The sequence below is a fragment of the Oxalicibacterium sp. genome, from assembly GCF_057353965.1.
This window is the reverse complement of record NZ_JBMQZD010000001.1, coordinates 855426-913096: the sequence shown is the minus strand read 5'-3', so window position 1 is coordinate 913096 and position 57671 is coordinate 855426. Positions and strand designations below refer to the sequence as shown.

Annotated in this window: 54 protein-coding genes and 1 other RNA gene (2 of these 55 cut by a window edge); 39 read left to right on the top strand and 16 right to left on the bottom strand. The window is 60.4% G+C overall.

Annotated features, from left to right (window positions below; translation table 11 throughout):
• The 5 genes from ACO1VH_RS04440 to ACO1VH_RS04420 form a co-directional block, all read left to right on the top strand.
• Positions 1 to 1207: the 3' portion of an MFS transporter gene (locus ACO1VH_RS04440; protein WP_486242777.1), read on the top strand. It extends 194 nt beyond the left edge of the window; only the last 1207 of its 1401 coding nucleotides appear in the window; its start codon lies off the left edge, out of view; the stop codon is at positions 1205 to 1207.
• A 2-nt stretch (positions 1208 to 1209) separates the two neighbouring features.
• Positions 1210 to 1581, top strand: a complete 372-nt coding sequence (locus tag ACO1VH_RS04435; protein ID WP_486242775.1) for an RNA-binding S4 domain-containing protein — start codon at positions 1210 to 1212, stop codon at positions 1579 to 1581.
• A 98-nt stretch (positions 1582 to 1679) separates the two neighbouring features.
• Positions 1680 to 3470: an acyl-CoA dehydrogenase C-terminal domain-containing protein gene (locus tag ACO1VH_RS04430; protein WP_486242773.1), complete on the top strand. Its 1791-nt coding sequence runs from the start codon at positions 1680 to 1682 to the stop codon at positions 3468 to 3470.
• 79 nt (positions 3471 to 3549) lie between these two features.
• Positions 3550 to 5937 (top strand): 3-hydroxyacyl-CoA dehydrogenase/enoyl-CoA hydratase family protein, encoded by a 2388-nt coding sequence (locus ACO1VH_RS04425; protein ID WP_486242771.1) that lies wholly within the window; start codon positions 3550 to 3552, stop codon positions 5935 to 5937.
• Between the two features lie 155 nt (positions 5938 to 6092).
• On the top strand, positions 6093 to 7289 hold the full coding sequence (locus ACO1VH_RS04420) for an acetyl-CoA C-acyltransferase (protein ID WP_486242769.1): 1197 nt from the start codon (positions 6093 to 6095) through the stop codon (positions 7287 to 7289).
• A 49-nt stretch (positions 7290 to 7338) separates the two neighbouring features.
• Here the strand turns inward: ACO1VH_RS04420 and ACO1VH_RS04415 are convergent, their stop codons facing one another.
• From ACO1VH_RS04415 to ACO1VH_RS04405, 3 genes are all read right to left on the bottom strand, one after another.
• Positions 7339 to 8334 carry a GlxA family transcriptional regulator gene (locus ACO1VH_RS04415; protein ID WP_486242767.1) on the bottom strand — a complete coding sequence of 332 codons (996 nt, stop codon included), beginning with the start codon at positions 8332 to 8334 and terminating at the stop codon, positions 7339 to 7341.
• Between the two features lie 242 nt (positions 8335 to 8576).
• Positions 8577 to 9827 (bottom strand): formyl-CoA transferase, encoded by a 1251-nt coding sequence (frc, locus tag ACO1VH_RS04410; RefSeq protein WP_486242765.1) that lies wholly within the window; start codon positions 9825 to 9827, stop codon positions 8577 to 8579.
• Positions 9828 to 10153: 326 nt separating this feature from the next.
• A complete protein-coding gene (locus ACO1VH_RS04405; protein WP_486242763.1) occupies positions 10154 to 11131 on the bottom strand; it encodes a GlxA family transcriptional regulator in 978 nt (325 codons plus the stop codon).
• 343 nt (positions 11132 to 11474) lie between these two features.
• On the opposite strand from ACO1VH_RS04405, the gene ACO1VH_RS04400 reads away from it, so the two are divergent.
• Positions 11475 to 11819, top strand: coding sequence for a CidA/LrgA family protein (locus ACO1VH_RS04400; RefSeq protein ID WP_486242761.1), 345 nt, complete (start codon positions 11475 to 11477; stop codon positions 11817 to 11819).
• Complete coding sequence (locus ACO1VH_RS04395) at positions 11816 to 12541, top strand: LrgB family protein (protein ID WP_486242759.1); 726 nt, start codon at positions 11816 to 11818, stop codon at positions 12539 to 12541. The genes ACO1VH_RS04400 and ACO1VH_RS04395 overlap by 4 nt, the downstream gene beginning before the upstream one ends.
• Here ACO1VH_RS04395 and ACO1VH_RS04390 read toward each other — a convergent pair whose 3' ends face one another.
• The 3 genes from ACO1VH_RS04390 to ACO1VH_RS04380 are packed head-to-tail and all read right to left on the bottom strand — an operon-like array spanning position 12542 to position 15007.
• Complete coding sequence (locus ACO1VH_RS04390; protein ID WP_486242758.1) at positions 12542 to 12970, bottom strand: NINE protein; 429 nt, start codon at positions 12968 to 12970, stop codon at positions 12542 to 12544. It abuts the gene before it with no gap.
• Positions 12971 to 13001: 31 nt separating this feature from the next.
• Complete coding sequence (locus ACO1VH_RS04385; RefSeq protein WP_486242756.1) at positions 13002 to 14294, bottom strand: c-type cytochrome; 1293 nt, start codon at positions 14292 to 14294, stop codon at positions 13002 to 13004.
• Entirely contained in the window at positions 14291 to 15007 is a 717-nt protein-coding gene (locus ACO1VH_RS04380) for a c-type cytochrome (protein WP_486242754.1), read from the bottom strand. Before ACO1VH_RS04380 ends, ACO1VH_RS04385 begins: the two co-directional genes overlap by 4 nt.
• Before the next feature lie 83 nt (positions 15008 to 15090).
• Here ACO1VH_RS04380 and rnpB point away from each other — a divergent pair.
• The 21 genes from rnpB (at position 15091) to lpxC (ending at position 36494) form a co-directional block, all read left to right on the top strand.
• Positions 15091 to 15451, top strand: an RNA gene (gene rnpB, locus ACO1VH_RS04375) — RNase P RNA component class A.
• 200 nt (positions 15452 to 15651) lie between these two features.
• Entirely contained in the window at positions 15652 to 15801 is a 150-nt protein-coding gene (locus ACO1VH_RS04370; protein ID WP_486242752.1) for a DUF3096 domain-containing protein, read from the top strand.
• A 69-nt stretch (positions 15802 to 15870) separates the two neighbouring features.
• Positions 15871 to 16392 (top strand): DUF4124 domain-containing protein, encoded by a 522-nt coding sequence (locus ACO1VH_RS04365; protein ID WP_486242750.1) that lies wholly within the window; start codon positions 15871 to 15873, stop codon positions 16390 to 16392.
• 73 nt (positions 16393 to 16465) lie between these two features.
• Complete coding sequence (locus ACO1VH_RS04360) at positions 16466 to 17185, top strand: glutathione S-transferase N-terminal domain-containing protein (RefSeq protein ID WP_486242748.1); 720 nt, start codon at positions 16466 to 16468, stop codon at positions 17183 to 17185.
• Positions 17186 to 17669: 484 nt separating this feature from the next.
• Positions 17670 to 18098, top strand: a complete 429-nt coding sequence (mraZ, locus tag ACO1VH_RS04355; protein WP_188419721.1) for a division/cell wall cluster transcriptional repressor MraZ — start codon at positions 17670 to 17672, stop codon at positions 18096 to 18098.
• Positions 18099 to 18105: 7 nt separating this feature from the next.
• On the top strand, positions 18106 to 19083 hold the full coding sequence (rsmH, locus tag ACO1VH_RS04350; protein ID WP_486242746.1) for a 16S rRNA (cytosine(1402)-N(4))-methyltransferase RsmH: 978 nt from the start codon (positions 18106 to 18108) through the stop codon (positions 19081 to 19083).
• A complete protein-coding gene (gene ftsL, locus ACO1VH_RS04345) occupies positions 19080 to 19352 on the top strand; it encodes a cell division protein FtsL (protein ID WP_486242744.1) in 273 nt (90 codons plus the stop codon). Before rsmH ends, ftsL begins: the two co-directional genes overlap by 4 nt.
• Complete coding sequence (locus ACO1VH_RS04340) at positions 19349 to 21097, top strand: peptidoglycan D,D-transpeptidase FtsI family protein (RefSeq protein ID WP_486242743.1); 1749 nt, start codon at positions 19349 to 19351, stop codon at positions 21095 to 21097. Before ftsL ends, ACO1VH_RS04340 begins: the two co-directional genes overlap by 4 nt.
• Positions 21097 to 22629, top strand: coding sequence for a UDP-N-acetylmuramoyl-L-alanyl-D-glutamate--2,6-diaminopimelate ligase (locus ACO1VH_RS04335; protein WP_486242741.1), 1533 nt, complete (start codon positions 21097 to 21099; stop codon positions 22627 to 22629). Before ACO1VH_RS04340 ends, ACO1VH_RS04335 begins: the two co-directional genes overlap by 1 nt.
• Positions 22626 to 23999 (top strand): UDP-N-acetylmuramoyl-tripeptide--D-alanyl-D-alanine ligase, encoded by a 1374-nt coding sequence (locus tag ACO1VH_RS04330; protein WP_486242740.1) that lies wholly within the window; start codon positions 22626 to 22628, stop codon positions 23997 to 23999. Before ACO1VH_RS04335 ends, ACO1VH_RS04330 begins: the two co-directional genes overlap by 4 nt.
• A gap of 2 nt (positions 24000 to 24001) precedes the next feature.
• The gene (gene mraY, locus ACO1VH_RS04325) at positions 24002 to 25171 is read left to right on the top strand and encodes a phospho-N-acetylmuramoyl-pentapeptide-transferase (protein WP_486242738.1); all 1170 of its coding nucleotides are present in this window, start codon (positions 24002 to 24004) and stop codon (positions 25169 to 25171) included.
• A 27-nt stretch (positions 25172 to 25198) separates the two neighbouring features.
• Entirely contained in the window at positions 25199 to 26707 is a 1509-nt protein-coding gene (gene murD, locus ACO1VH_RS04320; RefSeq protein ID WP_486242736.1) for a UDP-N-acetylmuramoyl-L-alanine--D-glutamate ligase, read from the top strand.
• Complete coding sequence (ftsW, locus tag ACO1VH_RS04315; RefSeq protein ID WP_486242735.1) at positions 26704 to 27912, top strand: putative lipid II flippase FtsW; 1209 nt, start codon at positions 26704 to 26706, stop codon at positions 27910 to 27912. The genes murD and ftsW overlap by 4 nt, the downstream gene beginning before the upstream one ends.
• A complete protein-coding gene (gene murG / locus ACO1VH_RS04310) occupies positions 27909 to 28997 on the top strand; it encodes an undecaprenyldiphospho-muramoylpentapeptide beta-N-acetylglucosaminyltransferase (RefSeq protein ID WP_486242733.1) in 1089 nt (362 codons plus the stop codon). Before ftsW ends, murG begins: the two co-directional genes overlap by 4 nt.
• Positions 28994 to 30394: a UDP-N-acetylmuramate--L-alanine ligase gene (murC, locus tag ACO1VH_RS04305; protein WP_486242732.1), complete on the top strand. Its 1401-nt coding sequence runs from the start codon at positions 28994 to 28996 to the stop codon at positions 30392 to 30394. Before murG ends, murC begins: the two co-directional genes overlap by 4 nt.
• A 2-nt stretch (positions 30395 to 30396) precedes the next feature.
• Positions 30397 to 31371 carry a D-alanine--D-alanine ligase gene (locus ACO1VH_RS04300; protein WP_486242857.1) on the top strand — a complete coding sequence of 325 codons (975 nt, stop codon included), beginning with the start codon at positions 30397 to 30399 and terminating at the stop codon, positions 31369 to 31371.
• A gap of 28 nt (positions 31372 to 31399) precedes the next feature.
• Positions 31400 to 32167 carry a cell division protein FtsQ/DivIB gene (locus ACO1VH_RS04295; protein ID WP_486242730.1) on the top strand — a complete coding sequence of 256 codons (768 nt, stop codon included), beginning with the start codon at positions 31400 to 31402 and terminating at the stop codon, positions 32165 to 32167.
• 20 nt (positions 32168 to 32187) lie between these two features.
• Complete coding sequence (ftsA, locus tag ACO1VH_RS04290) at positions 32188 to 33420, top strand: cell division protein FtsA (RefSeq protein WP_188419708.1); 1233 nt, start codon at positions 32188 to 32190, stop codon at positions 33418 to 33420.
• A gap of 119 nt (positions 33421 to 33539) precedes the next feature.
• Positions 33540 to 34724, top strand: coding sequence for a cell division protein FtsZ (ftsZ, locus tag ACO1VH_RS04285; protein ID WP_486242728.1), 1185 nt, complete (start codon positions 33540 to 33542; stop codon positions 34722 to 34724).
• Positions 34725 to 34909: 185 nt separating this feature from the next.
• Complete coding sequence (locus tag ACO1VH_RS04280; RefSeq protein WP_486242726.1) at positions 34910 to 35413, top strand: redoxin family protein; 504 nt, start codon at positions 34910 to 34912, stop codon at positions 35411 to 35413.
• 145 nt (positions 35414 to 35558) lie between these two features.
• The gene (lpxC, locus tag ACO1VH_RS04275; RefSeq protein ID WP_486242725.1) at positions 35559 to 36494 is read left to right on the top strand and encodes a UDP-3-O-acyl-N-acetylglucosamine deacetylase; all 936 of its coding nucleotides are present in this window, start codon (positions 35559 to 35561) and stop codon (positions 36492 to 36494) included.
• Positions 36495 to 36573: 79 nt separating this feature from the next.
• On the opposite strand, the gene ACO1VH_RS04270 is transcribed toward lpxC, so the two are convergent.
• On the bottom strand, positions 36574 to 37068 hold the full coding sequence (locus ACO1VH_RS04270; RefSeq protein ID WP_486242723.1) for a DciA family protein: 495 nt from the start codon (positions 37066 to 37068) through the stop codon (positions 36574 to 36576).
• Between the two features lie 55 nt (positions 37069 to 37123).
• Here ACO1VH_RS04270 and ACO1VH_RS04265 point away from each other — a divergent pair, with 55 nt between their 5' ends.
• The 5 genes from ACO1VH_RS04265 to ACO1VH_RS04245 all read left to right on the top strand — a co-directional run bounded on the left by ACO1VH_RS04265 (position 37124) and on the right by ACO1VH_RS04245 (position 43884).
• A complete protein-coding gene (locus ACO1VH_RS04265; protein ID WP_486242721.1) occupies positions 37124 to 38092 on the top strand; it encodes a M23 family metallopeptidase in 969 nt (322 codons plus the stop codon).
• 210 nt (positions 38093 to 38302) lie between these two features.
• Entirely contained in the window at positions 38303 to 41074 is a 2772-nt protein-coding gene (gene secA / locus ACO1VH_RS04260) for a preprotein translocase subunit SecA (protein WP_486242720.1), read from the top strand.
• A 158-nt stretch (positions 41075 to 41232) separates the two neighbouring features.
• Complete coding sequence (argJ, locus tag ACO1VH_RS04255) at positions 41233 to 42468, top strand: bifunctional glutamate N-acetyltransferase/amino-acid acetyltransferase ArgJ (RefSeq protein ID WP_486242718.1); 1236 nt, start codon at positions 41233 to 41235, stop codon at positions 42466 to 42468.
• A 57-nt stretch (positions 42469 to 42525) separates the two neighbouring features.
• Positions 42526 to 43392 (top strand): ATP-binding protein, encoded by an 867-nt coding sequence (locus ACO1VH_RS04250; protein WP_486242716.1) that lies wholly within the window; start codon positions 42526 to 42528, stop codon positions 43390 to 43392.
• A gap of 75 nt (positions 43393 to 43467) precedes the next feature.
• Entirely contained in the window at positions 43468 to 43884 is a 417-nt protein-coding gene (locus ACO1VH_RS04245; RefSeq protein ID WP_486242714.1) for an NUDIX domain-containing protein, read from the top strand.
• Positions 43885 to 43922: 38 nt separating this feature from the next.
• Here ACO1VH_RS04245 and yacG read toward each other — a convergent pair whose 3' ends face one another.
• The 7 genes from yacG to ispB form a co-directional block, all read right to left on the bottom strand.
• Complete coding sequence (yacG, locus tag ACO1VH_RS04240; protein WP_188419698.1) at positions 43923 to 44123, bottom strand: DNA gyrase inhibitor YacG; 201 nt, start codon at positions 44121 to 44123, stop codon at positions 43923 to 43925.
• A gap of 6 nt (positions 44124 to 44129) precedes the next feature.
• Positions 44130 to 44885, bottom strand: coding sequence for a cell division protein ZapD (gene zapD / locus ACO1VH_RS04235; RefSeq protein WP_486242712.1), 756 nt, complete (start codon positions 44883 to 44885; stop codon positions 44130 to 44132).
• A 144-nt stretch (positions 44886 to 45029) separates the two neighbouring features.
• Positions 45030 to 45653, bottom strand: coding sequence for a dephospho-CoA kinase (coaE, locus tag ACO1VH_RS04230; protein WP_486242710.1), 624 nt, complete (start codon positions 45651 to 45653; stop codon positions 45030 to 45032).
• A gap of 25 nt (positions 45654 to 45678) precedes the next feature.
• Positions 45679 to 46542 carry a prepilin peptidase gene (locus tag ACO1VH_RS04225; protein ID WP_486242708.1) on the bottom strand — a complete coding sequence of 288 codons (864 nt, stop codon included), beginning with the start codon at positions 46540 to 46542 and terminating at the stop codon, positions 45679 to 45681.
• 96 nt (positions 46543 to 46638) lie between these two features.
• Entirely contained in the window at positions 46639 to 47871 is a 1233-nt protein-coding gene (locus ACO1VH_RS04220; protein ID WP_486242706.1) for a type II secretion system F family protein, read from the bottom strand.
• A gap of 15 nt (positions 47872 to 47886) precedes the next feature.
• Positions 47887 to 49614 carry a type IV-A pilus assembly ATPase PilB gene (gene pilB, locus ACO1VH_RS04215; protein WP_486242704.1) on the bottom strand — a complete coding sequence of 576 codons (1728 nt, stop codon included), beginning with the start codon at positions 49612 to 49614 and terminating at the stop codon, positions 47887 to 47889.
• Between the two features lie 195 nt (positions 49615 to 49809).
• Entirely contained in the window at positions 49810 to 50760 is a 951-nt protein-coding gene (gene ispB, locus ACO1VH_RS04210; RefSeq protein ID WP_486242855.1) for an octaprenyl diphosphate synthase, read from the bottom strand.
• Between the two features lie 353 nt (positions 50761 to 51113).
• Here ispB and rplU point away from each other — a divergent pair, with 353 nt between their 5' ends.
• The 4 genes from rplU (at position 51114) to proB (ending at position 54168) form a co-directional block, all read left to right on the top strand.
• Positions 51114 to 51425, top strand: a complete 312-nt coding sequence (rplU, locus tag ACO1VH_RS04205; RefSeq protein ID WP_486242702.1) for a 50S ribosomal protein L21 — start codon at positions 51114 to 51116, stop codon at positions 51423 to 51425.
• Between the two features lie 38 nt (positions 51426 to 51463).
• Positions 51464 to 51721: a 50S ribosomal protein L27 gene (gene rpmA / locus ACO1VH_RS04200; protein WP_486242700.1), complete on the top strand. Its 258-nt coding sequence runs from the start codon at positions 51464 to 51466 to the stop codon at positions 51719 to 51721.
• Positions 51722 to 51840: 119 nt separating this feature from the next.
• The gene (cgtA, locus tag ACO1VH_RS04195; protein WP_486242699.1) at positions 51841 to 52950 is read left to right on the top strand and encodes an Obg family GTPase CgtA; all 1110 of its coding nucleotides are present in this window, start codon (positions 51841 to 51843) and stop codon (positions 52948 to 52950) included.
• Positions 52951 to 53049: 99 nt separating this feature from the next.
• A complete protein-coding gene (proB, locus tag ACO1VH_RS04190) occupies positions 53050 to 54168 on the top strand; it encodes a glutamate 5-kinase (RefSeq protein ID WP_486242697.1) in 1119 nt (372 codons plus the stop codon).
• 53 nt (positions 54169 to 54221) lie between these two features.
• Here proB and ACO1VH_RS04185 read toward each other — a convergent pair whose 3' ends face one another.
• Positions 54222 to 54761, bottom strand: coding sequence for a CNP1-like family protein (locus ACO1VH_RS04185; protein WP_486242695.1), 540 nt, complete (start codon positions 54759 to 54761; stop codon positions 54222 to 54224).
• Complete coding sequence (locus tag ACO1VH_RS04180) at positions 54758 to 55321, bottom strand: RNA pyrophosphohydrolase (protein WP_486242694.1); 564 nt, start codon at positions 55319 to 55321, stop codon at positions 54758 to 54760. Before ACO1VH_RS04180 ends, ACO1VH_RS04185 begins: the two co-directional genes overlap by 4 nt.
• Before the next feature lie 197 nt (positions 55322 to 55518).
• Between ACO1VH_RS04180 and ACO1VH_RS04175 the strand changes: the two genes are divergently transcribed.
• Together ACO1VH_RS04175 and ACO1VH_RS04170 are read left to right on the top strand one after the other, a co-directional pair.
• On the top strand, positions 55519 to 57252 hold the full coding sequence (locus ACO1VH_RS04175) for a proline--tRNA ligase (protein WP_486242692.1): 1734 nt from the start codon (positions 55519 to 55521) through the stop codon (positions 57250 to 57252).
• Positions 57253 to 57310: 58 nt separating this feature from the next.
• A protein-coding gene (locus ACO1VH_RS04170; RefSeq protein WP_486242853.1) for a lytic transglycosylase domain-containing protein crosses the window boundary here: on the top strand, positions 57311 to 57671 show its 5' portion. The gene runs 326 nt beyond the window's last position; the window shows 361 of its 687 coding nt (coding positions 1-361); its start codon is at positions 57311 to 57313; the stop codon falls past the right edge of the window.

The window sequence follows — 57671 nt, the reverse complement described above, 5'->3', positions numbered from 1 at the left end:
CAACATCTATCAACTGGCGATGGTGGCGACGCTGCTGCCGTTCGCGGCGCTGGCGGAAATCCTCAGCTTCCGCCGCGTCTTCATTTTCGGCCTGCTTCTGTTCACGCTGGCATCCGCCGCCTGCGCGCTGGCATGGTCGCTGCCGACGCTGGTCATCGCGCGGTTCTTCCAGGGGGTCGGCGGCGCTGCCGTGATGGGCATCAATACTGCGCTGCTGCGCTCCATTTATCCATCCAGCATGCTCGGTCGCGGTCTCGGCACGAATGCGCTGGTGGTCGCGGTATCGTTCGCGGTTGGCCCGACGATCGCGTCCACCATCTTGTCACTGTGGTCGTGGCCTTGGCTGTTCGCGATCAACGTGCCGTTCGGCATGCTGGCTTTCTTCCTCGCACGCCGCTTCCTGCCGGAGACCGGGCGCGCCACGCATCGCTTCGATGCGCTGACGGCGCTGTACAACGGCGCGGCCTTCGGCCTGCTGATTCTCGCCATCGGCGAAGGCGCGCATCTGGCCGGCACGCGTACCGTGTTGCTGGAAGCCGGCGGCGCCTTGCTGTTTTTTATTCTGCTGCTGCGCCGACAGAAGGGTCATCAGGCGCCGATGCTGCCGGTCGATCTGTTCCGGCGGCCGCAGTTTTCGCTATCGGCATTGACGGCAGTCTTTACGTTCGGCGCGCAAGGACTGGCCTTCGTGTCGCTGCCGTTCTATTTCGAATCGGCACTCGGCCGTTCGGCGGTCGAGACCGGATTCCTGTTGACGCCGTGGGCGGTGCTGGTCGGCATCATGGCGCCGATTGCGGGGCGGCTCAGCGATCGCTATCCGGTCGGCATTCTGGCCGGCATCGGCACGGCGATCCTGTCGGCCGGGCTGATGCTGATGATCGTGATGCCGACGGATGCATCGACCCTCGACATCTGCTGGCGCATGGCGCTGTGCGGCATCGGCTTCGGCTTTTTCCAGGCGCCTAATCTGCGCGCCATTCTCAGCAGCGCGCCGCCCGAGCGCGGCGGCGGCGCCAGCGGCATCGTCGCGACATCACGGTTGATCGGGCAGGCGTCCGGTTCGGCGCTGGTGGCGTTCTGCCTCATCATTTCCGCACTGCATGGCGAAAAGCTCGCGCTTGGCCTGGGAGCGGCATTTGCCGCCGCCGCTAGCATCGCCAGCTTTTCGCGCATGTTCGTTGCGAAGAATCCATTTGCGAAACGATGACGATGGAACAGGTTCGCATCGATAAATGGCTGTGGGTGGCGCGTTTCTTCAAGACGCGTTCGCTGGCGACCGATGCGGTCGATGCCGGCCGCGTGCGGCTCGACGGCGAACGCATCAAGCCGGCGCGCAACGTTAAATGCGGCGATCTGCTGCAGATCGACAATGGCTCGACCGAATGGGAAGTCGTTGTGCGCGCCCTGGCCGACAAGCGTGGTTCCGCCGAGATCGCACAGAAGCTGTACACGGAAACCGAGTCCAGCATGGCGAAGCGCCAGCAGGAAGCCGAACGCCGCCGCTATTTCCGCGAACCGGCGCAGGAGATCAAGGGACGGCCGACCAAGCGCGACCGCCGCATGCTCGATCGCTCGAAATAGTCTCCACGGATAATGTCACGGTGCAGACACGATGCTCTGCGCATCATGCGGTAGTATTGACCCGATAGACAAACCGTACAAACGCAAGGAGACGATTCATGGGTCAATACACCGCCCCGCTGCGCGACATGCAATTCGTTCTGCACGAATTGCTGGGTGTTTCGGATGAGTTGAAGCAGTTGCCGAAATATGCGGATATCGATGCCGATACCATCAACCAGGTGCTGGAAGAGGGCGCGAAGTTCACGTCGGAAATCTTGTTTCCGCTCAATCACGTCGGCGATCGCGAAGGCTGCAAGCTCGATACGGCCACGCATGAAGTCACGCCGCCGGCCGGTTTCAAGGATGCCTACGACCAGTACGTCGCTGCCGGCTGGCCTTCTCTGTCGGCTGATCCCGAATTCGGCGGCCAGGGTTTGCCGACCGTGGTGCAGACTGTCTTTCTCGAAATGCTCAATTCCGCCAATCAGGCGTGGACCATGTATCCGGGCCTGTCGCACGGCGCTTACGAATGTCTGCTGAAGCACGGTACCGACGAACAGAAATCGCTGTACCTGCCGAAACTGGTCTCCGGCGAATGGACCGGCACGATGTGCCTGACCGAAGCGCATTGCGGTACCGATCTCGGTCTGCTTCGCACAAAGGCCGAGCCGCAAGCGGACGGTTCCTACAAACTGACCGGTAGCAAGATCTTCATCTCGGCCGGTGAGCACAACATGTCGCACAACATCGTGCATCTGGTGCTGGCGCGTCTGCCCGACGCGCCGGCCGGCACGCACGGTATTTCCCTATTCGTGGTGCCGAAATTCCTGCCGAGGGAAGACGGCACGCCGGGCGAGCGCAATCCGATTTTCTGCGGTGCGCTCGAAGAAAAGATGGGCATCCACGGCAATGCGACCTGTCAGATGAATATCGACGGCGCGAGAGGCTGGATGATCGGCGAGCCGAACAAGGGGCTGAACGCGATGTTCGTGATGATGAACGCGGCGCGCCTCGGCGTTGGCATGCAGTCGCTGGGACTGACCGAAGTCGCCTACCAGAATGCGCTGGCCTATGCGAAAGACCGCCTGCAGATGCGCAGCCTGACCGGCCCCAAGGCCACAGACAAGCCGGCCGATCCGATCATCGTGCACCCCGACGTGCGCCGAATGCTGCTGACGGCGAAAGCCTATGCCGAAGGTGGGCGTGCTTTCAGCTCCTACGTCGCGCTGCAGATCGATCGCGAACTGAATCATCCGGACGAAAAGGTGCGCGAAGAAGCGGCCGATGAAGTCGCGCTGCTGACGCCCATCGTCAAGGCCTTCCTGACCGACAATGGTTGGATTGCTGCATCCGAATCGATGCAGGTCTATGGTGGCCACGGCTACATCGCCGAATGGGGCATGGAGCAATACGTGCGCGATGCGCGCATCAACATGATCTACGAGGGTACCAACACGATCCAGTCGCTGGATCTGCTGGGCCGCAAGATTCTGCAGGACAACGGCGTCAAGCTGCGCAAGCTGGGCGAGAAGATCCGCAGCTATATCGAGGAAAACGGCCTCGATGAATCCATGTCCGAATTCATCACGCCGCTGGCCGATCTGGCGGCGAAGGTCGAAAAGCTGACGGCAGAAATCGGCATGAAGGCGATGAAGAACCCGGACGAGGTCGGCGCGGCTGCCGTGCCTTATCTGCGCGTGGTCGGCCATCTGATCTATGCGTACTTCTTCGCGCGCATGGCACAACTCGCGCTGGCAAAGCAGGATGGCGGCGATCCTTTCTACAAGGCCAAGCTGGCGACCGCGCGATTCTACTTCGCGCGCCTGTTGCCGGAAACGGCGATGTTGATCCGCCAGGCGCGCGCCGGTTCGGCCAGCCTGATGGAGCTGGAAGCCGAACTGTTCTGATGCTGCATTCTCCGCCGCGCCCGGCATGCTGCCGGCGCGGCTGCATCATTCGACAGACATTCTTTGTAGAGGTTTAGGCATGTCAAATTTCATCGTCAGGAAAGTGGCGGTCCTCGGCGCCGGCGTGATGGGCGCGCAGATCGCCGCGCATTGCGTCAACGCGAAAGTGCCGGTCGTGCTGTTCGACCTGCCGGCCAAGGAAGGGCCGAAGAACGGCATCGTGCTGCGCGCGATCGATAACCTGAAGAAGCTCAATCCCGCGCCGCTCGGCAATCCGGATCAGGCGGAATTGATCGAAGTCGCCAATTACGACGACGATCTGGCGAAGCTGGCCGAATGCGACATCGTCATCGAAGCGATCGCCGAGCGCATGGACTGGAAGCACGATCTGTACAAGAAGGTTGCGCCGCATCTGTCGCCTGCCGCGATCTTTGCGTCAAACACGTCGGGCCTGTCGATCACGGCGCTGTCCGAAGGCTTCGATGCCGATCTGAAGAAACGTTTTTGCGGCGTGCACTTTTTCAACCCGCCGCGCTATATGCATCTGGTCGAACTGATTCCGACGACTGCAACCGATGCGGCCATCCTCGACCGACTGGAAGCTTTCCTGACGAGCACGCTCGGCAAGGGCGTAGTGCGCGCGCTGGATACGCCGAACTTCATCGCCAACCGTGTCGGCATCTTCAGCATGCTGGCGACGATGATCGAAGCGGAGAAATTTGGGCTGACGGTCGATGTCGTCGATGACCTGACCGGCAGCAAGCTGGGGCGCGCGAAGTCCGGTACCTTCCGCACCGCCGACGTGGTCGGCCTCGATACGATGGCGCACGTGGTGAAGACGATGCAGGACAACCTGCAGGGCGATCCGTTCTACGCCGTCTATCGCACGCCGGACATCCTGACCAAGCTGATCGGCGCCGGCGCGCTCGGCGCGAAGGCCGGCGCGGGCTTCTACAAGAAGGTCGGCAAGGATATCCTGCGCATCGATCCAGTCAGCGCCGATTACGTTCCCGGTGGCGGCAAGGCCGACGATTTCATCGTCCGCGTGCTGAAGGAAAAGGATGCGGCGAAACGCATCAAAGCGCTGCACGATTCGAAAAATCCGCAGGGCCAGTTCCTGTGGGCCATCCTGCGCGACATTTTTCATTACATCGCCGTGCATCTGGAATCGATCGCCGACAATGCGCGCGACGTCGATTTCGCGATGCGTTGGGGCTTCGGCTGGTCGCAAGGGCCATTCGAACTGTGGCAGGCTGCCGGCTGGAAGCAGGTAGCGGACTGGATCAACGAAGACATTACGGCCGGCAAGACGCTGAGCGATGCGCCACTGCCGGAATGGGTATTCGGCGATCGCAGCAACGTGCACGCGGCGGACGGCTCATGGTCGCCGAAGCAGAAACGCAACGTGTCGCGCTCGACGCTGCCGGTCTACGAAAGACAGGTGTTCCGCGCCGGTCTGCTCGGCAACGACGGCGCGAACGGCACGACGGCCGGCACGACCGTGTTCGAAGACGATTCGGTGCGCATTTGGCATCAGGACGACGAGGTGCTGATCCTGTCGTTCAAGACCAAGATGCACGTGATCGGCCCCGGCGTGATCGCCGGCATGGAAAAGGCGATTGCCGAAGCCGAAAGCAATTACAAGGGACTCGTGATCTGGCAGGCCGATTCGGCCGAAGGCGGCGCATTTTCTGCCGGCGCCGATCTGCAGGCGATGTTGCCGCTGTTCATGTCCGGCGGCGTGTCTGCGATCGAGCCGATGGTGTCCAAGCTGCAGCAAGCGTACCAGAGACTGAAATACGCGAACGTGCCGGTCGTGGTCGCCGTTGCCGGCCTGGCACTTGGCGGTGGCTGCGAACTGCTGTTGCATGCCGCGCGTCGTGTCGCGTCGCTCGAATCGTATATCGGTCTCGTCGAAGTCGGCGTCGGTTTGATCCCGGCCGGCGGCGGCCTGAAGGAAGCGGCGGCGCGCGCTGCGCACAATGCGAAAGGCAACGACATCCTGCAGTTCCTGAAGAACGATTACATGCAGGCGGCGACGGCTGCCGTGTCGCGTTCCGCGCTGGAAGCGCAGACGATGGGCTACCTGAAAGCGGACGACGTGATCGTCTTCAATCCGTATGAATTGCTGCATGTCGCGAAGACGCAGGCGCGCGCGATGCACGATGCCGGCTATCGTCCACCGCTGAAGACGAAGATTCCGGTGACCGGCCGCTACGGCCTGGCGACAATCGGTGCGCAACTGATCAACATGCGTGACGGCGGTTTCATCTCGGCGCATGACTACAAGCTCGGCATGATGATCGCCGACGTCGTCACTGGCGGCGAAATCGAGAACGGCAGCCTGGTCGATGAACAATGGCTGCTGGACCGCGAGCGCCGCGCCTTCATGGAACTGCTGGCGCATCCGAAGACGCAGGAACGCATCATGGGCATGATGCAGACGGGCAAGCCGGTGCGTAATTGAAGGGGCAATAAAGCTACTGCGCAAACCAATCCCGACGCTGTGATGCTCGCCGTATGTCAGTACGGCTGCGCTTCTCGCGCCGGCCTTGATTCGCTCGCTACGCTTTCTCACCCCTTCCGAGCTGATCAAAGAATCAATTCTCCTTGGAGCACAAGATGAGCAAACAACTTCAGGAAGCCTACATCGTTGCCGCCACCCGCACGCCGATCGGCAAGGCGCCGCGCGGCATGTTCCGCCATACACGCCCGGACGATCTGCTGGTGCGCGCGATGCAGTCGGCACTGTCGCAGGTGCCGTCGCTCGATCCAAATGCGATCGAGGATGCCATCGTCGGCTGCGCATTCCCGGAAGCGGAGCAGGGACTGAACATGGCGCGCATGAGCGTGCTGCTGGCCGGTCTGCCGAAGACGGTAGGCGGCGTCACCGTCAACCGCTACTGCGCGTCCGGTCTGACGGCGCTGGCGATGGCGGCTGACCGCATCCGCGTCGGTGAAGCGGATGCGATCATCGCTGCCGGCGCCGAATCGATGTCGATGGTGCCGATGATGGGCTATCACCCGTCGATGAACATGGGCATCTTCAAGGACGAAAACATCGGCATGGCCTACGGCATGGGGCTGACGGCGGAAAGGGTCGCTGAACAATGGAAAGTGTCGCGCGAGGCGCAGGATGCGTTCTCACTGGAATCGCATCGCCGCGCAATTGCGGCGCAGCAGAGCGGCGAATTCGCTGATGAGATCACGCCGGTGGAAATCGTCGAACGCCTGCCGAACATGCAGAGCGGCGAGATCGACATCAAGACGCACACCGCCAATCTCGACGAAGGTGCACGTGCCGATACCAGCATGGAAGCGTTAGGCAGATTGCGGCCGGTGTTTTCGCCGAAAGGCTCGGTCACTGCTGGCAACAGTTCGCAAACGTCCGACGGCGCTGGTGCGCTGATCGTCGTCAGCGAAAAAATCCTGAAGCAGTTCAACCTGACGCCGCTGGCGCGTTTCGTCTCCTTTGCCGTGCGCGGCGTGCCGCCGGAAATCATGGGCATCGGTCCGAAGGAAGCGATTCCTGCAGCATTGCGTGCAGCCGGCCTGAAGCAGGATCAGATGGACTGGATCGAACTGAACGAAGCATTCGCTGCGCAATCGCTGGCTGTGATCGGTGATCTGGGACTCGATCCTGTAAAGGTCAATCCGATGGGCGGTGCGATCGCGCTGGGACATCCTCTCGGCGCGACCGGCGCAATCCGTTCGGCCACTGTTGTGCACGGGCTGCGCCGTCGCAATCTGAAGTACGGCATGGTGACGATGTGCGTCGGCACCGGTATGGGGGCGGCGGGGATATTCGAGCGGATGTAGAACGTTATTTCCTGAAAGGAAAAACCGCATGCAATTTGCATGCGGTTTTTTATTCCATCTCTTCTTCCAGTTGCGCCCCTTCGTCCGAATGGAAGCGCTGTCGATAATCGAACGGACTGATCCCCAGCCTGCGGCCGAAGATGCGACGGAAGGTCGCTGCATTGCCGAAGCCGCAGCGGCGGGCGATTTCCGTCAGGCCGAGATCGGTGGATTCCAGATAGCGGCGCGAGGCATCGATGCGTGCATCGTTGACGAAGTTCATCACCGTCATTCCGCATTCCTGCTTGAACACGCGCGACAGATGGCGCGCGCTCATCTGCATCTTCTCCGCAATCGACGGCAGCGTATGTTCGGTTTCCAGATTGCCGAGAATGTAGCTCTGCACGGCGGCGACAGGTGAATCGTTTTCGACCTGCAATTCCAGCAGCGGGCTGAACTGCGATTGGCCACCGGCGCGGCGCAGATAGACGATCAGATACTTGGCGACGTCGATCGCCATCTTCTTGCCGAAATCCTCCTCGATCAGGGCCAGCGACAGATCGATGCCGGCGGTGACACCAGCAGTCGTGTAGAGCGAACCGTCCTTCACATAGATGCGGTCCGGTTCGACTTTCGCTCTGCGGAACATCGTCGACAGACGCGCCGCATCCATCCAGTGCGTGGTGACGGTCTTGCCGCCAATGATGCCGGCGGCGCCGAGCGCGAAGACGCCGTTGCAGATGGCGCCGATGCGGCGGCAGTTTTCATTCTGCATCGCCAGCCAGTCAGTTAGCGTGGTGTCTTCGAGAATGTCGAACACGCCGAGTCCGCCAGGCACGATCAGCGTATCGAAGTGCGGTGTCGGATCGAAGATCGTGCGATCCGGCGAAATCGTCAATCCGCTTGAAGTTTGAATCGGCCCGCGCGTGGTGGCGACAGTCATGATTTCGTATTCGCATTCGCCGTTGCTGAGCACTTTCACTTCGGCGAAGGCATCGCCGGGCGCGGCGATGTCCAGCATCTGGAAGCGTGGGAAGACCAGCAGGCCGACGGTAATTTTTCGCATGACGAACAGAAACGGTAGAGATGGCTCAGAGGTAATTGGATGATTGCGGCGATGATATCAAGTTTGCCGTGCGCTGAGCTGCGGCAAACCGATGTGAAGAAAGGGAAGCAAAGGCAATCTCCGGAGCGCAAGCAAGAGAGAAGTACATGCTGGCGACATTCTCCGGTTGCCTGACGATCCGAGCGCGGGCGCACGACCGTATCGGCCATGCGCCCTTATTGCATCTATTCCCCTTTATCGCATTACACGGCTTTCGACGCGTGCAGCGCGGCGATCTGCTCCGGCGTATAGCCGAGGCGCTTCAGCACTTCGTCGGTGTGTTCGCCGAGCAGCGGCGAAGGCTTGATCTCCGGCTTCAGTTCGGAGAACTTGATCGGGCTGCCGACGGTCAGGTACTTGCCGCGTGCCGGATGATCGACTTCGACGATGGAACCGCTGGCGCGCAGCGACTTGTCTTCGGCGATCTCCTTCATCGATAGCACGGGTGCGCACGGGATGTCGTACTTGCGGAAGATGTCGACGGCTTCGAACTTGGTCTTGTCCTTCAGGAAGTTTTCGATGAAGGCGAAGATGTCGAAGATCTTGTCCTGGCGCGCCTGCGGCGTGTTGTATTCCGGATCGCTGATCCATTCTTCCTTGCCCAGTGCGCGGCAGATCGGTTCCCACGCGTGGCCCTGGATCGTGAAGTAGATGTAGGCGTTCGGATCGGTTTCCCAGCCCTTGCACTTCAACACCCAGCCCGGCTGGCCGCCGCCGCCGGCATTGCCGCCGCGCGGCACCACGTCGGTGAACTTGCCGTTCGGGTATTGCGGATATTCTTCCAGATAGCCGACCTTTTCCAGGCGTTGCTGATCGCGCAGCTTGACACGCGTCAGGTTCAGCACTGCATCCTGCATCGACACCGATACCTTCTGGCCCTTGCCTGTCTGCTGGCGACCCATCAGCGCGGTCAGGATGCCGATCGCCAGATGCATGCCGGTGTTCGAGTCGCCGAGTGCGGCGCCACTGACGGTCGGCGGGCCGTCCCAGAAACCGGTGGTCGATGCGGCGCCGCCGGCAGCCTGCGCGACGTTTTCATAGACCTTCAGGTCTTCGTAATGGTGGCCGTCGGAAAAGCCCTTGACCGATGCCAGGATCATGCCGGGATTGATTTCCTGGATGCGTTCCCACGAAAAGCCCATGCGGTCCAGTGCGCCCGGTGCAAAGTTTTCGACCAGCACGTCGGATTCCTTGATCAGTTTTTCCAGCACTTCCTTGCCTTCCGGTGTCTTGGTGTCCAGCGTCAGCGATTTCTTGTTGCTGTTGAGCATCGTGAAATAAAGCGCGTCCACGCCGGGGATGTCGCGCAGCTGCGAACGCGTGACGTCGCCGGAGCCGGGACGCTCGACCTTGACGACGTCGGCGCCGAACCAGGCCAGCAACTGGGTGCAGGCCGGGCCGGCTTGCACGTGGGTGAAATCGATGATCTTGATGCCGTTGAGCGGGGTGTTCATGTATTTCCCTTTCTGTCGTGAAGTGCCGCGTGTCCGTTTTTAGACGATGTGGCGTCAATAAAAACGGCCGCATCCGCACGGAATTGGCCAGCTTTCGATCGTGTTCCGCAAGGTGCTCGGGGGAGGCGATGCGTCTGGTTCGAATTGATTCTGCCGAGGCTTTTTATGCGTTTCCACGCTTATTTTTCGGCTGGCTGGCAATGTCCGGAAGGTGTCGGAGATGCGGCGAAGGAGTGGCCTGATTTGTTTGTAAGTAAAAATCAGGACATGGCGTGAATGTCCGTTTTTTGTCAAAACGGACTGGCTGAAAAGAAGGAAAGCGAGATTTACGGACGGGCGGTTTTGCCGAATGCGGCGAAATTGGCGCGGTACTGCAGCGCGGTGATGCCCAGTCGTTTGACGAACACTTGGCGCATCTGATCCGGATTGCGGAAGCCGCAGTGCCAGGCAACCGTTTTCAGCGGTTCCGACGTGGTTTCCAGCAAAGCCCGCGCGGCATCCAGTCGTGCACTCTCGATGAAATCGGCTGGCGTGGTCTTCGCATCGCGCGCGAAGACGCGGGCAAAATTGCGCGGACTCATCGAGACGACGGCGGCCAGCGATTCGACGGTAAGGTTTTCCGCCAGATGATCGCGCACGTACTGGAGGACGATGGCAACCGGCGAGCTTTCTTCGACGTAGGGCGTGAGGTAAGGACTGAACTGCGATTGGCCGCCCTGGCGCTGCGTGAAGACGACCAGCCGGCGCGCGACATGCAGTGATACGTCCGGTCCGCAATCGGCGGACAGCAGGAATAGCGACAGATCGATACCGGCGGTGACGCCGGCCGATGTCACCAACTGATCGTCTTGCAGGAAGATGCGATTGGCATCGACGCGGGCCTGCGGAAACATGTCGGCCAGTGCCGCAGCATCGTTCCAGTGGGTGGTGACGGTACGACCGTCGAGCAGTCCGGCGTGGCCAAGCAGGAAGGCGCCGTTGCAGATCGAACCGTGTCGGCTGCTGGCGCTTGCGACGCGACGCAGCCAGTTGCAGACGACTTCGTCGCGCGGCTGTTGCGGCAGTGCCGGACCGCCGGCGACCAGCAGCAGGTCGTAGCGTTCGTCGGCTTCGCTGTAGTGGCGATGTGCGGCAATCGGCAGGCCGTTCGAGCACGGAATCAGTCCGCGTTCGGTGCCGAGCACGTCGAGCCGGTATTGCCGCTCCGGCGGCAGGATGCGATTGGCTTCGGCGAACACATCGAGCGGGCCGGTCACATCAAGCGCCTGTACGCCTGGGAAAACAAGGATCGCAACGCTGGGCATGAGCATTCTCCGTCGAAGGGCGCCGTATTTTCGGCAGAGGGAATGTTACAGGCAAGGACGCGAATGCGAAAAGCGATTGTCTGCCGTGTGCGTGATGATGTGTGTGATCGTGCGTTAAGCAGTCTGCAAGTGAATGATGTTTCATGCATCGCTGCGGGCGAAGCGGCCACGATCGCTGAAAATTTTTCATCGGCTTGCCAGCAGGCTGAAGCAGAAACGGCTGCTACGATAGGCGGCAAGAAAATCCGAACCGGCGTGGGCATCGCGCCGTGCACGATCCGCTGCCTTTCCGTCTTTTTCCGTCTTCCTTTTCGCCTTTCCTTTTCATCTTTCTTCTCCTTCCATGCTCAATACGCTGCTGACTCTCCTTGTATTCCAGACGCTGGGCGAGGGCCTGGTTTATCTGCTGTCGTTGCCGGTTCCGGGGCCGGTGATCGGCATGCTGCTGTTGCTGTTCTATCTGATATTGACGAAGGACACGGCAGCCAGGCTGGCGCCTAGCGCATCGCAGCTGCTGTCGAACATGGCCTTGCTGTTCGTGCCGGCCTGCGTCGGTCTCAGCGTGCACCTGCATCGCATCGGACAGGAATGGCTGGCGATCTCGGTCGCGCTGATCGTCAGCACGGTGGTGTCGCTGGTTGTGACGGCGCTCGTCATCAAGAGCCTGAAACGCCGGAGCGAAAAATGATGCCGAGCCTGAATACCGTCTGGGTCTATCTCGCCGGATCGCCCTTGCTGTGGCTGACGGCGACGCTGGTGGCCTACAGGATCGCGATGTGGATCTACGAGCGTAGCGGCCGCAGCCCGCTTGCCAACCCGGTGGCGATTTCGGTGGCATTGCTGATTGTGGTGCTGTACGTGACGGGCACGCCGTACAAGACGTATTTTGACGGCGCGCAATTCGTGCATTTTCTGCTGGGGCCGGTCACCGTCGCGTTGGCGATTCCGCTGTATCAGCAGCTCGATAAATTGCGTCGCCACTGGTTTGCCTTGCTGGCTGGCGCATTGGCCGGTGGTGCCGCAGCCATCGTCAGCGCAATGGGCGTCGCGTGGTTGCTGGGCGCATCGCCGCTGACGGTGCTGTCGATGGCGCCAAAATCGGTGACGATTCCGATCGCGATGGGCATCACGGAAAAAATCGGCGGCCTGCCGACGCTGACGGTGGTGATGGTAATGCTGACCGGCGTGTTCGGCGCAGGCATCGCGCAATATGTGTTCCGCCTGATCCGCATCGACGACGACATTACGTGTGGTTTTGCACTGGGTGCGACGGCGCACGGCGTCGGCACCGCGCGCGCGTTTCAGGTCAGCGAAGAGATGGGAGCATTCTCCGGTCTGGCGATGGGCATCTCCGGCATCCTGACGGCCTTCCTGCTGCCGCTGGCGTTGAAGCTGCTGGGCGTGATCTGATCAGCCGAACGCGCCGCCGGTCAGGTAAAGATCGGTGACGCGCGCGATGCTGGCGATCATGGCCGTGAAGCAGAGCGCGAAAGCCAGCACCAGAATGACGGCGATCGGCCACTTCGATGTCGTCTTGCCGGGAGATTGCGGATTGTGTATCGCATCCCATTTTTCATCCGGCGTGACGCCGATGATGAGCGCCTCGATCAGACCCGCATAGACCGAGAATGGAAAGATGGCCAGCACGAGGATCGGCAGCGACTGATGCGTGCGCATCAGCGATATGGCCGACAGGAACAGGATGAAGGCGATCAGGTAGTTCCAGCCCCAGAAATCGCGCCAGCCGTGCAGGTAGAAACGATGTGCGCCGATGCCGCCGAATAGTGCGGCGATCAATGTCGTCAGGGTCTTGCTTTTGTGCGAACGGATTTCAGTCATGGATTTCAGTGATGCTCTTCAGTGTTGATTTTCAGGGAAGCGGACGGGAACGATAACGGTTGACGTCGATGGGCGATACGGCGTTGGCCTCATTGCCCCAGGAATTGCGAATATACGTGACGACGGCGGCGACTTCCTCGTCGCTTAGCGATTGCGCGAAGGGTGGCATGCCGTAAGGACGCGGATTACCGGCCGTGCCCGGTGCGAAGCCGCCATGCAGCACGATGCGGACGACGTTGGCGATGACTGGCGACGTGACGGCGCGATTGTCCGCCAGCGCCGGATAGACGGACGGTACGCCGCGTCCCGATTCCTGGTGGCAGGCGGCGCAGTTGTCCTTGTACAATTTCGCGCCGGCGGAAATCATCGCCTTCTTGCCTTCCGGGCGCAGATCGGGGCCGGCAAGCGGCGGTGCGCTTTGTTGTGGCAGCGATTGCAGATAGCCGGCGATGGCGCGCGCATCGTCGTCCGTCAGGTGCTGCAGACTGCCGGCAACAACTTCGGCCATCGGTCCGCTGGCTGCGCGCTGCGGCGTGATGCCGGTTTGCATGAAGGCAGCGATGTGTTCGACTTCCCATGCGCCCAGGCCGTCCTGCTTGTCGCCATTCAAGGGCGGCGCGTACCAGTTCAGTATCGGAATCATGCCGCCACCGAGTTCGGCTTTGTCGCCGATACCGCCGAATTGGTTACGCGTCGAATGGCAGGCGGCGCAATGTCCGAGGCCTTGCGTCAAATAAGCGCCACGGTTCCACGCAACGGAACGGCTATCGTCGTTCGCATATTGCCCGGGACGGAAGTACAGCGCGCGCCATGCATACAGCAGCCAGCGATTGTCGTAGGGCGAGCGCAATTCGGCAGCGCGATTTTCCTGATTGACGGACGGCAGCGTCCGCAGCCACGCAAAAATCGCATCCGAATCGGCGCGCGTGACCTTGGTGAAACTGGTGTAGGGGAACGCCGGATACAGCAGCGAACCATCCTTCGAGCGGCCGTCGTGCATCGCACGCCAGAAGTCGTCGCTGTTCCAGTCGCCAATGCCGGTCTGTTTGTCCGGCGTCAAATTGGATGCATAGATATCGCCGAACGGTGTGGGCACGGCGCGACCGCCCGCATAAGGCTGGCCGCCGCGTGCGGTATGGCAGCTCATGCAATTGCCGATGCGCGCGAGATATTCGCCGCGAGCGATTTGCTGTTTTATATCGGCAGGCGGCGTCGACGGCTGGTCCAGATCCGGATTGCGGTTGGCGGCAAACAGCCAGATCGCGATGGCGGCGACGATCGCCAGCACCAGCCAGCCGAGCAGATGAAGGACGCGCCGGATCATGGCGACAGCTTGCCGCATTCGAGCGGCAGTTTGACGGTCAGTCGGGGCGCAGGTGAGGCATCGGCCGGCACATGTTGTTCGGCCAGCCACGCGGTGGTCGCGCTGATGTCGGCGCTGCTCATTTTTTGCACGATGTGTGCCATGCAGTCGGGTTGCGCCGCATGGCGTGTACCGATTTTCCATGCGCCGATCTGGCCGAGCAGGTAATCGCGCGGCAGGCCGATCAGTCCGGGAATCGCCGGCGCGGTGCCGGTCAGTTTTGTGCCGTGGCAGGCGATGCAGGCCGGAATGCCTTTGGCCTTGTCGCCTTCATGTACCAGCTGGCGGCCGCGTTCCAGTTCCGCTGCAGTGGCCTGTGTCGGCTGCGGCGGTGGATAGGGCGGATGCTGGTCGGCGAAGTATTGCGCGATCTCGCGCAGATAGGCATCGGACATATTGTCCAGCATGGCCGTCATGACCGGATAGGTGCGCTTGCCTTCGCGGAAATTGACGAGCTGGTTGTAGAGATAGCCCGCCGGCTTGCCGGCCAGGCGCGGATAGTAGCCGTCGCTGCCGGCGCGTCCTTCCTTGCCATGACAGACGGTGCAGGCCGCCACGCGCTGCGCGATGGTGTCCGGCACAACACTTTGCTGCGCGTATGCAGCCTGTGCCGCAAACAGCAGCGCCGTTGCGAACAGGTGAGACCAGGCAAAGGGAAGAAACGGCTTGCTCATTTATAGATCTGGTTGTGGGCAAATGCACGATCGACCGGCACATGATACTGCAAGCATGCTGCCGGCAGACTACAATGTCGGCTGAAGCAGGACAAGACAACCGCTGGTCGCCTCACGGCGGCGGGAGGAAGGTCCGGACTCCACAGAGCAGGGTGACGGCTAACGGCCGTCCGCTGAAAGCCGAAAGGTATAAGGCGAGGAACAGGGCCACAGAGACGAGTCTTTGGGACCGGGGAGGGCGAAAGCCGCTCCCTGCGTCACAAAGGGTGAAACGCGGTAACCTCCACCCGGAGCAATTCCAAATAGGCACGCGTTGAGGTGGCTCGCGGAGCGTGCGGGTAGGAAGCTTGAGCCGTGGAGTAATTCACGGCCTAGAGGAATGGTTGTCATAGCAGGCGGCGACGCCTGCCGTAACAGAATCCGGCCTATCGGACTGCTTCATTTTTTTTCGGACGGCGCGCATTTTTGCGCGCCGTTTTTCTATGTGGTTACGGGGTAGCGTCGCCGTGTGGGTGATGCGACGTGAGCGATGTGAGTTAATTAACGCACAGAAAAATTCCATCCGTTCCGGCAGGCTGTCGCCGTTCCTCGCGGCATTTGTCCCGCTATCGTCAGCCGGGCATGCAGGGGAAGGGAGATGCTCCATGAACCTTTATCTTTCCATCGGCCCACTGGTATCGCTGATCGCCGGCATTCTGATTCTCGTCGTGCCGCGTCTGCTCAATTACATTGTCGCGATTTACCTGATCGTCATCGGTCTGATCGGCCTGTTCGGCAACGGGACGATCAAGTAACAGTGAGCCGGCCTGTCGTGCCTTTCATGCTATAACCTGATGCACGACATTTCGTTGCGGAGCGATCGGATGATGCGCGGATTCATGCTGTTGGGTTTGCTTGCATTGTGCGGAGCTGCTGATGCTGCCGACTTGTACCGCTGGGTGGATGAAACCGGCCGCACGCAGATTTCCGATGTGGTGCCGGCGCGCTATCGCGATGTGGCGACGCGGATCGACACCAGCGCCTCCGAGATTCCCGAAAGTCAGCGACAGGAAGCCCTGGAGCGTGCCGCGCGTGAAAAACAGCTGGTCGAGGAACGCATGCGTGCGGCGCAGCCGCCGTCCCCGCCACCGGCTCCCGTTCCACAACCCAAGACCGTTGAATTGACACCGCCAGACAACAGCGATGCCGAATGCGCGGAGCTGATTCGTGCCTATCGTGAAAGCCAGGAATGCTTTGCGCCATTCATGGTGATGCGCCGGGATGGCCGGCATCATCGACGCGGCTGGGTGCGTCCCGAGGCCTATCGTTATTGCCAGCGCGTGCAAAGTCCGTATGCGAAATGCGGATTGCCGTCGCGTTCGCCGAGCGATTCTCCCTATCCTTGACTGCATGCAGGCCGGTTTGCCGCGTCACTCGATACGATGCGACAATCGGCAAAATTTGCAGATGAGGGTAGCCATGAAAGATGAATCCAGCGTTTCACTGTCCGATTTTCCCATTGCGAAAAAATGGCCGGCGCAGCATCCCGAGCGGCTCCAGCTCTATTCGCTGCCGACGCCCAATGGCGTCAAGGTGTCGATCATGCTGGAAGAGACAGGCTTGCCCTACGAGGCGCACCTGGTGAGTTTCGACAGCAACGACCAGAACTCGCCGGCGTTTCTCTCGCTCAATCCGAACAACAAGATTCCGGCCATCATCGATCCGAACGGACCGGATGGAAAGCCGCTTCCCTTGTTCGAATCCGGCGCGATTCTTGTCTACCTTGCGGAAAAGACCAGCAAGTTCATGCCCAAGGATGCTGCCGGTCGCTACGAAACGCTGCAGTGGCTGATGTTTCAGATGGGCGGCATCGGGCCGATGTTCGGACAGGTTGGTTTCTTCCACAAATTCGCCGGCAAGGACTATGAAGACAAGCGTCCGCGCGACCGCTACGCTGCCGAATCCAGACGCTTGCTTGGCGTGTTGAATCAGCGTTTGACCGGACGCGACTGGATCATGGGGCAAGAGTACGGCATCGCCGATATCGCCATCTTCCCTTGGGTGCGTAACCTTGTCGGCTTTTACGGCGCGCGCGATCTCGTGGGTTTCGACGATTTCCCTGAAGTGCAGCGTGTGCTGGAAGCGTTCCTTGCGCGTCCTGCCGTGGTCAGAGGTCTGACGATTCCGGCGGCGTCCTGAATCGATTGCGGTGTTTTTCGCATCTGACCGGCAATCGTCGGGATTGTCGGCCTGTCTGATACGCGTGACAGGGAAGTGAGCGAGAAGTAGGCGATAAGCGAATGGCAAAAGCGGGCGATTGAATATCGCCCGCTTTTTTTATGCAAAACGAGAAGCGGCGTGCGTTTTCTCCACATTTGCGATGCGGCGCAATATGGGCAAAGTACTGTAAAACACATGTGTATTGCTGATGTTGCACTTTTACAGTCTTCCGTAAGTGCTTAATTCTTATGTGAATTTGGTGTTCGATGTTGCGTCAACGTAATGCGCTAAGTCCTTGACTTCATTGGAAAAAATCCTGTTTTTACCCCTGAAATTCTCTTGACCGGTATCAAGCCATCCTCTAAAGTGGGCGACAGTGTGAAAAAGTGTAGTTTTGTGGGGATTTTTTCCTGCAGATTGCATGTCAGTCACCAGCAACGCATACCGACAAAAGGATTACAGGGTGTTTCAAGGCGCGTCTTCTCTCAATCTCGATGCCAAGGGCCGGATGACCATTCCCGCCCGTCATCGTGACGCACTGCAGCTGCAGTGCGAGGGACGCGTCACGCTGACGAAACACCCGGACGGATGTCTGCTTCTCTTCCCGCGTTCCGTGTGGGAAACCCGCCGCGAAGAAATCGCCAAGTGGCCGATTTCCGCGCGCGCCTGGCAACGCATCTTCCTCGGCAATGCCGTGGATGTCGAATTCGATACCGCCGGCCGCATCCTGATTGCGCCTGAACTGCGCGCAGCAGGCGGCCTGACGCGCGACGTCATGCTGATGGGCATGGGCAGTCATTTCGAGATTTGGGATGCCGAAAAACTCGCCGAAAGCGAATCCAGCGCGATCGCTGCCGGCGTACCCGACGTATTGAACGATTTTTCCTTCTGACGCCGTGATGAATGCAGATGCGGTGCAGCAGTACCAGCACAAGACGGTGTTGCTGGAGGAGGCGGTGAATGCGCTGGCGCTGGATGGCGTGCGCGCCGATGGCACCTATGTCGACGGCACGTTCGGCCGCGGCGGCCACAGCCGCCTGATTCTGCAGCGTCTGGGCGCGAAGGGGCGACTGGTTGCGTTCGACAAGGATCTCCAGGCGATTGCGGAAGCGGCATCGATAGCCGATCCACGCTTTGCGATCGTGCACGACAGTTTTGCGACGCTGGCGGAAGCACTGTCGGCGCGCGGCATCGGGCAACTGGACGGGGTATTGCTGGATCTGGGGATATCGTCGCCCCAAGTCGACGACGCGGCACGCGGTTTCAGTTTCCGTGCCGACGGTCCGCTGGACATGCGCATGGATACGACGCGTGGCATGTCGGCGGCCGAGTGGCTGGCCACGGAAACCGAACAAAAAATCGAAAAGGTGATACGCGATTATGGGGAAGAACGGTTTGCTTTTCAGATTGCAAAGGCGATTGCTGCTCGCAGGGCAGTCCAGCCGATTTCAACCACACGACAGCTTGCCGAGATCGTGGCAGGCGCCGTCAAGACTCGCGAGAAAGGCAAGGATCCGGCCACTCGCACATTTCAGGCTATCCGGATTTTCATCAATCAGGAGCTTGAAGAACTCGAAGTAGTTCTGGCAGAGGCATTCAGGCATCTGGCGCCGCACGGGAGACTGGTCGTGATCAGCTTTCATTCGCTGGAAGATCGCATCGTCAAACGGTTCATGGCCGACAAGGCCAGCGTGCCGCAGCCCGATCGCCGCCTGCCGATCCGTGCCGCCGATCTGCCGCAGCCGGAAATGAAACTCGTCGCACGCATCAAGCCATCCGATGCGGAAGTCGCCGCCAATCCGCGCGCGCGTTCCGCCGTCATGCGTGTGGCCGAACGCCTGCCGGTCGTTGGACGTGCTGCCGGAGTACTGCAATGAGCGGCCGCATCGCTTTCGTGCTGACCACCGTGCTGGTGCTGTGCGCGCTGGCATTGGTCAATGCGCAGTACAAGGCGCGCAGCCTGTTCATCGCGCTGGAACGCGCGCAATCGCAGGCGCGCCAGCTCGACATCGAATGGGCGCAACTGCAGCTCGATCAATCCACGCTGGGCAAGCATGCGCGCATCGAACTGACGGCGCGCCGCGACCTGCACATGGTGCCGGTCACGCCGGCCAGCACGCAATATCTGAAGATGGGGGATAAATGACGCGCAGCGCGGCAGCGAAGGGCGTGCCTTTCGCCTCGAACCCGATGCTGGCAGCCAAGCTGCCGGCCTGGCGTTCGCGCGTCGTGCTGTTCCTGATGTTCGCCGCCTTCGTCGCGCTGGCCGCGCGTGCGCTGTGGCTGCAGGGCATGTCCACCGATTTCCTGCAGAAGCAGGGTGCGGCCCGCTATGCGCGCACGCTGGAGCTGCCGGCCATTCGTGGCAAGCTTACCGATCGCAACGGCCAGGTGCTGGCATCGTCGATCCCGGTGCGTGCCGTCTGGGCGATTCCCGACGATGTGCTGGAAGCGCCGAAGGACAAGCTGCGCGAGCTGGCCAGGCTGCTCGACATGTCCGATCGTGAACTGCACCGCAAGCTGGATTCGGATCGCAGCTTCGTCTATCTGAAGCGCCAGGTCGAACTCGATACGGTGGACAAGATCCTGAAGCTCGGCATTGCCGGCATCGATACACGCAAGGAATACAAGCGCTATTACCCGGAAGGCGAGGTGATGGCGCACATCGTCGGCTTCACCAATATCGAGGACAAGGGCCAGGAAGGCATGGAGCTGGCGCTGCAGAAGACGCTGGCCGGCGTGACCGGCAGCCGCCGCGTGATCAAGGATCGTCTCGGCCGCATCGTCGAGGATATCGAGGCGGTGCGCGAACCGCACGACGGCAAGGATGTCGCGTTGTCGATCGACAGCAAGATCCAGTACATCGCCTTTTCGCAATTGAAGGAAGCGGTCGAGAAGAACAAGGCCAAGGCCGGCGGCATCGTCGTGCTCGATGCCAAGACCGGCGAAGTGCTGGCGCTTGCCAACATGCCGACCTACAACCCGAACGATCGCTCGGTGCTGACGGGCGCGCAATTGCGCAACCGCGTGCTGACCGATACCTACGAGCCGGGTTCGACGATGAAGCCGTTCACGATCGCGCTGGCGCTGGACCGCAAGGTGATCACGCCGAACACGACGATCCAGACCGCGCCCGGCAAGATGACGATCGGTACCGCCACGATCGGCGACGCGCATGCGGAAGGCCTGCTGACGGTGGCGCAGATCATCGAAAAATCTTCCAACATCGGCACCGCCAAGATCGCGCTGCAGATGCAGCCGCATGACATGTGGGATATGTTCACGTCCGTCGGTTTCGGCCAGCAGCCGAAAGTCGGCTTCCCCGGCGCCGTTGCCGGCCGCGTGCGTCCGTACAAATCGTGGCGTCCGATCGAACAGGCGACGATGAGCTACGGTCACGGCATTTCCGTCTCGCTGCTGCAGATGGCGCATGCTTACACGATCTTTGCACGCGGCGGCGATCTGATTCCGCTGACGCTGCTGCGCTCGAACGACCAGCCGATCGGCCAGCGCATCATCAGCGAGAAGACGGCTGGCCTGATGCGCAATATGCTGGAGCAGGCAGCCGGCCCTAACGGTACCGCGCCGCAGGCGCAGGTGCCGGGCTATCGTGTGGCAGGCAAGACAGGTACCGCTTACAAGATCGAGCATGGCAAGTATGTGCGTAAGTACGTGGCGTCCTTCGTCGGGTTTGCGCCGGTATCCGATCCGCGCATCATCGTTGCGGTGATGATCGACGAACCGATGACCGGCAGGCATTACGGCGGCCAGGTAGCCGGGCCGATCTTCTCGTCCGTGACGGCCAATGCGCTGCGCGCGCTGAACGTGCCGCCGGATTCGACGATCACCAATGTCGTCATTCCGGAACAACCGTTGCAGGAGTCACTGTGATGAGCGCCGCGACGATGATTTCCGTGCCGAACATTCTTGAATGGCTGCATGCCAATGCGCCGGATGCGGCACTGGTGTCGGATTCGCGTGCGATTCGCAGCGGCGACGTCTTCGTTGCATATCCGGGTGACGAAGCCGACGGGCGTGCCTATATTGCCGATGCGATCGAACGCGGCGCACGCGCCGTATTGCATCAGGCCGGCGGCAGCGCTGCCGATTTCCAATGGAATGTGCCGCATTATGCGGTCGAGAACCTGAAGGCGCATGCCGGCGAAATCGCCGCTGAATGGTACGGTCATCCGGATCGCGCAATGCTGACGGTTGCCGTCACCGGCACCAACGGCAAGACTTCCTGTACGCAATGGCTGGGCAATGCGCTGTCGCGCCTGGGGCGGCCGACGGCGGTCGTCGGCACGCTGGGCATCGGCATCTTCCGCGACGGCCGTGCCGGCAAGTTCGATGCGACCGGCTATACGACGCCGGATGCCGTGCTGTTGCAGCGCGAACTGGCGAACCTGCAGCGCAACGGCGCCGTCGCGCTGGCGATCGAAGCCTCGTCGATCGGCCTGCATCAGGGACGCATGTCCGGCATGCACATCGATACGGCGCTGTTCACCAATTTCACGCGCGACCATCTGGATTACCACGGCAACATGGTGGCTTACGAAGAAGCCAAGGCCATGCTGTTCGACTGGCCGGGCCTGCGCCACGCGATTATCAATCTCGACGACCCGATGGGATTGCGGCTGGTGCAGCGTCTGCAGGAGCGCGCGTCGCAAGTCCAGATCACCGGCTATAGCCTTGCCGGCCGCCGCATGGACGGCATCGCACTGTTGCACGCGACGGACGTGCGCAGCAGCCAGAACGGCACGCTGTTCCAGCTGGAATCGACATGCGGCAGCGCGGCGCAAATTCGCACGCAGCTAGTCGGCGACTTCAACGTCAGCAACGTGCTGGGCATCGTCGGCGTATTGATGGCCAACGGTATCGCCTGGAAGGATGCGATTGCCGTCGTCGAATCGCTGACTGCCGTATCGGGACGCATGCAGCAACTGGGCGGTAACGATGCGCCATTGGTCGTGATCGACTACGCGCACACGCCCGATGCATTGGAAAAGACGCTGGCGACGCTGCGCAACGTTGCGGCGGAACGCGGCGGCAAGCTGTGGTGCGTGTTCGGTTGCGGCGGCGATCGCGATCCGGGCAAGCGTCCGCAGATGGGTAATGCATCGATGGCGGCCGATCACATCATCCTGACGAACGACAATCCGCGCAGCGAAGAGCCGGCCGAGATCATCAAGCAGATCATCGCCGGCATGACGACGGCGAAGAGCGGCGTGCAGATCATCGAAGATCGCGCTGCGGCCATCCTGTCTGCAATCCGCAATGCGGGCAAACAGGATGTAATCCTGCTGGCCGGCAAGGGACATGAGGCATACCAGGAAATCAAGGGCCGGAAGCAGCCTTTCCTTGATGCCGACCATGCGACGCTGGCGCTATCGGCACGCGCGATGCAGGGAGGCGGCTCATGAAGGCGACATTGTCCCTGCTGCAGACCGCCGTGCGTGGCGCAACCCTGCGTGACGACGCAGCATTCGACGGTGTGTCGACCGACAGCCGCACGGTCGCGTCCGGCAATCTGTTTGTCGCGTTGCGCGGCGAGCGTTTCGACGCACATGATTTCCTGCCGCAGGTGGCGGCACGCGGCGTGGCTGCCATCGTTGCCGAGCGTGTGCCGTCCGACCTGAATGTACCGGCGCTGATCGTGCCGGATACGCGCATTGCGCTCGGCGAGATCGCGCAATGGTGGCGCAGCCGTTTCTCTCTGTCGCTGATCGGCGTGACCGGCAGCAACGGCAAGACCACGGTCAAGGAAATGATTGCCGCCATCCTCGATGCGGCATGCGGCGCGGACAACTATCTGGCGACGCGCGGCAATTTCAACAACGACATCGGCGTACCGCTGACGCTGATGCGTCTCGACGAACGTTGCAAGGCAGCCGTCGTCGAACTCGGCATGAATCATCCGGGCGAGATCGTCGTGCTGTCGCGCATCGCGCGGCCGACGGTCGGCCTCGTCAACAACGCGCAGCGCGAACACCAGGAATTCATGGCCAGCGTGGAAGCGGTGGCGATGGAAAACGGCAGCGTGTTGCGCGCACTACCGGCCGACGGCGTTGCCGTATTCCCGGCGGACGACACGTACACGTCGCTGTGGCGCGATTACGCGGTGCATTGCAAGACGCTGATGTTCGGCCTGTCCGACGATGCCGATGTGCGTTGCTCGCACAGCGCTTCTGTCTTCGGCAGCACGCTGCAGGTGAGCGCCGGCGGCGAAACGTTCACGATCGAACTGCAGGCAGCCGGCATCCATAACGTACGCAACGCGCTGGCGGCAATCGCCTGCACGAAGGCGATCGGCATTGCGACCGAAGCCATCGTGCGCGGCTTGCAGGCATTCGCACCGGTCAACGGTCGGCTGCAGCGCAAGACCGCGACCAACGGTGCGCTGGTCATCGACGACACCTACAACGCCAACCCGGATTCGGTGCGTGCCGCGATCGACGTGTTGGCAGGCGCCTCGTCGCCCCGCATCCTGGTGTTGGGCGACATGGGCGAGGTCGGCAACGACGGTCGTGCATATCACGAGGAAGTCGGTGCGTATGCGAAGACGCGCGGCGTCGACCGCCTGCTGACGCTGGGCGAACTGGCGCGTCATACGAGCGACGCCTTCGGGGCGCAGGGCGCGCATTTCGGCGACGTCGAACAACTCGATGCGGCACTGGATGCGGCAATCAATTCCCAGGCAACAGTGCTCGTCAAGGGGTCGCGCTTCATGAAGATGGAACGCGTCGTGCAGCATCTGCTCGGTCAACATAATCAGATTCAGGAAGGCCACTAATCATGCTGCTCTGGCTGGCACAACATTTTCAGGACGAGATCGGCCCGATGCGGATCTTCAACTTCATCACGTTCCGTGCGGTGTTCGCGACGATGACGGCGCTGGTGATTGGTTGGGTCTTCGGCCCGATGGTGATCCGCATGCTGACGCGCTTGAAGGTCGGCCAGGCGGTACGTACCGACGGTCCGCAGACGCACCTGATCAAGAGCGGCACGCCGACGATGGGCGGCGCGCTGATCCTGCTGTCGATCGGCATCTCGACCTTGCTGTGGACCGATCTGGAAAACCGCTTCATCTGGGTGGTGCTGATCGTTACATTGGGTTTCGGTGCAGTCGGCTGGGTCGACGATTACCGCAAGGTGGTCTACAAGGATCCGAAGGGCATGTCGTCGAAGGAAAAATATTTCTGGCAGTCAGTGATCGGCCTGTTTGCCGCCGTCTATCTGGCGTTTTCGGTTTCCGCGCCGAGCAATGCGCAGTTTCTCGATCTGTTCCTCGCATGGATCGAATCCGGTTTCAGCATGGATTTGCCGCCTAAGGCCGACCTGATCGTGCCGTTCTTCAAGACGATCAGCTATCCGCTAGGCGTCTGGGGTTTCATCGCGCTGACGTACTTCGTCATCGTCGGCACCAGCAATGCGGTGAACCTGACCGACGGCCTCGATGGCCTGGCGATCATGCCGACCGTGATGGTCGGCACCGCGCTCGGTTTGTTTGCCTATCTGACTGGCAGCGCAACCTATGCGAAATACCTGTTCATTCCCCATATTCCCGGTGCCGGCGAGTTGCTGATCTTTTGCGGCGCGATGGCGGGTGCGGGGCTGGCCTTCCTGTGGTTCAATGCGCATCCGGCGCAGGTCTTCATGGGCGACGTCGGCGCACTGGCACTCGGTGGGGCGCTCGGCACGATCGCCGTCATCGTGCGCCAGGAAATCGTGCTTTTCATCATGGGCGGCATTTTCGTCGTCGAAACATTGTCGGTCATGGTGCAAGTCGCGTATTTCAAATACACGAAGATGCGAACCGGTACCGGCAAACGCATTCTGTTGATGGCGCCGCTGCATCACCACTATGAACAGAAGGGCTGGAAGGAAACGCAGGTCGTAGTGCGTTTCTGGATCATCACGATGATGCTGGTGCTGTTCGGTTTGTCCACGTTGAAACTCCGTTGATCGAAAAGTAGGGAAGAAGCAGAAAAGATGAATTACGCAGGCAAACACGTTCTGGTTCTGGGTCTCGGCGAGTCGGGGCTGGCGATGGCGCAGTGGCTGGTCCACTGCGGCGCGTCGCTGCGCGTGGCCGACACGCGCACAGAACCGGAGCGTTTGCCGCAGTTGCGCGAGATCGCGCCGCAAGCGGAATTCATCGGCGGTGATGGTTCGGTGACGTTTGCCGCGTCTCTGCTGGACGGCATCGATTTCATCGCCGTCAGTCCCGGCCTGATGCCGTCGCGCGAGCTGGCCGACATCGTGCCGGTTGCAGCGGAAAAAGACATTCCCGTTTGGGGCGAGATCGAACTGTTCGCGCAAGCCTTGGCCGCATTGAAGGAAGAGCGCGGCTATGCACCGAAGATCGTCGCAATCACCGGCACCAACGGCAAGACGACGGTTACCAGCCTGACCGGTCTGCTGTGCCGCCGCGCCGGCTTGAGCGTGACGGTGGCCGGCAACATCAGCCCCGCCGCACTGGATCGTCTGCACGATGCGATCGCCAACGACAGCCTGCCGCAGGCGTGGGTGCTGGAACTGTCGAGCTTCCAGCTGCATACGACGTTCAGCCTGCAGGCCGATGCGGCTACCGTGCTGAACGTGACGCAGGATCATCTGGACTGGCACGGCGACATGGAATCCTATGCTGCCGACAAGGCGCGCATCTTCGGCAACGGCACCGTACGCGTTTTGAACCGCGACGACACGATCGTGATGCAGATGGCGAGTCCGCTGGCGAAGGTCGTTACCTTTGGTACGGACGAGGCGGAAGAGATCGGCAACTTCGGTCTGGTCGATGAAAACGGCATGCGCTGGCTGTCGGTTGCCGTCGAGGCGGAAGAGCCGCAGAAGAAGCGTCGTAAGAACGAGGTCGTCGAAGTGCCGGTGATGACGAGCAAGCTGATGCCGATGGATGCGCTGAAGATTCGCGGCCAGCACAATGCCGTCAATGCCCTGGCGGCGCTGGCACTGTGCCGCGCGATCGGTCTGCCGATGGCGCAACTGCTGCATGGCCTGCGCGAATACAAGGGCGAACCGCATCGCGTCGAACATGTGACGACGATCGCCGGCGTCGATTACTACGACGATAGCAAGGGCACCAATGTCGGCGCGACGGTGGCGGCGCTGGTAGGACTTGGTACTGCACAATCAGGATCGTCGCAGCAGCTGGTGCTGATTGCCGGAGGCGACGGCAAGGGACAGGATTTCGCGCCGCTGGCCGATCCGGTCGCCAAGTACGTGCGTGCGGTGCTGCTGATCGGCAAGGATGCCGGCGCGATCCGTGCGGCGCTGGCATCGTCGAATGTCGAGATGATCGATTGCACGACGCTGGAAGAAGCGACACGCAAGGCGGCCGATCTGGCGCAGATGGGCGATGCGGTACTGCTGTCGCCGGCTTGTGCCAGCCTCGACATGTTCAAGAACTATGCACATCGCGCGCAGGTGTTCGTCGATACCGTGCGCGAGGTCGGTCTGGAACGCGGGGAGGTCAGCGCATGAAGCTCGCCTTGCCGATGTTCTCGCGCGCCGCGACGAAAAAAATCGCGGGCAGCCTGGACCAGCGTTCCAAGATGATGGCCTACGACCAGCCGCTGGTATGGGTCGTGGTGCTGCTGATGCTGTTTGGCATGGTGATGGTGTATTCGGCATCGATCTCGCTGCCGGATTCGCCGAAGTATGCGCGTTACGACAATGCTCATTTTCTGGGACGTCAGGCGATTTTCATCGCCTTGTCGCTGTTCGTCGGCCTGCTGGCATTCCGCGTGCGCATCGAAACATGGCAGAAGCTGGCCCCCTATCTGTTTGCCGGCACACTGATCCTGTTGCTGCTGGTGCTGATTCCGGGCGTGGGCAAGGGTGTCAACGGCGCGCGCCGCTGGCTGTCGTTCCATGTGTTCAACCTGCAGCCGTCGGAACTGATGAAGCTGTTCGTCGTGCTGTATGCGGCCGATTACACGGTGCGCAAGCAGCAGGTGATGCACAAGCTGACCAAGGGCTTCATGCCAATGACGGTAGCGATCGGTTTCGCCGGCCTGTTGCTGCTGCTGGAACCGGATCTGGGCGCGTTCGGCGTGATCGTCTGCATCGCGATGGGCATCCTGTTCCTGGGCGGTGTCAACGGCATCTGGTTCGGCGGTATCGGCGCGATGCTGGTCGGCATCTTCAGTCTGGTCATCGTGCTGTCGCCGTGGCGGCGCGAGCGCATCTTCGCCTATCTGAATCCGTGGGATGAAAACAATGCGCTCGGCAAGGCCTATCAGTTGTCGCATTCGCTGATCGCGTTCGGTCGTGGTGAACTGTTTGGCGTCGGTCTCGGCGGCAGTGTGGAAAAACTGCATTACCTGCCGGAAGCGCATACCGACTTCCTGCTGGCGGTAATCGGCGAGGAGCTGGGTTTCGTCGGCGTGCTGGTCGTAATCATCGCGTTCTACTGGATCATCAAGCGCGCATTCGAAATCGGCCGTCAGGCCATTGCGATGGATATGACGTTTGCCGGCCTGACAGCCAAGGGCATCGGCATCTGGCTCGGCGTGCAGGCATTCATCAACATGGGCGTGAACCTCGGCCTGCTGCCGACCAAGGGATTGACGCTGCCGTTGATGAGCTACGGCGGTTCGGGTGTGCTGATCAACTGCATCGGATTGGCGATCCTGCTGCGCATCGACTATGAGAACAGAGTTCTCATGCGTGGAGGCCGTATATGACCGCGCAAGCAAGAAAACTGCTGATCATGGCAGCCGGAACCGGCGGTCACATTTTCCCGGGTCTGGCGATCGCGGACACGATGCGCGCACGTGGCTGGCAGGTTTCCTGGCTGGGTACGTCGCATGGTATGGAAGGTGATCTGGTGCCGAAGCACGGCATCGACATGGATACGATCGCCTTCAGCGGTCTGCGCGGCAAGGGTGCGATGCACACGATCAAGGGCGTGTTTCGCATGGCGGCGAGTTTTCTCGCATGCCGTTCGATTCTGGCGCGCCGCAATCCGGACGTGGTGCTTGGCATGGGTGGCTACGTGACGGTGCCGGGCGGTTTCATGGCAAAGCTGCGCGGTATTCCGCTGGTATTGATCAATGCCGATGCGGCACTGATGCTGTCGAACAAGACGCTCGCATCGTCGGCGCAGCGCGTGCTGTTTGGCTTTCCAGCCGATTTTGGCGCAGCGGCGGACAAGGCGATCGTGACCGGCAATCCGGTACGTGCAGAAATCGCCACGCTGCCTGCACCGGCGCAACGCTACGCCGACCGTAGCGGCCCATTGAAAGTGCTGGTGGTCGGCGGCAGCCTCGGCGCAAAGGCGCTCAACGATACGCTGCCAGCGGCGCTGGCGTTGATCCCGCAAGCGCAGCGACCGATCGTCACGCACCAGTCGGGCAAGAAGAACATCGATGCACTGCGTGCGAACTATGCACAGGCGAACGTGCAGGCAGAAGTGGTCGATTTCATCGACGACATGCCGCGCCGTTATGCGGAAGCCGATCTGGTGATTTGCCGTGCCGGTGCGATCACGGTATCGGAATTGACAGCGGCCGGCGTCGCCAGCGTGCTGGTGCCGCTGCTGGTCTCGACGACGACACACCAGCGCGACAATGCGCAATGGATGGAAAAGCAGGGTGCGGCGATCCATCTGCCGCAAACCGAGATGCAGCCGCAGCAGCTGGCGAACCTGCTGCAGAACATGACACGCGAACGCTGCCTGCAGATGGCGGAAGCGGCATACGCAAACGGACGGCGCGACGCCAACGCGACGATTGCCGACGTGCTGGAACAACTGGTGAAAACCGCATGAAACACAAAGTCAAACATATTCATTTTGTCGGCATCGGCGGCATTGGCATGAGCGGCATTGCCGAAGTGCTGCTGAACCTGGGCTACACGATTTCCGGCTCCGACCTCGGCAGCAATGCGGCTACGCGCCGTCTGGCCGAACTCGGCGCGAAGGTGATCCAGGGCCATGCCGCCGAAAACATCGCCGGTGCCGATGCGATCGTGACGTCCACCGCCGTGCAGCAGGACAACCCGGAAGTCGTTGCCGGCCGTGAGAAACACATTCCGATCGTACCGCGCGCGATCATGCTGGGCGAACTGATGCGCCTGAAGCGCGGCATCGCGATCGCCGGCACGCATGGCAAGACGACGACCACCAGCCTGGTCGCCAGCATCCTGGCCGAAGGCGGGCTCGATCCGACCTTCGTCATAGGCGGTGTGCTGAACAAGGCAGGCGCGAATGCACGACTGGGTACTGGCGAATTCATCGTCGTCGAGGCAGACGAGTCGGATGCATCCTTCCTGAATCTGTCGCCGGTGATCGAAGTCATCACGAATATCGATGCCGATCACATGGAAACCTACGACCACGACATCGAAAAGCTGAAGCAGGCCTTCGTCGATTTCACGCAGCGCCTGCCGTTCTACGGCGTGGCCGTACTGTGCATCGACGATCCGACCGTGCGCGAGATCATGCCGCGCGTGGCCAAGCTGGTGACGACCTACGGCTTCCACGAGGACGCCGAAGTGCGTGCGGTCGATGCGCGCGCGGTCGACGGCCAGATGCAGTTCACGGTGATCCAGGACGGTTATGCGCCTATGCAGGTGAGTCTGAATCAGCCCGGCATGCACAACGTGCAGAACGCGTGCGCCGCGATTGCGATTGCGCGTGAACTGGGCGTCGATGACTGCGCGACGCAGAAAGCGTTGACCGAATTCAACGGCGTCGGCCGGCGCTTCACGCGCTATGGAGAAATTTCGATTCACGATGTCAACGGCAAGGGCGCTGGCACGTTTGCACTGGTCGACGACTACGGTCATCACCCGGCGGAAACGGCAGCGACGATCGCGGCGGCACGCGGCGCCTATCCGGGGCGCCGGCTGGTGCTGGCGTTCCAGCCGCATCGCTATACGCGCACGCGCGACTTGTTCGAGGATTTCGTCAAGGTACTGTCAACGACCGACATGCTGGTGCTGGCCGAGGTGTATGCGGCGGGTGAGCAGCCGATCGTCGCTGCCGACGGCCGCACGCTGGCGCATGCGCTGCGCGTGGCCGGCAAGGTCGATCCGGTCTTTGTCGAGAATATTGCCGACATGCCGGCGACGATCAGGCATGTCATTCGGGATGGCGACGTCCTGATCACGATGGGCGCCGGTTCGATCAGCGGCGTTCCGGCCAAGTTGATGCAGGTGCAATGAAAATGGGTACAGAGTTGAAAAATGAATTCGGCAAGGTGGGCGTGCTGTTCGGCGGACGTTCCGCCGAGCGTGAGGTATCGCTGATGTCGGGCAAGGGCGTGCTGGAAGCACTGCGCAGCAAGGGCATCGATGCGCATCCCTTCGATCCGGCCGAGTGCAGCCTGGCGGACCTGGCGGCCGAGAAATTCGATCGCGTCTTCATCGCGCTGCATGGCAGCTACGGCGAAGACGGCACGCTGCAGGGCGCGCTGGAGCAGCTGGGCATTCCGTATACCGGTCCGGGCGTGATGGCTTCGGCGATTGCGATGGACAAGGTGATGACCAAGCGCGTCTGTCTGAGCCAGGGCGTGCCGACACCGAAGTTCGTTGCACTGGATGCGAAGGCGACATCGCCGCAACGGTTGAAGGAAGTGGCGGCCGAGCTTGGCCTGCCGCTGATGCTGAAGGCGCCGCACGAAGGTTCGACGATCGGCATCGCACGCGTCGAAAACGAAGCGGATCTGCAGGCGGGTTTCGAGTTGTGCGCAAAGTACGACGACGTGGTGCTGGCAGAGCAGTTCGTCAAGGGACGTGAATTGACGGTGCCGGTGCTGGGCAGCGGCCGTGCGGCACGCGCATTGCCCATCGTCGAGATTCGCGCGCCGCAGGGCAATTACGACTACGAACACAAGTATTTCAGCGACGACACGCAGTATCTGTGCCCGGCGCCGCTGGATGAGGCATTGACGAAGCGCGTTCAGGCACTGGCGGTCGAGGCGTTCAAGGCCATCGGTTGTACCGGCTGGTCGCGTGTCGATTTCATGGTGCGTGAATCGGATAACGAGCCGTTCATGCTGGAAATCAACACGTCGCCCGGCATGACCGGCCACTCGCTGGTGCCGATGTCGGCCAAGGCGACCGGTACGGCTTATGAGGATCTGTGCGTGGAAATCCTGCGTGCGGCGAAGCTGGAACTGAAGCCGGCGGTAGCGAAGTAAACGGAATAGGAAGCAACGGGAAACCATCATGTGGCAAGACATCAAGATGCTGAACGCAACCGCCAATGCCCTGTTCGGGCTGGTTGCGCTCGCGCTGGTTGCCGCTTTCCTGTGGTGGGTCGCGCAGTTGCCGTATTTCACGCTGAAGGTGATTCGCATCGAAGGCACGCAGCAACAGCCGTTGCGGCACATCAATCCGTTGACGGTGCGCAGCGCGGCGTTGACGCACATACGCGGCAATTTCTTCACGGCCAACCTGAACACGGTGCGGCAGGCGTTCGAATCGGTACCGTGGGTACGCAAGGCGACGGTGCGCCGCGAATGGCCGAACCAGTTGACGGTGACGCTGGAAGAGCACCTACCACTGGGTACCTGGGGCGACGACGGCAAGCTGCTGTCGACCAAGGGCGATGTGTTTGTCGTGAATCTGGCAGAAGCGGAAGAGGATGCGCGCCTGCTGGAATTCAACGGACCGGTCGGCAGCGAGAAGGAAGTGGTTGCACGACTGGCCGATCTGAACAACTGGTTTGCGCCGCTGGGATTGACGGTGGAATCGCTGGATCTGTCGGATCGTTATGCGTGGTCGATGAAATTAAGCAACGGCATTACGGTAGAACTGGGCAGGGAGAAGAGCAGTACGACGTTGAAGGAGCGTGTCGATCGGTTGATAGGAATCTATCCGCAACTGGTCGAGCGTTTGCAGAATCGGATCGAGAACATCGACATGCGTTATCCGAACGGGCTGGCACTGAGAGCACAGGGACTGACCGCAGGATTGGATAGTAGGAAGAAGTAAGCGAAAACAAGCGGGACAACATGACTAAAGACGCAAAAAACCTGATCGTCGGCCTCGACATCGGCACCTCGAAAGTGGTGGCGGTGGTGGCGGAAGTTTTGCCGAACGGCCGCCACGAGGTGATCGGCCTGGGCCAGCACGAATCCAAGGGATTGAAGAAGGGGGTCGTGGTCAACATCGAGGCCACCGTGGAATCGATCCAGCGTGCGCTGGAAGAGGCCGAGCTGATGGCCGACTGCAAGATCCGCAACGTCTACACGGGGATCGCCGGAAGCCACATCCGCAGCTTCAATTCGAGCGGCATGGTGGCGATCAAGGAAAAGGAAGTCACGGCGACCGATGTTGCGCGCGTGATCGAGACGGCGAAGGCGGTCAACATTCCGACCGACCAGCAATTGCTGCACACGGTGCCGCAGGAATTCATCGTCGACAACCAGGAAGACGTGCGTGAACCAATCGGCATGAGCGGTATCCGACTCGAGGTCAAGGTGCACATCGTCACCGGTGCCGTTTCCGCTGTGCAGAACATCGTCAAGTGCATCCGCCGTTGCGGTCTCGAAGTATCGGATCTGATCCTGCAACCGATGGCATCGGCCGATGCAGTGTTGACGCCGGACGAGAAGGAACTTGGCGTCGTGCTGATAGACATAGGTGGAGGCACGACGGATGTCGCGATCTTCACCGAAGGAGCGATCCGCCATACGGCAGTGATTCCGATCGCCGGCGATCAGATCACGAACGACATCGCAATGGCGGTGCGCACACCGACGGCGGAAGCGGAGGAGATCAAGCTGCGTTACGGAATGGCCAAGCAGGTGCTGGCCGATCCGGGCGAGACGCTGGAAGTGCCAGGGCTTGGCGATCGCGGTTCGCGTGCGCTGTCGCGCCAGGCGCTGGCAGCGGTGATCGAGCCGCGCATCGAGGAATTGTTCTCGCTGGTGCATCAGGTGGTGCGCGAATCGGGTTACGAGGAAGTGCTGTCGTCCGGCATCGTGCTGACCGGCGGTACGGCGCTGATGCCGGGCATGGTTGAACTGGCGGAAGACATTTTCCTGAAACCGGCGCGCCTGGGCACGCCGGAATATACCGGGCAGCTGGCCGATGTGGTGCGCAGCCCGCGCTATGCAACGGTACTGGGTTTGTTGTTGGAAGCGAAGAAGCAGTACTTGCGTGGACATATCGTCACGCGGCAGGACGGTTCGGCGACGGCGCTTCTGCGTCGCATGAAGGAATGGTTTCTCGGTAATTTTTAAGCTGGATGTTTGGTTTTACGGTTATTTAATTTTTTGTCTCAACCTGCAGTTGGCAGTTGCTAGGCGTGACACCGCGTGATGTCTAGCAACTGGGAACTGCTCTTTATGAAGGAACTATCATGGAAATCGATATGCTCGAAAATGCCTCTCAAGGTACGGTGATCAAGGTGGTTGGTGTCGGCGGCGCCGGCGGGAATGCGGTGCAGCACATGATCAACAAGGGCGTGTCCGGCGTGGAATTCATCGCCGCCAACACCGATGCGCAAGCGCTGGAACAATCGAAGGCGCACAACATCATCCAGATCGGCGACACCGGCCTCGGCGCCGGCATGAAGCCTGACGTCGGCCGCCAGCTGGCGCAAGATTCGCGCACCCGCATCGAGGATGCGCTGCGCGGCGCGCACATGGTCTTCATCGCAGCCGGCATGGGCGGTGGCACCGGTACCGGCGCGGCGCCGATCGTTGCGCAAGTGGCGAAAGAGCAGGGCGCGCTGACGGTGGCGGTCGTCTCCAAGCCGTTTTCGTACGAAGGCAAGAAGTGCATGGACATCGCCGAAGAAGGTCTGGAAGCGCTGGGCGAGCACGTCGATTCGCTGATCGTCATCCTGAATGAAAAACTGGAAGAGATCTACGAAGACGACAGCATGATCGAATGGCTGCAGCATGCCGACGACGTGCTGAACAACGCCGTCGCCGGTATCGCCGAGATCATCAACGTGCCGGGCCACATCAACGTCGACTTCAACGACGTGAAAACCATCATGGGCGAGCAGGGCAAGGCGATGATGGGGACGGCGACTGCCAGCGGCATCGATCGCGCACGCATCGCTGCCGAGCAGGCTGTCGCTTCGCCGCTGCTGGACGGCATCGACCTGTCCGGCGCGCGCGGCGTGCTGGTCAACGTCACGGCCAGCCGCAGCCTGAAGGGCAAGGAAATCAAGGAAGTCATGGCAACCGTACGCGCTTTCGCCGCACCGGATGCATCGATCGCACAGGGCATCGCTTACGACGACGACATGGGCGACGAAATCCGCGTGACCGTGGTCGCGACCGGCCTGGGCCGTGCGCGCAAGGGTGTGCAACTGGTGCAGACGCCGATGCTGCGTACCGGTACGCACAACGAGCCGATGATGGCCAACACGGGCATGATGCAGGGTGCCGCTCAACCGGCTGCAGCTTTCGAGGGATTGAAAGCGCCGGCGGTCTGGCGTCGCGAATCGGCATCCGATACCGTGCGTGCACTGGAAAAAAATGGCATGGAAACCTATGACATCCCGGCCTTCCTGCGCAAGCAGGCCGACTGATTCCTGTCGGCAAATTTCATCCGGGCGGGCAGTTTGTTTACAATGAGCGAACTGCCCGTGTAAAACGGGTGGAACGAGGCATGCTTCGGTCTTCGCGCCGCGCCTTGCGAAAAGTAGGCGCGGCGCTTTTGCATGGACTGTCGTTTAGCTGTGTTTAATCATTTCAATAGATAGAGGAATTCAAGATGACGATCAAAGTTGGCGATCAGCTGCCGGACGCACGGCTCGCGGAATACATCGACGTGGCAAGCGAAGGCTGCTCCGTCGGCCCGAACAAGGTGATGGTGGCTGAAGCGACCAAAGGCAAGAAGATCGCAATCTTCGCAGTGCCGGGCGCATTCACGCCGACCTGCTCCGAACAGCATGCCCCGGGCTACATCCAGGCTGCCGACCAGTTTAAAGCCAAGGGCATCGACGAAATCTGGTGCATCTCGGTCAACGATCCGTTCGTGATGGGCGCATGGGCACGTGACCAGAAGGCCAACGGCAAGGTCCGTTTCATCGCCGACGGCAGCGGCCTGTTCACCAAGGCGCTGGGCCTGGAATTCGATCTGACCAAGGGTGGCCTGGGCGTGCGTTCGCAACGCTATTCGATGCTGGTCGACAACGGTGTCGTCAAGGCACTGAACGTGGAAGACAGCGGCCACCTGGAAAGCTCGACCGCGGAAAAACTGCTGGCGCAAATCTGATTTCGCCTGCATCCGTGAGAACGGCGCTTCGGCGCCGTTTTTTATTGAGAGCGTAGTGGCAATACGTGATTTTCCTGTGTTGTATCTGTTACATGCTTTTACATGGCATTCACGCAAGATGCACAGGCGATTGCTATAATCGATCATGCTCAAACAACGCACCATCAAACAAAGCGTCAAGTCCATCGGCGTCGGTCTGCATTCCGGCACCAAGGTCGAACTGACGCTGCGCCCGGCGCCGGTCGATACCGGTATCGTGTTCCGGCGCATCGATCTCGATCCTCCCGTCGTTTTGCCTGCACGCGCGACAGATGTCGGCGATACGCGCATGGCGTCCACGCTGCAGCAGGGCGAGGCCAAGGTTTCGACTGTCGAACACCTGATGTCCGCCTGTGCCGGACTGGGCATCGACAATCTTTATGTGGACCTGACGGCCGAGGAAGTGCCGATCATGGACGGTTCCGCTTCTTCCTTTGTTTTCCTGTTGCAGCAAGCCGGCCTGCAAGAACAGGAAGCCGCCAAGAAATTCATCCGCGTCAAGAAGCCGGTCGAAGTGCGCCACGGCAGCGGTGACCGTGAAATCTGGGCGCGGCTGGAACCGTACGAAGGCTTCAAACTCAAGTTCTTCATCGAATTCAACCATCCCGCCGTCGACGGCACCGGCCAGACGGCCGAGATCGATTTCAGCCTGGAGTCCTATGTAAAGGACGTGGCGCGCGCGCGCACTTTCGGCTTCATGCAGGATATGGAAACGCTGCGCGGCCTCGGCCTGATCCGTGGCGGTTCGCTGGAAAACGCGATCGTGATGGACGAATACCGCATCCTCAATACCGACGGCCTGCGTTACGAGAACGAATTCGTACGCCACAAGATTCTCGATGCGATCGGCGACCTGTATCTGGTCGGCCATCCGCTGATCGCCAGCTACAACGCGCACAAGTCTGGTCACATGCTGAACAATCTGCTGGTGCGTGCCTTGCTCGAACAGCCGGACGCCTATGAAATCGTGCAGTTCGAAAAGGTGGAAGCGGCGCCCAAGGATTACGTGCGTCAGGCCGGTCTGGAGTGGGCGCTGAGCTGAGCTGAGATCGCTGAGCGGATGCAACTGATGCAAAAAGATACGGGGCCGATGGCCCCGTTTTCTTTTCTGCGTTTTCTGTTTACTTATTAGTGCGGTGATGCCGGACCATCGCCGACAGTGCCGCTTTCAGTTCGCGGTTGCGCGATGAATCTTCCAGCGCGGCATCGAGTTCGGCAAAGGCGGACACGGCTCGCGTCGATAATACGAGTTTGCTGGAAGTCGTTGATTTTGCGACAGTTTTGCCAACTTGCACTTTGAGACGGATTGCGTTAACCTGCCAGCCCCGCTGCAGCAGTTCGTCTTGTAATTTCGGCAATTGCTGCTTCAGTCTCGCTGCCAGCGCCGCGTTCGGTACGGACAGGACCAGTTGGTCCGCTTCATACTGCAGCACCGCACATTGCGCGAATGTCGCAGGCAGCGCCGCTGCGCAATCCCTCTGCAGGGAAGCCATGCGCGTGACGGCGGGCAGCAGCATGGCAAGCTTGTCGTGCGAACGCAAGAATTCCGCGGCGCCCTTGGCCGGTTTCGGCGAAGAGGCGCTTGGCTTGAATGGGGTGAAAGAGGATGGCCGCATCGTCTGAAACCTTATCACACCTCGCCGCCCATGAGCGAGGGATCAGGGAGTTGCGATGCAGATCATCCTGTTGCACCCGCGTTTTTCGCACGCGAAATCCGTCACGCTGACGCGCCGTCATCTGTTGTTGTGCATGGCTGGCTTCGTGCTGGCGGTGATCGTCGGCGCGTCTCTGCTTTCCTATCTTGCCTTGAGCCATGCCAATTCCATGCCGACGCCGGTGCGCGACATGATGGCTTCCGTTTCTTCCGGCGAAGAAGCCGGCAAGGACAAATTCCTGAAAGAAAATCTGGCGCTGATGGCGCGCAAGCTGGGCGAGATGCAGGCGCAGATGATGCGGCTGGATGCGTTGGGCGAGCGCGTGCAGGGGCTGGCGGGCGTCAAGCCGACCGAATTCAATTTCGGCGTACTGCCGGGGCGCGGCGGTGCCGAACCCAGCAGCATGGACGGCACCAGCAGCCACGACCTGACGATGTCCGAATTCCAGTCCCTGCTCGATTCGATGAGCCACGACCTGGAGCGGCGCACCGATTACATGAACGTCGTCGAATCGACGCTGATGAGCGACAAGATCAAGTCCCGGCTGCTGCCGACCAGCCAGCCGGTCAATGTCGCCTATAACGCGTCGAGCTTCGGTGTGCGCATCGATCCGTTTACCGGACGCGCTGCCATGCATGAAGGCATCGACTTTGCCGCACCGATCGGTACGCCCATCGTGGCGGCTGCCGGCGGCGTCGTCACCGTCGCCGAATTCCATCCGCAATACGGCAACATGCTGGAGATCGATCACGGCAACGACATGATTACGCGTTATGCGCATACGTCGCGCATTCTGGTGCATGTCGGCGATATCGTGCGGCGCGGCCAGCATGTGGCGGATATCGGAACGACCGGACGCTCGACCGGGCCGCATTTGCATTTCGAAGTCCGAGTCAAGGGCGTGGCCCAGGATCCGCGCAAATTCCTTGCTGCCGGTGCCGATCAGGCCAAGGCGGACAAGCTGGCGGCAGCGAGCCGTCGCTGATCGATGGACGGCGGCACATATCCTTCATGTGCGCCGCGCGTTATCCTTGCCTTCCTCTATTCCCGCATTCGTTTTTCCCTCTTGTTTCCGTCGTTGTCACCCCGATATGCCGGAAAACCACATGATAGAATCCGCAATTTGACCCTTCGCCGCTTTGGGACAGTGTTGCTGCTCCAATATAGTTTCAGGCGTCATTATTAGAATCCAAGCATGTCATTACTGACCCAGATTTTCGGCAGCCGCAATCAGCGTCTCCTCAAGCAATATCAGAAGACCGTTCGCGAAATCAACGCGCTCGAACCCGTGCTGGAAAAGCTGTCGGACGACGAACTGAAGGCCAAGACGCCCGAGTTCAAGGAGCGCTACGCGAAGGGCGAAAGTCTGGATGCATTGCTGCCGGAAGCCTTTGCCGTCTGTCGCGAGGCCAGCAAGCGCGTGCTGAAGATGCGTCACTTCGACGTGCAGCTGATCGGCGGCATGACGCTGCATTACGGGAAGATCGCCGAGATGGGCACTGGCGAAGGCAAGACGCTGATGGCGACGCTGCCGGCCTATCTGAATGCCTTGTCCGGCAAGGGCGTGCACGTGGTGACGGTCAACGATTACCTGGCGCAGCGCGATGCCGAATCGATGGGCGTGCTGTACGGCTGGCTGGGTTTAACGACCGGCGTGAATCTGTCGCAGATGGCGCATGACGACAAGCAGGTCGCCTATGGTTCCGACATCACCTACGGTACCAACAACGAATTCGGTTTTGACTATCTGCGCGACAACATGGTCTACGATGCCGCGGATCGCGTGCAGCGCAGCCTGAATTTCGCCATCGTCGACGAGGTCGACTCCATTCTGATCGACGAGGCGCGTACGCCGCTGATCATCTCCGGCCAGGCGGAAAACCATACCGATCTCTATCACAAGATCAACGAAGTGCCGCCGCTGCTGACGCTGCAGATCGGCGAGGAAACGCCGGACGGCAAGGGCAAGGTCGAAGTGCCGGGCGACTACACGAAGGACGAGAAGTCGCATCAGGTGCTGCTGACCGAAACCGGCCACGAGAAGGCAGAGGAAATCCTGACGCGCATGGGCCTGCTGGCCGAAGGTGCCTCGCTGTACGATGCTGCCAACATTTCGTTGATCCATCATCTCTATGCCGCGCTGCGCGCGCATACGCTGTATCACAAGGATCAGCATTACGTCGTGCAGAACGGCGAAGTCGTCATCGTCGACGAATTCACCGGCCGCCTGATGAGCGGCCGCCGCTGGTCCGATGGCCTGCATCAGGCAGTCGAGGCCAAGGAGCGCGTGAAGATCCAGAACGAGAACCAGACGCTGGCGTCGATCACGTTCCAGAACTACTTCCGCATGTATGCGAAGCTGGCTGGCATGACCGGTACGGCCGATACCGAAGCCTACGAATTCCAGGAAATCTACAAGCTGGAAACGGTCGTCATCCCGCCGAATCGTCCGAGCCAGCGCAAGGATCGCCAGGATCAGGTTTACAAGAGCGCGGATGAAAAATACCAGGCGATGCTGAAGGACATTCAGGATTGCTACGAGCGCGGCCAGCCGGTGCTGGTCGGCACCACGTCGATCGAAAATTCCGAACTGCTGTCCGGCATCCTGAACAAGGCGAAACTGCCGCACAACGTGCTGAATGCGAAGCAGCATGCGCGCGAGGCGGAAATCATCGCTCAGGCGGGCCGTCCAAAGGCGATCACGATTGCCACCAACATGGCCGGCCGCGGTACCGACATCGTCCTTGGCGGCAATGTCGACAAGCAGATCCAGTTGCTGGAATCGAATCCCGATCTGAGCGATGCCGACAAGATTGCGCAGGCACAGAAGCTGCGTGCCGAATGGCAATCGCTGCACGATCAGGTGGTGGCGGCCGGCGGTTTGCACATCATCGGTACCGAGCGTCATGAATCTCGCCGTGTCGACAACCAGCTGCGCGGTCGTTCCGGCCGTCAGGGCGATCCGGGTTCGTCGCGCTTCTATCTGTCGCTGGACGATCCGTTGCTGCGCATCTTCGCTGGCGATCGTGTGCGTTCCATCATGGATCGACTGAAGATGCCGGAAGGCGAGCCGATTGAAGCGGGCATCGTGTCGCGTTCGATCGAGTCGGCACAGCGCAAGGTCGAAGCGCGCAACTTCGACATCCGCAAGCAATTGCTCGAATACGACGACGTCGCCAATGATCAGCGCAAGGTCATCTATCAGCAGCGTAACGAATTGCTGGAAACCGAAGACGTCGCCAGCCTGATCGCGGCGCTGCGTCATGGTGTGTTCACCGAACAGTTCCGTCTGTATGTGCCGGAGCAGTCGCTGGAAGAGCAGTGGGAACTGGCTGCGTTGGACGATGTGCTGCGCAACGAATGGCAGCTCGATTTGTCGATGCAGGCCCTGCTGGAAAAAGAGCCGGAGATCACCGACGACGAAATGCTTGAACGCCTGCTGCAGGCGGCCGATGCGGCATACGATGCCAAAGTTGCGATTGTCGGCCGCGAACCGTTCGCCGGATTCGAGCGCAGCGTGATGCTGCAGGCTGTCGATTCGCACTGGCGCGAACATCTGGCGGCACTCGATCATCTGCGCCAGGGCATCCATCTGCGCGGCTATGCGCAGAAGAACCCGAAGCAGGAATACAAGCGCGAAGCCTTCGAACTGTTCGGCCAGATGCTGAACTTGATCAAGGACGAGGTCGTGAAGACCGTGATGACGGTGCGTATCCAGTCGCGTGCGGAAATCGACGCGGCCGAAGCGCAGCTGGCGCAATCGCAAGTGGAGAATGTGCATTACCAGCATGCCGATTTCGACGCGAATGCCGCGCCGGAAGAATTGCTGGCGCCGACCGCAGCAGGCGACGATGCGAGCCAGCCGGGACGGCCGCACGTCAATGCGGTGCCCAAGGTTGGCCGCAACGATCCATGCCCGTGCGGCAGTGGCAAGAAGTACAAGCAGTGCCACGGCAAGCTGGCCTGATCGCTGCAACAGGCAAGATGAAGAAAGGGCGGGTCATCCCGCCCTTTTTGCTTTTGTCTTGTCTCGTATCCTGCAGCACTATCTGCCGCCCCGGTCGAGTTCGGCCGAAGCGTTTAAAATAATGATCCTTTACAACCCCTCTTTTCCAGAAACGCGCCATGGCCGTCAATCTTCCTCTTCCGATTCCTGAAAAACTGACGGCGGTGGCCGGCATCGAACTGGGGCATGCCGAAGCCGGCATCCGCAAGGCCGACCGCAAGGATTTGCTGGTGATGAAGCTGGCGCCAACGGCAACCGTGTCTGGCGTGTTCACGAAGAACCGCTTCTGCGCGGCGCCGGTGCAATTGTGCAAGGAACATCTGGCCGGACGCCGCGAGGACGCGCCGATCCGTGCGCTGGTCGTCAATACCGGCAATGCCAATGCAGGTACCGGCGAAAGCGGTCTGGCGCATGCAAAGCAGACTTGCGAAGCATTGGCCAAGCTGCTCGATTGTGCGCCGGAACAGATTCTGCCGTTTTCCACCGGCGTCATTCTGGAGCCGCTGCCGATCGATCGTCTGGTTGCGGGCCTGCCGCAGGCGATCGGCAATCTGAAGTCTGACAACTGGCACAACGCCGCGCTGTCGATCATGACGACCGATACGCAGCCGAAGGCGGCTTCGCGTCAGGTGGCGATCAATGGCAAGACCGTCACGCTGACCGGCATCAGCAAGGGCGCCGGCATGATCAAGCCGAACATGGCGACGATGCTGGGCTTTCTGGCGATGGATGCCAAGGTCGCGCAGTCGGTGCTGGACAAGATGGTGCGTGACGTCGCCGATCGCTCGTTCAATTGCATCACCATCGACGGCGACACATCGACCAATGACTCCTTCATCGTGATGGCGACCGGCACTGCCGGTGTTGATGTCACGGCGGATAACACCCCTGAATATGCCGCGCTGTACGAGGCTGTACTCGGCCTGTCGCAGGAACTGGCGCAGATGATTGTGCGCGACGGCGAAGGCGCGACCAAATTCATGACCGTTACCGTGGAAGAAGGCCGCGACGCGGAAGAATGCCGCAAGATCGCCTATTCGATCGCGCATTCGCCGCTCGTGAAGACGGCCTTCTACGCATCCGATCCCAACCTCGGCCGCATTCTGGCCGCCATCGGCTATGCTGGCGTCGACGATCTCGACGTCACGCAATTGAACCTTTATCTGGACGATGTCTGGGTCGCAAAGAACGGCGGCCGCCATCCGGATTATCAGGAAGCCGACGGCCAGCGCGTGATGAAACAGAGCGAGATCACCATCCGGGTCAAGCTCGGTCGCGGCAGCGCAGTGTCCACCATCTGGACCTGCGATCTGTCGCACGACTACGTCTCGATCAACGCGGATTACCGGTCGTGATCCCGTGTCGGACGCGCTTGCGTCCGGCTGTGCTCACTTCACCAGAAATCTGATCTCATGACACAACTCGAACAATTCCTGACGCGCGCCGAAGCCTTGCTCGGCCGCCTCGAAGCCTTTCTTCCACCTGCGCTGAACGAGCCCGACTGGAACGCCTCGGTGGCATTCCGCTGGCGCAAGTCGAACGGCCGCGGTTGGTTGCAGCCGGTCGCCCATCTGTCGCCGATCGCGCTGGATGACCTGCACAACATCGGTCCTCAGAAGGAGCAGATCGAACAGAACACCCGCCAGTTCGTCGACGGCAAGCCGGCGAACAACGTGTTGCTGACCGGCGCGCGCGGCACCGGCAAGTCGTCGCTGATCAAGGCCTGTCTGAACCAGTTCGCCGATCGCGGCCTGCGCCTGATCGAAGTCGACAAGAGCGATCTCGGCGATTTGGCCGATATCGTCGACATGGTGTCGAAGCGCCCCGAGCGTTTCGTCATCTTCTGCGATGACTTGTCGTTCGAGGAGGGAGAGGGCGGCTACAAGGCGCTGAAGGTGGCGCTGGACGGCAGCGTGTCCGCGCAGTCGGACAACGTGTTGATTTATGCGACCTCGAATCGCCGCCATCTGCTGCCGGAGCGCATGTCAGATAACGCGGGCTACCATCACAGCGACGACGGCGATTTGCATCCAGGCGAGACGGTGGAAGAGAAAATCTCGCTGTCCGAACGCTTTGGCCTGTGGGTGACCTTCTATCCGTTCAAGCAGGACGACTATCTCGATATCGTTGCGCACTGGCTGGCCTATTTCGGCTGCAACGAGCAGCAAATCGAGGATGCGCGTCAGGAAGCATTGCGCTGGGCACTGCAGCGCGGTTCGCGTTCCGGCCGCGTGGCCTGGCAGTTCGCCAAGGACCATGCCGGCAAGATGAACAAGTAAAAACAGCAAGCAGGCATGGAGCGGTATGTCGCTCCATGCTTTGCCTTCCTTTTATTCCTTTCCGCGCTGCACATCATGTCCGATTCACTGTCTCCACCGAAACCGATCGATGTCGCCGTCGGCATCCTGATGAAGCCGAATGGCGACGTGCTGCTCGGCCAGCGGCCGGAAGGCAAGCCGTATGCAGGCTATTGGGAATTCCCCGGCGGCAAGGTGGAAGCGGGTGAAGATATTCTCGATGCACTGAAGCGCGAATTCGTCGAGGAACTTGGTGTACAGGTGTTGTCGGCGGAGCCGTGGTGCGGCGTCGAACACGTCTATCCGCATGCGCATGTGCGGCTGCACTTCTACATCAGCCGCGATTGGCAGGGCGAGCCGCAAAGTCTGGAGAAACAGGCTTTCGCCTGGCAGGGCAGTGTCGGTGTGGAGCCTTTGCTGCCGGCGACGATACCGTTGATCGAGTGGCTGGATCGCTTGCGCTATTCGGCTTGAAGTGCTGGCTTGAGCGGACCGCAGTCCGCTAGGGAAAATCAGGATTTCCGGTCCGGTGTCGGCGGGGCTTCGTCGTCGAAATCGTCGAGCGGATTGGCGACCGGAATCACGTATTTTTCTTCCGCCCATGCGCCCAGATCGATTTGGCGGCAGCGTTCCGAACAGAATGGCCGATATTTGTTGGCTTCAATCCATTCGACCTTGGTGCCGCAGGTAGGGCAATTGACGACTGTCGGCATGATGCGTCAGAAGCTGCAGAGGGTGAGCTCGAAAGGAATATCGCCTTCCATCGCCTTCGGTTTCATGTCGCCGTCCTGCGACGTGAAGCGCACCCACAGCATGTACTTGTTGGCCGAAATTTCGGGAATCGCACCCAGCGTTTCATCCACGGTCAGGCGCAGCATCTGATAGGTCTTCCCTTGCAGCATCTGCTGATAGCTGCCGGACTGCGCGATCATCTTGACCGGGCGTCCCGATTCGCGCAGCAGGCGCAGCACCATGGTGATCGCATCGAACAGCGGTACCAGCGGCGTAAACCACTTCTGGATGTCGGCAATGCGTTGCTCGGTCGAATCGTGCTGCCATGCATGATAGGACGGCAGGTCGAATTCGCAGGCGCCGCCCGGGATGATGGTGCGGCCGCGTATGCTCATCAGCCATTCGTTTTCACGGATATGCTGGCCGGTCTTGCCTTGCGAGGCAACCAGCGCGGTGCTGATGCGATCGATATCGACCAGGATCGCATCCAGCATTTCCGGTTCGACATTGGGATTGGAGCGGAATCCGAGCAGCGTCTGCTTCTGGCGTTCCAGTTCCTGCAGCAGGTCGGATTTCAGATCGGCGCGGCCGGCGACTTCCAGCATTTCGAAAATGGTGGACAGGGCGACATGATGGTGCTGCGGATGATCGTGACCGATGAAGAAGGCGAATTTCTCGTACAGGTCTTCCAACCGCAGCAGCGTGCGAATACGCTCATTGAAAGGGTATTCGTAAACAATCAAGGTGGCATCCCTATAAAGTTAGACCGGCCGGTACGAGGCAATTTGTGTGATTCTGAACGAAGCCGCGCCAAATTACAAATAGACATCTGTCTATCCAGTGGGGCCGGCACAGGCGGCGTTCATCCGATAGACCGGCAAGTCCGTTCAGCGTTCATCGGCCTGCGCCAGGGCAACATAGGCGGCATGCAGGCGTTCGACCTGCACCGTCAACGCGGCAGGATCGCCTTCGTTGACAATCACGTCGTCCGCCGCCGCCAGCCGGGCTGCGCGCGGGGCCTGGGTCGCCATGATGGCGCGTACCTGCGCTTCGCTGAGCGCATTGCGCTGCATGACGCGCTGCAGCTGGACTTCCTCGCTGCAATCGACTACCAGCACGCGCGAGACGCGCTGCTTCCATACGCTCGATTCAACCAGCAGCGGCACGACGAAAAGTGGATAGACGCCTTGCGTTTCGGCCGCTGCACGTTCAGTTTCGCTACGGATCAACGGATGCAGGATGGCTTCCAGTTTCTTTTTCGATGTCGGATCGGCGAAGACCGCTTCGCGCATGCGTGTGCGATCCATCGCACCGTCTGCGGTGATGAAGCCGGTGCCGAATGCCTGCCGGATCGGTTCGATGGCGATGCCGCCGGTTGCCGTCAATTGGTGCGCGATCTGGTCGGTGTCGATCACGGCAGCGCCGAGGCCGGCGAACAGTTCGGCGACGGTCGTCTTGCCGCTGCCGATGCCGCCTGTCAGGCCGACCGAGAATCGCGTTGCGCGCGTCATGTAAGTATCAGAGATTCAGCGATGTTCAGTAAAAGCCGAGGTAGGTGGCCGTCAGCTGTTTACCGTACAGCAAAGCGAGCAGACCTGCTGCGGCTAGATAGGGGCCGAACGGAATCGGGATGTCGCGTCCGCGTCGCGCCAGCACGATCAGCGCGATGCCGACCACGGCGCCAACCGCCGACGACAGCAGGATGATGATCGGCAGCATCTTCCAGCCCAGCCATGCGCCAAGCGCGGCCAGCAGCTTGAAGTCGCCGTATCCCATGCCTTCCTTGCCGGTCGTCAGCTTGAACAGCCAGTAGACGGCCCATAGCGCGACGTACCCGGCTGCTGCACCGATGACGGCTTCGGACAGCGGTACGAAGGTGGCGTTCAGATTGATCAGCAGGCCTAGCCACAACAGCGGCAGCGTCAGATCGTCCGGCAGCAGTTGCGTATCGGCATCGATGAAGGTCATCGCGATCAGAAGCCAGACGAAGAACAGCGTACCCAGTCCGGCAAGGCCGCTGCCGAAACGCCAGACCAGCAGGGCGGAAAGCAGGCCGGTCAACAGTTCGATGATGGGATAGCGAAATGAGATCGGCGTCTTGCAGGCGGAACATTTGCCGCCCAATACCGCATAGCTGACGACCGGAATGTTTTCCCGCGCAGTGATCTGGTGACCGCATTGCGGGCAGGCCGAGCGCGGCACCATCAGGTTGTAGCGGTCTTCGTGCGGCAAGGGTTTGCCGCTTTCGCTGGCGACGTAGTTGTCCGATTCCCGCTGCATCATCTTCGGCAGGCGATGGATGACGACGTTGAGGAAGCTGCCGATCAGCAGGCCGAGAATGCCGGCGACAACGGTGGGCAAGAGGCTGGCGGGTGCGGCAAACAGGAGTTGGTCGAACATGTAAATCGATCAGGTTGGACGCGGCATGCAGCAGCATGCCGCGCGAAGGAAATGATAGAGCGTCAGGCGGAACGGCAGCCGGATTGCTGCGCGGAGTTACACGACCGAGCCCAGCTTGAAGATCGGCAGATACATTGCCACCACCAGACCGCCAATCAGCACGCCGAGGATCACCATGATCAGCGGCTCCATCAGGCTGGACAGCGAGGCGACGGCATCGTCAACCTCGGCTTCATAGAAATCGGCGACCTTGCCCAGCATGCTGTCGAGCGAACCGGATTCCTCGCCGATGGCGACCATCTGCGTCACCATGTTCGGGAAGACGTCGGCATTCTGCATCGCGACCGTCAGGCTGGTACCGGTAGAGACTTCGGTTTGGATAACGCGCGTGGCATCCATGTAGACGGCATTGCCGGAAGCGCCGCCGACGGAATCCAGCGATTCGACCAGCGGCACGCCAGCCGCGAACATTGTCGACAGCGTACGCGTCCAGCGTGCGATGGTTGCCTTGCGGATGACGGAGCCGAAAACCGGCACCTTCAGGAGCAGGCGATCCATCGTGCGCTGCATCTTCACCGAACGCCGCCACGACTGGAAGAACAGATAGAGTGCGGCGAACAGGCCGCCGAAGATGAGATACCAGTTGGCGACGAAGAAATCCGAAATGGCGATCACCAGCAGTGTCGGCGCGGGTAGATCGGCACCGAAGCTCTTGAAGACGTCCTTGAATGCAGGCACGACCCAGATCATGATAACTGCGGTGACAATGAAAGCCACGGCGAGAATCGAGACCGGATAGAACATCGCCGACTTGATCTTGCTCTTGATCGCCAGTGTCTTTTCCTTATAGACGGCCAGACGCGTCAGCAGGTCTTCCAGGATGCCGGCCTGTTCGCCGGCGGCGACCAGGTTGCAGAACAGCGGATCGAAGTACAACGGAAACTTGCGGAAGGCCTGATTCAGGCTGGTGCCGGTCTCGACGTCGGCGCGGATATCCTGGATCAGCTTGGAGACGGACGGATTGTCGTTGCCCTTGGCGACAATGTCGAAAGACTGCAGCAGCGGTACGCCGGCCTTCATCATGGTCGCCAATTGGCGGGTGAACAGCGTGATGTCCTTTTCCTGGATCTTCTTGCCGCTGCGGTAGGCCTTCTTCTTGACCTTGGTGACGACGACTCCCTGGCGGCGCAATGTGGCATTGACGACGGCTTCGCCGCCGGCGCGCAATTCGCCGCGCACCACCTTGCCGGTCTTGTCTCGTCCCTCCCAGGCGAAAACGGATTCCTTGGCGATTGCTGCACTTCCCGCCTTGCGTACTGACGTAGCCATCCCTCTACCTCTTTTTTAGTTGTTGGTGCAGCCCAGAACCTCTTCCAGACTGGTGAGTCCTTGCTTGACCTTGACCAGACCCGCTTCGCGCAGGTTCTTCACGCCTTCCTTCCTTGCCTGCGCCTCGATTTCCAGCGCAGTGGCATGGTTCAGGATCAGCCGTTCGATTTCTTCAGTGATCGGCATGATCTGGTAAATACCGACGCGGCCCTTGTAGCCGCTGCCGTTGCAGCGTTCGCAGCCGACCGGTTTGTACGGCAACCAGGTGCCGTCCAGATCGTCTTCCGTGAAACCGGCTTCGATCAGCGCTTCGTCCGGAATGGTCGTCGTCTGCTTGCATGTGCAGAGGCGGCGTGCCAGACGTTGCGCGGTAATCAGGATCACCGACGAGGCGATGTTGAACGGCGCCACGCCCATGTTCATCAGGCGCGTCAGCGTGGCCGGCGCGTCGTTGGTATGCAGCGTGGAAAACACCATGTGGCCGGTCTGCGCGGCCTTGATGGCGATGTCGGCCGTTTCGAGGTCGCGAATCTCGCCGACCATGATGATGTCCGGATCCTGGCGCAGGAAGGCTTTCAGTGCGATCGGGAAGGTCAGGCCGGCCTTGTCGTTGACGTTGACCTGGTTGACGCCCGGCAGGTTGATCTCGGCCGGATCTTCGGCGGTGGAGATATTGATGCCAGGCTTGTTCAGGATGTTCAGGCAGGTATACAGCGACACCGTCTTGCCGGAACCGGTCGGTCCGGTGACGAGGACCATGCCGTAGGGGCGATGGATCGCCTCCATTAGAATTTCTTTTTGATCCGGATCGTAGCCCAACGCGTCGATACCCATTTGCGCCTGCGAGCCGTCCAGAATACGCATGACGATCTTCTCGCCGAACAGCGTCGGCAGCGTGCTGACACGGAAGTCGATGGAGCGGGCCTTGGATACCACCAGCTTCATGCGGCCATCCTGCGGCACGCGTTTCTCGGAAATATCGAGTTTGGAGATGACCTTGATGCGCGATGCCAGTTTTTCCTTGATCGCCAGCGGCGGCTGGGCGATGTCGCGCAACACACCATCGACGCGAAAGCGGATGCGGTAGAACTTCTCGAATGGTTCGAAATGCAGGTCGGATGCGCCTTGATTGATGGCATCCAACAGAATCTTTTGCAGGAATTTGACAACCGGTGCATCGTCGATATCGACGGCCGCACCGCCATCGACCGGCACGGCTTCGTCTTCAGCGAAATCGATGTTTTCGAGATCGTCACCGATCAGTTCATTCAGGTCCTGTTCGGCACTTTGCGCCAGCTTTTCGACGAGCTTCAGAAGCGCGTTGTGATCGACGATGATCGGTTCGACGGTCAGTTCGGTCTGGAACTTGATCTGTTCCAGCGCCTGCGAATTGGTTGGATCCGAGATGGCGACAGAAACCTTGTTGCCGCGCTTGGCCAGTGCCACGACGCGCTGGCTCTGCATCAATTTGGCATCGATCAGCTTGTCGGGAAGCAGTTCGGCGTTGAAAGCGTTCAGATCCAGCAGCGGGTAGCCGAAAGTTTCCGAGCAGAAGGCCGCCAATCGCGGCGCATCGATGACGTCGCCTTTCAGCAGCATATCGATGAACGGCGTTTTTTCGGCCGCAGCCTGCTTGACGACGGCATCGACCTGCTGTGGCGACAATCTGCCTGCCTGCAGCAACGCACGGGCAAGACCTGACATCGCATGGGTTGATGCCGAGCTGGGGAGGACTGCAGCCATGTATCTAAGCCGAAAGTGAGCCGAAAGGACCGAAGGGATCGGCGAGGAGCGCCAAAAGGTGCGTTAGATGATGCCTCCCGGCATTTGTTTTGTAAAGACGCCGGCCGAAATTGTTACTTTTTTGCCTGATCGTCGGTGACGATGGCGAATATTCAAGGCTGCGGCACGTCCGGAGGACGAACGTGCCGAGAGCAATCAGTGATTGCGATGGACAGCGAAGGCGCTCAATTGGAGCAGGGCGTCCTTGAACGCATTGTCGGGCAACGCCGCCAGCGATGCGGCTGCCACTGCTGCGGCGTCTTCCGCCTTGCGTTTCGTGTAGCCCAGTGCGCCCGACGTGGTGACGGCGCCGAGAACTGCGTCGAAATGCTGTTCGTCGCCATTTTCGATGCAGCTGCGTACCAGTTCGCGCTGTTCCGGCGTGCCGTGCTCCATCAGATAAATCAGCGGCAGCGTCGCCTTGCCCTCCCGCAGGTCGTCGCCGACGTTCTTGCCGATATCTTCCGACTGGCCCGAGTAATCCAGCACGTCGTCGATCAATTGGAAAGCCGTACCCAGCGAACGGCCATATTCGGCGGCCGCTTCGATTTGCTGGTCGCTGGCACCGGCGATCAGGGCGCCGAGTTGGGCGGCAGCCTCGAACAGTTTGGCGGTCTTGGAGCGGATCACCTGTGTATACCGTTCCTCGGAAACGTCCGGATCATGCATGTTCAGCAACTGCAGCACCTCGCCTTCGGCGATGACGTTGGTGGCGTCTGCCAGAATCTGCATGACGCGGCTGTCGCCTACCGACACCATCATCTGGAAGGCGCGCGAATACAGGAAATCGCCGACAAGCACGGAAGCGGCATTGCCGAACAGCGCATTGGCGGTCTGGCGGCCACGGCGCAATGATGATTCATCGACAACATCGTCATGCAGCAGCGTGGCGGTATGGATGAATTCGACGACGGCGGCCAACTGGTGGTGGGCGCTGCCCTGATAACCGTAGGCATTGGCCATTAGCAGGACCAGAACGGGGCGGATGCGTTTGCCGCCGGCGCTGATGATGTAGTCGGCAATCTGGTTAACCAAGGCCACTTCCGAGTGCAGCTTTTGCCGGATAACCGTGTCAACTGCGCTCAGATCGGCGGAAATGGGCTGAATTAGCTGATTTTGGGAGGGCGAAAGAGGAACGGAAGCCAAGGTAAGCCTGATGGATAGCGTTAAGTTGCTGAATTATACGATGCCGCGAGAAGAAAGAATCGTCTTCCCCCTCGCGGGACGCAGGATTATTGTTTGAAAGATACTGTTGGCGTATTGCGCGAATGACGTTACAGGCAGTTGCTTGTATTTGTTGTATCGGATTATGCGTGGTTGACACATTCCCCGATTTTTCCTATATGGATTTTGACCGTCGTGCTAAGTCCATGTATAATTTGCGGTTTTCCCCGATCTGTGGGCTCGTTCGAGCGGCATGACCGGGCAAAAAGTCCTTTAATCAATTGATGAGGTTTCACATGTACGCGGTCATAAAAACCGGCGGCAAACAATACAAGGTTGCTGCTGGCGAAAAACTCAAAGTAGAACAGATACCGGCAGACATTGGATCCGAAGTCACTCTCGATCAAGTGCTCGCAGTGGGCGCTGGCGATACCATCAAGTTTGGTGCGCCACTGGTCGCAGGTGCCACGGTCCTTGCCACGGTTGTCTCCCACGGTCGTCACGACAAGGTCAAGATTTTCAAGATGCGCCGTCGCAAGCACTATCAGAAGCACCAGGGCCATCGCCAGAATTACACCGAATTGCAGATCGTTTCGATCAACGGCTGAGCCGCTGATTCGGACTAACCAGATACAAGGAGTCAGAAATGGCACACAAAAAGGGCGGCGGCACTACGCGCAACGGTCGCGACTCGGAATCGAAGCGTCTAGGCGTGAAAGTCTACGGCGGTCAAGCGATCAACGCAGGCGGCATCATCGTTCGTCAACGCGGCACCAAGATGCATGCGGGCGAGAACGTCGGCATGGGCAAGGATCACACCCTGTTCGCGCTGATCGACGGCAAGGTCGCGTTCGTGACCAAGGGCGCATTGAAGCGCCACTACGTGACGGTCGTTGCTGCTTAATATATTGAGCGGCGCAACCTGCGCGAACGCAAGGCGAAAGCCATCCATCAAAAGGCTCTGCCGCAGGTAGGGCCTTTTTAGTTTTTACGGCACAGCTTTTACGTTTAACGGCGGTAAACATGAAATTCATCGACGAAGCAAAAATCGAAGTCATTGCCGGCAATGGCGGCAACGGCGTCGCCTCCTTTTGTCGTGAAAAATTCAGGCCGTTCGGCGGACCTGACGGCGGCGACGGCGGTCGCGGCGGCAGCATCTGGGCCGTGGCCGACCGTAACATCAATACGCTGGTCGACTTCCGCTATTCCAAGATTCACAAGGCCGGCAATGGCGAGAACGGACGCGGCTCCGATTGCTACGGCAAGGGCGCGGACGACGTTTTCCTGCGCATGCCGGTCGGCACGCTGATCATCGATCAGAACGACGGCGAACTGATCGCCGACCTGACCGAGCACGGTCAGCAGGTACTGATCGCCAAAGGCGGCGAGGGTGGCTGGGGCAACATCCATTTCAAGTCGTCGACCAACCGTGCACCGCGCCAGAAAACCGAAGGCAAGGAAGGCGAGCGTCGCGAACTGCGTCTGGAACTGAAGGTATTGGCCGATATCGGTTTGCTGGGTATGCCGAATGCCGGCAAATCGACATTCATCACGGCGGTTTCCAATGCGCGCCCCAAGATTGCCGATTATCCGTTCACGACGCTGCATCCCAATCTGGGCGTGGTGCGCGTCAGTCACGAGAAAAGTTTTGTCATCGCCGACATCCCGGGTCTGATCGAAGGCGCGTCGGAAGGTGCAGGCCTCGGCCACCAGTTCCTGCGCCATCTGCAGCGCACGCGCCTGTTGCTGCACATCGTCGATCTGGCGCCATTCGACAATGTCGATCCGGTCAAGGAAGCCAAGGCGATCGTCAAGGAACTGAAAAAGTACGACGAATCGCTATACGACAAGCCGCGCTGGCTGGTATTGAACAAGCTGGACATGGTGCCGGAAGGCGAGCGCGCCAAACGTGTGAAGGATTTCATCAAGCGTTTCGGCTGGAAAGGGCCGGTCTTCGAGATTTCCGCACTGACCCGTGAAGGCTGCGCCGATCTGATCGTCGAGATTTACGACTACCTGGCGCAGCAGCGGCAGGCGGAACAGCGTACCGAAGAAACGCAGATGACCGATGAATCGGTTCGCGGCATCGATTCCGTCGATCCGGACGATCCGCGTTTCAAGATTATCGACTGAAGCGCTTGCGAAACGTTATATAGTCGGTGGCAGATATTCCGTCCGACTGCAGCGCCAGCCGGGCTCTCAAAATAAGAACAGCGTCGGACTCATTCATCTATGCAATCCGTCATTCAGCAAGCAAAACGCGTCATCATCAAGGTCGGTTCCTCGCTCGTCACCAACGACGGCAAGGGGCTGGATGCGGTTGCCATCCGCAAGTGGGCGGAGCAGATCGTCCAGTTGCGTGCCCTCGGCAAGGACGTGGTACTCGTCAGTTCGGGGGCGATTGCGGAAGGAATGCAACGGCTCGGCTTCGACAAGCGCCCGACGGGCATACATGAACTGCAGGCTTGCGCGGCAGTCGGCCAGATGGGCTTGGCGCAGATCTACGAAACCAGCTTCAGCCAGCACGACGTGCGTACTGCGCAAGTGCTGCTGACGCATGCGGACCTGGCAGACCGTGAGCGTTATCTGAATGCACGCTCGACATTGTTTGCGCTGCTGAATCTGGGCGTGGTGCCTATCATCAACGAGAACGATACGGTCGTCACCGACGAGATCAAGTTCGGCGACAACGATACGCTGGGCGCGTTGGTTGCCAATCTGATCGAGGCCGACGCCTTGATCATCCTGACCGATCAGCGCGGCCTGTACACGGCCGATCCGCGCAAGAATCCGCAAGCCGAATTCGTCCATGAAGCCAGTGCCGGCGATCCGGCGCTGGAAGCCATGGCCGGTGGAGCCGGCAGCAGCTTGGGACGTGGCGGCATGCTGACGAAGATACTGGCGGCCAAACGCGCAGCTCTATCGGGCGCGCATACCGTGATTGCGTGGGGGCGGGAAGACAGTGTCCTGACGCGGCTGGCGCAAGGCGAAGCAATCGGCACGCAACTGACGGCGCAGACGGCGCAGCTGACCGCGCGCAAGCAATGGATGGCCGATCACTTGCAGACGGCTGGCCGTGTGGTGCTGGACGATGGCGCGGTGAAGAAGCTAACGGCGGAAGGGAAGTCTTTGCTGCCAATCGGCGTGACCGAAGTGTCCGGCAGTTTCGGCCGCGGTGATGTGATTACTTGCGTGGATCAGTCCGGTCGAGCGGTCGCACGCGGGATTACCAATTACGCCAGTTCCGAAGCGCGGCGCATCATGCGCAAGCCGTCGACGGAAATCGCGGCAATCCTCGGCTTCGTCGAGGAGCCGGAACTGATTCATCGCGATAATCTGGTACTGCTGTAACTATCGGTGCAAGCTGGTTGTTAATTATCCGACTACGGAAATTCACCAATAGATCAGCGGCGCAGATCGTCGACCAGCGTCTGTTTCGATTTCATGCGACGCAGGATTTTCTCCACATCGCTGCTGTAGACCGTATGGTTCTCGCAGAAATAGTCGGTCGCCAACGCCGCATGCTGCCGGTTGGCGAAGCCCTGCACGATGCCTTCCCATTTGTCGCGGCGCGCGCGTGCCCAAGTGCCGTTGGACTGGCCGATCGCATAGATTTTCTTCTCGAACGTTTCGCAGCGGATGCCTTCGTAGCTGACATTGCGCGCGCCCGACTGACTGACTGAAATCAACGTGTAGCGCACCACTCCATCCGATCCGACTGACAGCGACTTGCCATCGACGGCAAAGGATTGCGTTGCCGTCGGACTGACGTAGAACGGCAGCAGATTCTCGGCTTTCGGCGGCGCAGGAAGCTGAACCGCGATTTCTTCCCACGGTTTGTTCTCATCGTCGAAATCCTCGTCGAACGATTGGGCGAAAGCGGCTTGCAACGTGGACAACAGGGCGAAGCCGGCCAGCAGGGCGGCTTGGGAAAGCTTGTTCATGATTCGGTATCGGGTTTGACGTTCCGGGGCGGAGCGGGTTTGCGCGGTGGATGGTTTTGGCGCAGGTGACGGGTGTTGCCATGCGTCGGGCGATTCAGATAGCGTGACAATTCCTGCAACGCACGCTGATAGACATCGCGCTTGAACTCGATAACCACATCCAGCGGCACCCAGTATTCGTGCCAGCGCCATGCATCGAATTCGGGATGTTCGGTCAGGCGCAGGTTGACGTCGCTGTCGCGGCCGACCATGCGCAGCAGGAACCAGATCTGTTTCTGACCTTTGTAGTGGCCGCGGATTTCGCGTTTGATGAAATGGTCGGGAACCTCGTAGCGCAACCAGTCGCGCGTGCGGCCAATGATCTTGACGTGCTCGGCGCGCAGGCCCACTTCCTCTTCAAGTTCGCGGTACATCGCCTGCTCGGGCGTTTCGCCGAACTTGATGCCGCCCTGCGGAAACTGCCACGAATGCTCGCGCACCCGTTTGCCCCACCAGACCTCGTTGTGGGCGTTGAGCAGAATGATGCCGACGTTAGGGCGAAAGCCTTCACGATCCAGCATGTTGCACCTCAAACTTTCTGCGGCGGACGGACCCTTATCGAGAATCGGCAACAAGGCCGTCGGCCGCGGTTGCGCGAGGTGACGCGCGAACAACGGTAACGGCGATCAATTGTACGAAGTACGGGTGCATCAGCCAGCTAATCCTTTAAAATTGAGTCGATTATAACCCTCTCTCTTTCAAAAAGACTCACACCGTCATGCGCGCCTCCCGTTTTTTCATTTCCACTCTTAAAGAAGCACCTTCCGAAGCAGAAATCGTCAGCCACAAGCTGATGATGCGCGCCGGCATGATCAAGCGGCTGGGTTCCGGCATCTACACCTACATGCCGATGGGCTTGCGCGTGATCCGCAAAGTGGAAGCCATCGTCCGCGAGGAAATGAATCGCGCCGGTGCGATCGAGTTGCTGATGCCGGTCGTGCAGCCGGCCGAACTGTGGCAGGAGACCGGGCGCTGGGACAAGATGGGGCCGGAACTGATGCGTGTGAAGGATCGCCACGGTCGCGATTTCGCGATCCAGCCGACGTCGGAAGAAGTCGTCACCGATGTCGTGCGCAGCGATATCAAATCGTATCGTCAGCTGCCGGTGAACTTCTATCACATCCAGACCAAGTTCCGCGATGAGCGCCGTCCGCGTTTCGGCTTGATGCGCGGCCGCGAATTCACGATGAAGGATGCATATTCGTTCGATCGCGACGTCGAAGGTCTGAAGCGTTCCTACGAGATCATGTTCGACGCCTACGTGAACATCTTCACGCGCTTCGGTCTGCAGTTCCGTGCCGTGGCGGCCGACAACGGCGCGATCGGCGGGTCCGGTTCGCATGAATTCCACGTGATCGCGGATACCGGCGAGGACGCGCTGGTCTATTGCCCGTCGTCCGACTATGCGGCCAACATGGAAGCTGCCGAAGCCGTCGCGCCGGCCACGCCGCGCGCCGTTGCCGCGCAAGCGATGGCGAAGACGCCGACACCGGGCAAGACGCGCTGTGAAGACGTCGCCGCACTGCTGAACGTGCCGCTGACACAGACGGTGAAATCCGTCGTGTTGATGGTCGAGAAGGAAGTGGACGGCAAGACATCGAAGCAAGCCTGGATGCTGCTGCTGCGTGGCGATCATGAACTGAACGAAGTGAAGGCGTCCAAGGTGCCGGGTCTGGCGGATTTTCGTTTCGCCAGCGAAGCCGAAATCGTCGAATGGTTCGGCACGCCGCCCGGTTATCTTGGCCCGATTGGTGCGAAGAAACCGATCAATATCGTGGCCGACCGCACAGTGGCGACGATGAGCGATTTCATCTGCGGTGCCAATGAGGTCGATTTCCACCTGACCGGTGTGAACTGGGAGCGTGACCTGCCGGAACCGACGGTATTCGACCTGCGTAATGTCGTCGAAGGCGATGCGTCGCCGGACGGCAAGGGTACGCTGGCGATCCAGCGCGGCATCGAAGTGGGCCATGTATTCCAACTGGGCACGCGCTATTCGGAAGACATGAAAGCCACCTTCCTCGACGAAAATGGCAAGCCGCAACTGCTGCAGATGGGCTGCTACGGCATCGGCATCACGCGCATTCTGGGTGCGGCGATTGAGCAGAACTTCGATGAGCGCGGCATCATCTGGCCGACTTCGCTGGCACCGTTCGAGATCGTGCTGTGCCCGATGGGTTACGACCGCAACGAGGCGGTGCGTGCCGAAGCGGATCGTCTGTACGACGAGCTGACGGCAGCCGGCATCGACGTGATTCTCGACGATCGTGGCGAGCGTCCCGGCGTCATGTTCGCCGATTGGGAATTGATCGGCGTGCCACACCGTATCGTCATCGGCGACCGCGGTTTGAAGGAAGGCAAGCTGGAATACCAGGGGCGCCGCGATGCGGAAGCCACGGCGGTCGCAATGGCCGATGCAGTCGCCTTCGTCAAGACCAGGCTGGCGGCCTGACGGTCGGAGCGAATCGGTGCGCGGGCGTATCCGATCCGGACTGGCAGCTTGTGCCCTGATGCTGGCGATGCAGCCGGTGCTGGCCGGTAATCAGAAGGAAGAAGCACTGGCCGATTCCGTGCGTATAGCGCTGTCGCGTGCGATTGCCGATGCGCGTCCGCCTGTTCCCGATTTCGCCGATGTCGGCGAACGTCTCGATTACTTGAGCTGGCTCGGTGACATGTCGGCCCGCCTTTCGAAGCGTTTGCCGGACAGACAGGTGCGCCTCGAATTTTTGCGGACGGCCTGGTATGAGTCGCGCCGTGCGGGACTGGACCCGGCACTGGTGCTGGGCTTGATCCAGGTGGAATCGGCATTCCGCAAATATGCGGTATCGCCGGTCGGCGCGCACGGTTACATGCAGGTGATGCCGTTCTGGA

Coding starts and splice junctions, on each gene's coding strand:
- ACO1VH_RS04435 (WP_486242775.1), top strand. CDS start 1,210: ATGGAACAGGTTCGCATCGATAAATGGCTGTGGGTGGCGCGTTTCTTC.
- ACO1VH_RS04430 (WP_486242773.1), top strand. CDS start 1,680: ATGGGTCAATACACCGCCCCGCTGCGCGACATGCAATTCGTTCTGCAC.
- ACO1VH_RS04425 (WP_486242771.1), top strand. CDS start 3,550: ATGTCAAATTTCATCGTCAGGAAAGTGGCGGTCCTCGGCGCCGGCGTG.
- ACO1VH_RS04420 (WP_486242769.1), top strand. CDS start 6,093: ATGAGCAAACAACTTCAGGAAGCCTACATCGTTGCCGCCACCCGCACG.
- ACO1VH_RS04415 (WP_486242767.1), bottom strand. CDS start 8,334: ATGCGAAAAATTACCGTCGGCCTGCTGGTCTTCCCACGCTTCCAGATG.
- frc (WP_486242765.1), bottom strand. CDS start 9,827: ATGAACACCCCGCTCAACGGCATCAAGATCATCGATTTCACCCACGTG.
- ACO1VH_RS04405 (WP_486242763.1), bottom strand. CDS start 11,131: ATGCCCAGCGTTGCGATCCTTGTTTTCCCAGGCGTACAGGCGCTTGAT.
- ACO1VH_RS04400 (WP_486242761.1), top strand. CDS start 11,475: ATGCTCAATACGCTGCTGACTCTCCTTGTATTCCAGACGCTGGGCGAG.
- ACO1VH_RS04395 (WP_486242759.1), top strand. CDS start 11,816: ATGATGCCGAGCCTGAATACCGTCTGGGTCTATCTCGCCGGATCGCCC.
- ACO1VH_RS04390 (WP_486242758.1), bottom strand. CDS start 12,970: ATGACTGAAATCCGTTCGCACAAAAGCAAGACCCTGACGACATTGATC.
- ACO1VH_RS04385 (WP_486242756.1), bottom strand. CDS start 14,294: ATGATCCGGCGCGTCCTTCATCTGCTCGGCTGGCTGGTGCTGGCGATC.
- ACO1VH_RS04380 (WP_486242754.1), bottom strand. CDS start 15,007: ATGAGCAAGCCGTTTCTTCCCTTTGCCTGGTCTCACCTGTTCGCAACG.
- ACO1VH_RS04370 (WP_486242752.1), top strand. CDS start 15,652: ATGAACCTTTATCTTTCCATCGGCCCACTGGTATCGCTGATCGCCGGC.
- ACO1VH_RS04365 (WP_486242750.1), top strand. CDS start 15,871: ATGATGCGCGGATTCATGCTGTTGGGTTTGCTTGCATTGTGCGGAGCT.
- ACO1VH_RS04360 (WP_486242748.1), top strand. CDS start 16,466: ATGAAAGATGAATCCAGCGTTTCACTGTCCGATTTTCCCATTGCGAAA.
- rsmH (WP_486242746.1), top strand. CDS start 18,106: ATGAATGCAGATGCGGTGCAGCAGTACCAGCACAAGACGGTGTTGCTG.
- ftsL (WP_486242744.1), top strand. CDS start 19,080: ATGAGCGGCCGCATCGCTTTCGTGCTGACCACCGTGCTGGTGCTGTGC.
- ACO1VH_RS04340 (WP_486242743.1), top strand. CDS start 19,349: ATGACGCGCAGCGCGGCAGCGAAGGGCGTGCCTTTCGCCTCGAACCCG.
- ACO1VH_RS04335 (WP_486242741.1), top strand. CDS start 21,097: ATGAGCGCCGCGACGATGATTTCCGTGCCGAACATTCTTGAATGGCTG.
- ACO1VH_RS04330 (WP_486242740.1), top strand. CDS start 22,626: ATGAAGGCGACATTGTCCCTGCTGCAGACCGCCGTGCGTGGCGCAACC.
- mraY (WP_486242738.1), top strand. CDS start 24,002: ATGCTGCTCTGGCTGGCACAACATTTTCAGGACGAGATCGGCCCGATG.
- murD (WP_486242736.1), top strand. CDS start 25,199: ATGAATTACGCAGGCAAACACGTTCTGGTTCTGGGTCTCGGCGAGTCG.
- ftsW (WP_486242735.1), top strand. CDS start 26,704: ATGAAGCTCGCCTTGCCGATGTTCTCGCGCGCCGCGACGAAAAAAATC.
- murG (WP_486242733.1), top strand. CDS start 27,909: ATGACCGCGCAAGCAAGAAAACTGCTGATCATGGCAGCCGGAACCGGC.
- murC (WP_486242732.1), top strand. CDS start 28,994: ATGAAACACAAAGTCAAACATATTCATTTTGTCGGCATCGGCGGCATT.
- ACO1VH_RS04300 (WP_486242857.1), top strand. CDS start 30,397: ATGGGTACAGAGTTGAAAAATGAATTCGGCAAGGTGGGCGTGCTGTTC.
- ACO1VH_RS04295 (WP_486242730.1), top strand. CDS start 31,400: ATGTGGCAAGACATCAAGATGCTGAACGCAACCGCCAATGCCCTGTTC.
- ftsA (WP_188419708.1), top strand. CDS start 32,188: ATGACTAAAGACGCAAAAAACCTGATCGTCGGCCTCGACATCGGCACC.
- ftsZ (WP_486242728.1), top strand. CDS start 33,540: ATGGAAATCGATATGCTCGAAAATGCCTCTCAAGGTACGGTGATCAAG.
- ACO1VH_RS04280 (WP_486242726.1), top strand. CDS start 34,910: ATGACGATCAAAGTTGGCGATCAGCTGCCGGACGCACGGCTCGCGGAA.
- lpxC (WP_486242725.1), top strand. CDS start 35,559: ATGCTCAAACAACGCACCATCAAACAAAGCGTCAAGTCCATCGGCGTC.
- ACO1VH_RS04270 (WP_486242723.1), bottom strand. CDS start 37,068: ATGCGGCCATCCTCTTTCACCCCATTCAAGCCAAGCGCCTCTTCGCCG.
- ACO1VH_RS04265 (WP_486242721.1), top strand. CDS start 37,124: ATGCAGATCATCCTGTTGCACCCGCGTTTTTCGCACGCGAAATCCGTC.
- secA (WP_486242720.1), top strand. CDS start 38,303: ATGTCATTACTGACCCAGATTTTCGGCAGCCGCAATCAGCGTCTCCTC.
- argJ (WP_486242718.1), top strand. CDS start 41,233: ATGGCCGTCAATCTTCCTCTTCCGATTCCTGAAAAACTGACGGCGGTG.
- ACO1VH_RS04250 (WP_486242716.1), top strand. CDS start 42,526: ATGACACAACTCGAACAATTCCTGACGCGCGCCGAAGCCTTGCTCGGC.
- ACO1VH_RS04245 (WP_486242714.1), top strand. CDS start 43,468: ATGTCCGATTCACTGTCTCCACCGAAACCGATCGATGTCGCCGTCGGC.
- yacG (WP_188419698.1), bottom strand. CDS start 44,123: ATGCCGACAGTCGTCAATTGCCCTACCTGCGGCACCAAGGTCGAATGG.
- coaE (WP_486242710.1), bottom strand. CDS start 45,653: ATGACGCGCGCAACGCGATTCTCGGTCGGCCTGACAGGCGGCATCGGC.
- ACO1VH_RS04225 (WP_486242708.1), bottom strand. CDS start 46,542: ATGTTCGACCAACTCCTGTTTGCCGCACCCGCCAGCCTCTTGCCCACC.
- ACO1VH_RS04220 (WP_486242706.1), bottom strand. CDS start 47,871: ATGGCTACGTCAGTACGCAAGGCGGGAAGTGCAGCAATCGCCAAGGAA.
- pilB (WP_486242704.1), bottom strand. CDS start 49,614: ATGGCTGCAGTCCTCCCCAGCTCGGCATCAACCCATGCGATGTCAGGT.
- rplU (WP_486242702.1), top strand. CDS start 51,114: ATGTACGCGGTCATAAAAACCGGCGGCAAACAATACAAGGTTGCTGCT.
- rpmA (WP_486242700.1), top strand. CDS start 51,464: ATGGCACACAAAAAGGGCGGCGGCACTACGCGCAACGGTCGCGACTCG.
- cgtA (WP_486242699.1), top strand. CDS start 51,841: ATGAAATTCATCGACGAAGCAAAAATCGAAGTCATTGCCGGCAATGGC.
- proB (WP_486242697.1), top strand. CDS start 53,050: ATGCAATCCGTCATTCAGCAAGCAAAACGCGTCATCATCAAGGTCGGT.
- ACO1VH_RS04185 (WP_486242695.1), bottom strand. CDS start 54,761: ATGAACAAGCTTTCCCAAGCCGCCCTGCTGGCCGGCTTCGCCCTGTTG.
- ACO1VH_RS04180 (WP_486242694.1), bottom strand. CDS start 55,321: ATGCTGGATCGTGAAGGCTTTCGCCCTAACGTCGGCATCATTCTGCTC.
- ACO1VH_RS04175 (WP_486242692.1), top strand. CDS start 55,519: ATGCGCGCCTCCCGTTTTTTCATTTCCACTCTTAAAGAAGCACCTTCC.